This window comes from Pseudomonas sp. H26/SER47-MNA-CIBAN-0231, assembly GCF_040310465.1.
In the GTDB taxonomy this organism is placed as follows: Bacteria; Pseudomonadota; Gammaproteobacteria; order Pseudomonadales; family Pseudomonadaceae; genus Aquipseudomonas; species Aquipseudomonas atacamensis.
In genome coordinates this window covers 1-55,889 of sequence record NZ_JBEOPW010000005.1, presented here as the reverse complement: position 1 = coordinate 55,889, position 55,889 = coordinate 1, and the positions used below count along the sequence as shown (strand labels likewise).

Here is a 55,889-nt window from a genome sequence, read left to right as displayed (position 1 = left end):
CGCCGGAAGCCAGCTCGGTCTGCAGTTGATTGGTGTCCAGCTCCTTGACCCACTTGGCGACGACGATGGTCGCAACAGCGTTACCGACCAGGTTGGTCAGGGCGCGGGCTTCGGACATGAAACGGTCGATACCGAGGATCAGCGCCAGACCGGCAACCGGCAGGTGACCTACCGCCGACAGCGTTGCGGCCAGCACGATGAAGCCCGAACCGGTCACACCCGCCGCGCCTTTGGAGGACAGCAGCAGCACCAGCAGCAGGGTGATCTGGTGGGTGATGTCCATGTGGGTGTCGGTCGCCTGAGCGATGAACACGGCGGCCATGGTCAGGTAGATCGAAGTACCGTCGAGGTTGAACGAGTAACCGGTCGGGATCACCAGACCCACGACGGATTTCTTCGCGCCCAGACGCTCCATCTTGATCAGCATGCGTGGCAGTGCCGATTCCGACGAGGACGTACCCAGTACGATCAACAGCTCTTCACGGATGTAGCGCACCAGCTTGAATACGCTGAAACCGTGAGCCCGGCAGATCGCACCCAGCACCAGCACGACGAACAGGATGCAGGTGATGTAGAAGCAGATCATCAACTGGCCCAGTTGCACCAGCGAGCCGACACCGTAGGCACCGATGGTGAACGCCATGGCACCGAACGCACCCAGCGGCGCCAGTTTCATGATCATGTTGATGATGTTGAACATCACGTGGGCGAAGCGATCGATCATGTCCAGCAGCGGACGACCGTACGAACCCAGGCGATGCAGGGCGTAGCCGAAGATCACCGAGAACATCAGCACTTGCAGGATGTCACCGGTGGCGAACGCGCCGACGATGGTGTTCGGGATCACATTGAGGAGGAAACCGACAATGCTCTGGTCTTTACTGGCCGTCACGTAGGTGGCGATTTTCGAGGCGTCGAGGGTGGTGACGTCGATGTGCATGCCGGCGCCCGGTTGCACAACGTTGACCACGACCAGACCGATCAGCAGGGCAATGGTGGAAACGATTTCGAAGTACAGCAGCGCGTAGCCGCCGGTCTTGCCTACCGACTTCATGTTCTGCATGCCGGCGATGCCGCTGACGACAGTACAGAAGATGATCGGGGCGATGACCATTTTGATCAGCTTGATGAAGCCGTCACCCAGTGGCTTGAGGGCCACACCGGTCTGCGGATAGAAGTGACCAAGCAGGATGCCGATGGCGATGGCAACGATCACCTGGAAATACAGGGATTTGTACAGTGGCTGACGAGTCGTCATTGCAGGTTTCCTCAAGCGTCCAGCGGCAACATCCATCTGTCGAGCGCTGAACCTTAATTGCGAACCCTCCTGCACTGGAGGGATTTGTTGTTGGAACGGCATTTTTCCCGGTCGGAGAAATGCACGCTTCTGTCGCTTGTATCGCAAACGTCGTGCCAGATTGGTGCGAATGGCAGCAAGCCTTTTGATATCAGGGCCTGCGGGATTTTCCTGTCACCAATCAGTGACTTGAGGCATGGCGGATTTCCGCCAACTGAGCGTTCAGCGTCCTGCAATTTGGCGGAAATCCGCCTTGTTGCGTTGCCGGCCCGCCGTTACGATCGGTGCCTGAACAAGGATTGCCGCTTATGCGCGAACGCACCATCGCCAGCCATTTCGCCCGTGCCGCCCTTGGCGGTGCGCGCCGGCGCGGCCTGGATTATTCAGGCCTGTTACAGCAACTGGGAATCAGCCCGGAGTTGCTCGACGAGCCCCGCGCGCGGATTGCCCCGCAGCAGTTCACCCGGCTGATTCAGGGCTTGTGGCTGGCGCTGGACGACGAATACCTGGGTTTCGGCAACGCGCCGAGCAAGCCCGGCAGCTTCGCCATGATGTGCCACGCTTCGATTCACTGCCGTAACCTGGAGAAGGCTCTGCACCGTGGCTTGTTGTTTTACAGCCTGTTCCCCGACGCCCCACGCCTGACCCTGCGTCGCGAAGACGAATGGGTGCGTTTGAGCCTGGACGACGCGCAGTGGTGGGACCCGGATCATTTTCTCAGCGAGAGTCTGTTGGTGATCTGGCACCGCCTCGGCAGTTGGCTGATCGGCCAGCGCATTCGCCTCGAGCAAGCGACTTTCAGCTATCCGCGCCCCGAGCACGGCGGCGAATACGATCTGCTGTTCCCCTGCCCGCTGACCTTTGATGCCGAGCAAAGCAGCCTGCTGTTTCACAGTCGCTACCTGGCCATGCCGCTGTTGCAGGACGAACGCACGCTCAAGCATTTTCTCGAACGCTCCCCCGCCGACCTGCTCTCACGCCCCGACGACGGCGACAGCCTGAGCAGCCGCCTGCGCCGCTTGCTCAGCCGCGACGCTGCGAGTTGGCCGGATCTGGAAGCCGTCGCCGCGCATCTGCATATCAGCCCGCAGACCTTACGCCGGCACTTGCGCGAGGAAGGCACCAGTTTTCAGGAACTGAAAGATCAGCTGCGGCGGGATATCGCCATCTACCATCTGGGCCGGGCGGAGCTGTCGTTGCAGCAGATTGCCGAGCAGCTCGGGTTCTCTGAGCCTTCGGCGTTTCACCGGGCGTTCAAGAAATGGACGGGGCTGACACCGGGGGCTTATCGGGCGCAGGAACAGTGGGATTACCCCTGATTGAATCGCCATTCTATTTTGTCGATCACTATGCCGTGATCCGGCCCAGGATCTGAGACCCTCACCTCGAAGGAGGCACAAGGTCGTGTTCCTCTATAAACACAGAGTGCCAGGAAGCCCTCAGTGAGAAACTGGCGCTCTATTTCACCATGTTCCGTATCAAAGAAAACGACAGTATTGCTTGGGTTTTGCGATTGTCCATATGCAAAGCTGATGAAATTAGCGATATCACCCAGCTCAAACCGAACCGAGATATTCGAACCGGAAACCAAATACTTGCTGCCGTAACCGCTTTGATCCGCAACAGTGATATAAGCCGCTTGAGTGATATTTGCACCGGTCGGGATGACCGTGAGCCCGCTCTTCAATCGTGTAGGGCTATTGTTCGGCAATGCTCTTGGAGCCTCACTCTCCCAATCTTCAACTCCAACGCCACCAACGACCCGCGCAAGGGCAGGTACGGAGGCGCCGATGGTTTGCCCATCCCTTTTCAATTCAAATGAAACAGAAATCTGACTGCCCGAAATCACCTGCACATTGGGGACCTCAATGAGGGACTGCAGGCGGCCCAAACTGTCTCTCTCAACCTTGCCAAGTACGGAAAATTCAGCGCTAGGTTGACTCGAGATATACGTTACTACAACGTCATCGTTCAATTGATAAGGCGCTTTGTCCGCCAGAACAACCACATACAGTGGCCGACCACCCAACTTGTCACGATCAATGATATTTGGATCATCACTGGAATCATCGAGGTTTTCACGCAAAATCGGTTTTTCCAAGGTGACGCGCTGCGAATTGACATCCGCCTCGATCACTTTCGACCAGCGCCGTTTATCCGTCGGATTGTTCACCTGATCGACCACGGTGTATGAGATGGGAAACTGCGCATTATTGCCGGCCTGTTCAAACATGTCTCGGGTTACGGTCATTACAAAAGGGATGCCTTGCTGACCGGGTTGTACGGTAAAGGGAAAACGTTCGCGATTGAGCTCAAGGGTGATCCGATCGTATGCCCTCATAAACGGGTAAGACACCGTCACCGCAACACCTCGATCCGCTTCTTCCTTGCCGATATGCGGCGGGTCACCCAACTCAGCCGGCAGGCTGATCGCCAGGTCAGGATGGTCGCCCGTGCCGGGCACATCGTTGCCGCCGGGAAGGTCACGATGATACAGCGCCCACGACTCGATGGACGGCCCAGTGTTGCCGCTTACTCGCTCCACTTCATAGGTGAAAACATGCACACCGTCGCGGAGCAACGACTGATAGACGTCGAAATACACCGGATCATTCTGCTGGGTAGGTGGCACCGGCTTGTGCTCGATCAACTGCGGCTGCGTATCCCAGGAGCTTTTCATGTAAAGCGCAATATTCAGATAACTGCCACCCAAGGGAGGATCGACCACCCCCTGCACCGCGCCTTCACGGCTACCGTCGCGGCTGATCACCTCCCGGAAGCTCGCCTGTGGCAACCCCTCCACCGGCACTCCTGCGGGAGGCGCGGGGCTGACAATGACGTCCGGGGTGGCACCGGCGAATTTGATCGGATAATTGGCCAGCACACCGCCGTTTGACTGATCGCCTTTCATGACGCACCTTCCCTGTCGATTAGGCCAACGAACGTCGGCCTGGATGTAGCTCATCAAACACCCGGCGAAGCCAAGGGGATACTGTCAGGTCTGACAGGTCAAAAGGGTTTACGACGAACGGTACTGTTGTATCAGCCGTTGTGGCTAGGGCCGAAGCCCCGCGCCCTAGGTGTGTAAGGATTTCGAGAACCGTGCTCAACCAGGTGGATCCAGATTATCCAGTACCCGACTCACCGCCCAGTTCCCTCAGCATCGCAACCCGCGCAATCCCCATGTCGTGTTGCGATATGGCACGCCCAGAGGGCCGGCGAAATCATTGAATCACACTCACCCAGGCGAACGACTCGCAGGCGTTTACCAATGGTTTAGTTATCGATGTCGGGATCGACGAGGTAGATCGTGCTGGGTTTGCGGGCGTCATGTGGCGAGGGTGGTTTGAAGTACTGGTCGAGGGCGCGGTCGGCGGTTTCTATGTGTTGACCGCACCGACGGCGGCGCCAGCAAGCTGGCTTCTACAGGGGCTCTGTTAACACCACAGCTCCAAGGTGGGAGCGAGCCTGCTCGCGAAGAGGCTGGCACTGCCAACCTTCACACCGCCGGAAAATGAATCCTGAACGCCGCCCCTCCCATCGGTGAATCACCCAAAGCCAAACGGGCGTTGTAGCTTTCGATGATGTCCTTGACCACCGCCAGCCCGATGCCCTGCCCGGGATGCTGGGCGTCCAGGCGTTCGCCACGCTCAAGAATTCGCGCACGCTGATCGAGTGGCACGCCCGGGCCATCATCCTCGACGCACAATTCGATCCCGGCCAAGGACTCGCGCACGCTGACCCGCACTTCGCCGAGGCACAGGCGATAGGCGTTTTCCAGCAGGTTGCCGAGCATTTCCAGCAAGGCGCCCTGCTCGATCGGCACGTAGCAATGCTCCGGCAGATCAAAGGTCACGCGCACATGTTTGTCGCGGTAGACCTTGTCCAGCGTGTCGCAGAGGCTTTTGAGCACCGGTTGCAGGCGCACCTGATGGCGCACCAGACCGCTTTTGCGCAGGCTGGCCCGTTGCAGCTGGTAGCTGATCTGCTGGCTCATGCGTTCGATCTGGCTTTGCAGGACCCAGGCCTGGTCGCGGTCTGCGGGACGCTGGGCCATGTCTTCGCTGACACCTTGCAGCACCGCCAACGGGGTTTTCAGGCTGTGGGCGAGGTCGTCGAGGGAGTCGCGGTAGCGGCTGCGTTGCTGGCGTTCGCTGAGCAGCAAGCGGTTGAGCGAGCCGGTCAGGCGCAACAGTTCGCGTGGATGTTTTTCGGTCAGGCTTTCACGGGTGCCACCTTCGATTTCATCGAGTTCCTGGCTGAGCCTGCGCAAGGCCTTGAGCCCCCAGGTCAGGCCGATCCATAGCAGCGCCAGCAAGACCAGCAATGCCGCGCCGAAGCCCAGATAGAGATTTTCCCGCAGGCCTTCGAGGGTGGTTTCATATTCACGCACCGGTTGCAGAGCGACGATGCTGAACGCTGCGCTTTTGCCGCCGAGCAGTTTGACTTCGACGTCGTAGACGAAGAACTCCTGACCGCTGGCTTCACGAATCCGCGCGAACTCGTTGCCGAGGCCGTCGTAACGCGGTTTGTAGTTGATCTGTTCTTCCTGGGTGGCTTTCGAGCGCCACACCAGTTTGCCGTCGCGGTCGTAGATATAGCCGAGCAAACGGAAATCGGTGAGGTTGAAGCGCTCGTCCGGCAATTGCGACGGCATCACCAGCCGACCGTTTTCCACCCGCGCGGCGGAGATCAATGTGGTGACGTCGGAGGCCAGACGTTGCTCGATCGAGTCCTGCAAGGCAAGGCTGAAGGCGCCCTGCATCGCCGGCAGCAAGGCAAGCATGAACAACACCGCCAACGTGGTGGCGGCGAGCATCAAGCGAACGCGAAGGGAACGGATCAAGTGCAGCGCTCATTGAACAGGTAACCGAGGCCGCGCACGGTGTCGATCGGTTTGAACCCGGCCGGGCCTTCGAGCTTGCGGCGCAGTCGGCCGACCAGCACTTCGATGACATTCGGATCGCGCTCGTCGTCATCCGGATAGAGCTGCTCCATCAAGCGATCCTTGGGCACCACTTGCTGATGATGGCGCATGAGGTATTCGAGGATGCGGTATTCGTAAGCGGTCAGCGCCAGCGGTTGTTCATCGAGGCTGGCCTGTTTGCGATTGAGGTCGAGCAGCAACGGCCCGGCAACGATGGTTGACTGGGTGAAGCCGCTGGAGCGCCGCAGCAATGCGTTCAGGCGTGCGTCGAGTTCTTCGAACTGAAACGGCTTGACCACGTAATCGTCGGCACCGGCGGCGAGGCCTTCGACCTTGTCCTGCCAGTTGCCGCGCGCGGTGAGGATCAGGATCGGGAAGGTCTTGCCGCCCGAGCGCAACTGGCGGATCAGGTCGAGCCCGCCCATGCCCGGCAGGCCGAGATCGATCACCGCCAGATCGAAGTTGTACTGGCCGGTCTGGTACAGCGCCTCCTCGGCATTGGCCACGGACTCGACCACATGACCGCTTTCCGTCAGGCGGGTTTGCAGGTGATGACGCAACAGCGCCTCGTCTTCGACGACCAACAGTTTCATGCCTTTCTCCCTATCACTTGAACTCTCCAGGCAACTACCTGTGGGAGCGAGCCTGCTCGCGAATACGGTGGATCAGCCAAGCAAGTGGCGGCTGATACACCTTTCGCGAGCAGGCTCGCTCCCACACTTCAAACTGCGACAACCGCTTAGAAATAGTAGTTGGCCGACAGGTAGGTCTGCGCGCTGCTGGTCAAGTCCAGTGAGCCCTGTTTGCTGCCGCCGCTCTCTTTCATTTCGGTGCTGGCGTTGCTGCGCAGGTAACGGTAACCGAGTTCCACCGAAGTGTTCTGCGAAACTTGCTGCAACACACCGACCTGGCCACCGATGGCGTAACCGATGTCGCTGTCACGGCTGAAACCCGGCGAATCCTGCGTCAGCTTGGTCAGACCGGCCGTGGCGCCACCGAACAATTTGGTGCTGCCGCCCACCGGGTAGAACAGGTCATAGCTGCCGAGCAGATTTTCCTGGCGCAGTTTAACGCCATTGTGCGAGCCGGAAACGTTGTCGTACGTGGCGTAGTAGCGGCCCTGGCTGTTTTGCTGACCGAGGCGCATGCCGTAGGTGTTGTTGCCGTCGATGGCCCCAGTGACGTTGGGGTTGCCGAGGTTGTTGTTGAGCGCGTGGGACTTGTCGATCTTGTCGCTGGTCTGGCCGAATGTCAGGCCGGCGAAGTTGCTGGTGTCGTCGGCGTTCGCCGCGATGCTGGAGCCTAACAGGGTAAAAGCCAGCAGCAATTTGTTTAAACGAGTCATGGATACTTCCTCTTTCACAGTGCTGTTTGGGTATGGCGCAAGGTTACTGAGCCGCCCCTGTACGGCCCCTGAACCGTCTCTGAACCTGACCTGAACCGGATCGACTAGGCTGTTCTGACCACTTTCAATAAGGAGACCCGACCATGCGCCTGTTCCTCGCCCTCACTTTCCTGGCAGTCAGCTGCCTCACCCAGGCTGCGATCAAGACTGAAGAAATCCCCTACCAAAGCGCCGACGGCAGCCAACTGATCGGCTACTACGCCTATGACGACGCGATCAAAGGCCCACGCCCCGGCGTTGTCGTGGTTCACGAATGGTGGGGGCTGAACGATTACGCCAAGCGCCGCGCGCGGGATCTCGCGGAACTCGGCTACAGCGCGCTGGCCATCGATATGTACGGCGAAGGCAAAAATACCGAGCACCCGAAAGACGCCATGGCTTTCATGCAGGCAGCGACCAAGGACGCCGATGCCGCCAGTAAACGTTTCGCCGCCGGGCTCGATCTGTTGAAGAAGCAAAAGCAGACCGACCCGAACAAAATCGCCGCCATCGGCTATTGCTTCGGTGGCGCCGTGGTGCTGAATGCGGCGCGTCAGGGTGTGCCGCTGGCCGGCGTGGTGAGTTTCCATGGCGCGCTGGCAACCAAGACCCCGGCGACTCCGGGCAGTGTGAAGGCGAAAATCCTCGTCGAGCACGGTGCGCTGGACAGCATGGTCACTCAGGACCACGTCACCGCCTTCAAGTCAGAGATGGACAAGGCCGGGGCGGACTACCAGTTCGTCAGTCTGGATGGCGCCAAGCATGGTTTCAGCAATCCGGATGCCGATCGTTTGAGCCATGGCGAGCATGGCGGGCCGGACATTGGTTACAACAAGGCGGCGGATGAAAAATCCTGGGCGGATATGCAGGCGTTCTTCAAGAAGATTTTCGGCTGAGTCAGTAGCGACCGAGGCGCGGCCTTCGCGAGCAGACTCGCTCCCACATTGGATCCCTGTCGCACAGAAAATCCCCTGTGGGAGCGAGCCTGCTCGCTAAGGCTTCACCGCCGTTCTCGACCTTGCCTCGACTAACCGGCAAAATGCCCGCCATGCATACCACCCCCGCCCTGCCCGCCTGCTGCACTGCGCTCGACAGCCACTGGCCGTTGCCGACGGTCCTGGCCGATACCGTGCTGCTCAGTACCCACTTCGACCCGACACGCCTGCTCGGCGATGACTTCCAGCGCAGCGCTGTGCCGACGCCGCCGAGCATTCAGCGCTCGGTGGCCAAGCGCCAGGCCGAGTTTCTCGCCGGGCGCATTTGCGCCCGTGCCGCGCTGCAACAACTCGAAGGCCTGAATATCGTCCCGCCGATCGGCGAAGACCGCGCGCCGGTGTGGCCGGCGCACATTTGCGGTTCGATCACCCACAGCACTGGCCGTGCGGCGGCGATTGTCGCCAACAAACAGCACTGGCGCGGCTTGGGCATGGATCTGGAGAACCTGTTGAGCCACGAGCGCGCCGAACGCCTGGCCGGGGAAATTCTCACCCCGGCGGAATTGCAGCGCATGGCGGCGGGTTCTCAGGAGCAACTGGCGCTGCGGGTGACCCTGACGTTTTCGGTGAAAGAGAGTTTGTTCAAGGCGCTGTACCCGATCGTGCAGCAGCGCTTTTATTTCGAGCATGCCGAAGTGCTGGAATGGACTGCGGCGGGTCAGGTCAGGCTGCGGCTGTTGACGGATCTGTCGAGGGAATGGCGCAATGGATCGGAGCTGGAGGCGCAGTTTGCAGTGCATGATGGGCAGTTGTTGAGTCTGGTCAGTATTCCTGCCTGAAGTTTTGCATTGCCTGTTATGGCGCCTTCGCGAGCAGGCTCGCTCCCACAGGGGATTGCATTTCAAATGTGGGAGCGAGCCTGCTCGCGAAGGCAGCATCCCGAATCTCAGCGGCGCTCCTGATTCCTCGGCCAGCTCAGACTGAAACAGGCCCCACCCAGACTCTTGCTCTTGCCAATGATCGCGCGCCCGTCGTGCCAGTGAATGATCCGCCGCACAATCGACAAGCCCAGACCATGCCCGCCCGAGGCCCGCGTGCGGCTATCGTCGAGGCGCAGAAACGGCGTGAAGATCCGCTCCCACGCCACTTCCGGCACGCCCGGTCCGTCGTCCTCGACGTCGATCCGGCAACGCAACTGGCCGACCTGATAACTTACCGTCACTTGTGAATGCGCATGGCGCATCGCGTTGCCCACCAGATTCTGCAGCGCTCGATGCAGATAACGCGGTTCGGCCTCGACCCAGGCGCCGTCATTGTCGGCCGATGACAGACACAATCCGCGCTGCACCGTGACCTCGGCGCGCAGCGGCGCCAATTCTGCGATCACCTGATTGACCAGCGCATCCAGATCGATTCGCTGGAAAATCAGCGCCGGCGAGCCTTGCTCCAGTCGTGCGTAGGTGAGCATTTCGTCGACCAGCTTGTCGAGGTCCTCGATGTCGTGATCCATGCCTTCACGGTATTTCTCCAGTGCCTGCGGGGTGGTGGCCGTGCCGATCATTTCCAGCCCGAAACGCAACCGTGCCACAGGGGTACGCAGTTCATGAGACACCGCGCGCACCAGTTCACGCTGGATCGCCAGCAGTTGCTGCAAGTGCTCGGCCATGCCGTTGAACGCAGACGCCAGCCGCCCGACTGAGTCGGCACCGCGCGCCGGCACACGGGTTTCCAGGCTGCCCTTGGCGATGCGCGTGGCCGCCGCTTCGAGGCCGCGCAAACGTCGCTCAAGCTGACGCACCAACAGATAAACGATGAGACCGATCAGCGTGAGACCGAGCGCGGCAATCAATACCAGCCACTCCGGCGGGTACGGATTCATCTGATACAGCGGGCCGATTTCCAGCACCCACGGCGTGCCGACCATACCGGCGAAGACGCGGATCGAATCGCCGCCCTTGCCCAGTGCCATCACCGTATCGCCCTCGGCCACGCGGCGGCTCTGGTCTTCGTCCATGTCGGCGTCATTTACCGTGACCAGACGCAGATCGAAGCCAAAGCCCTTTTCCTGTTTTATCTGCGCCAGACGCTTGGGCTGTTCGCCGACCGGTACCCGCACCAGTTCATCGGCCAGCAGGTAAATGGTCGCCCGGGCCAGTTGCTCGCTGATCTGCTGTACCTCGCCCACCAGCATCATTTGCTCTTTTTCACTGATCAGCCGATAGACCTTGGCCGCATGTGGCCCCGTCTGCTCGACCAGCGCCTGACCGCGCAGGACACGGGTGCGCTGGGCCAGATCAAGGTCGGTTTCAGAGAATTTCTTCAGCGTCAGCGGGATGCCGAGCAGCCGCTCCCACACCAGCAGCGCGCGATGGCGTTCGGTCTGGTTCATCGGTTGCAGATTGTCGGCCATCAGCGAGAAGGTGCCGTGGGCCAGGCGCTCGCGGTATTGCTCGCTGCGCACCTGATTGAGCAGGTTCAGCGCCAGCACGCCGAGCACCGCTACCAGAATCAGCGCGGCGCACATGCCGCCGTAGATGCGCAGGAAGATCGAATTCACAGCGCCAGGTCTGCGCAGGCTTCCGGGACGAACAGATAGCCTTTGCTGCGGATGGTCTTGATCAGGCGCGGATGGTCGGGGTCGTCGCCGATTTTCGGGCGGATGCGCGAGATACGCACGTCGATCGAGCGGTCCTGGCCGTCGTAGCCGATGCCGCGTAATGCAGTGAAGATTTCTTCCCGGGAAAGTATCCGCCCGGCGTTGGACACCAGCAGCCAGAGCAGGTCGAACTCGGCGCTGGTCAGCTCGATGCCGTTGTCGCTCAGCCAGGCTTCACGTAACGCGTTGTCGACCACCAGTGGACCGAATTGCAAACGCCGGGATTTTTCCGCGGCCGGCTCCGGTGTGTCACTGCGGCGCAGCAACGCCTGGATCCGCGCCAGCAACAAGCGCGGACGCACCGGTTTGCACACATAGTCGTCGGCACCGAGGTCGAGGCCGTGGATCTGATCAGCGTCATCGGTGCGCGCGGTGAGCATCAGGATCGGCCCGTCGTACTGGCTGCGCACCTTGCGGCAGATGCTCAGGCCATCCTCGCCGGGCAGCATCAGGTCGAGGATCACCAGATCCGGCTGCTCCTTGATGATCCGCGCCGCCGCCAGCGCACCGTTGCCTTCGATCTCCACGCGCAGGCCATTGGCTTGCAGGTAATCGCGGGTGAGCTCGGCCAGCCGCTGGTCATCCTCGACGATCAATACCTGCCAGGTTTGTTGCTCCACCGGTGACCTCTGCTTGCTGTTTTTATTGATATATGAAGGTTTCGCTGAATGAACGCGGTTCCTGTAGGAGCTGACGAGTGAAACGAGGCTGCGATCTTTTGATCTTGCTCTTGAAAAATCACAATCAAAAGATCGCAGCCTTCGGCAGCTCCTACATGAGTCCTCCCGATCATCTGTCATGTTTCAGGAGGATAAAAATGCCCATGCACCCAGCGATTGTATAAACGCCGCTCACCCGGAAAACAAGTCGGTAAATGCGTTCGGACAAGGCGGAATTCTGTGATAGGGTTCGCGCCCTTAAAAAACCGCTGAAGCGTTTTTCCAGGCAAAAAAACAGTGACAAACGGTCTGGCTCAGCAGGTTCGCGGCCTACACGCGTTTTCCCTGTTTCTTACACAAATTACGCACAGGCTTATCCACAGGTAGTACGTTGCAATCCCCCCCTGAAACGCATTATCTTGTAGCACGGCGAAAACAGAGACCCTACATATAGGGTTTTCACCTAAAACGCCCAACCACATTTCAGACCTGAAACTCAAGTGCTTTATGGCCAGTTTCCGGTAGAACAAGCGAGTTTTTTCAAGCCCAAACCGCACTGGCGGATGGCACCGTTTTATTTGGTCCGAAACGGACAAAACGGTATGGGTGTTGCAGTCATGACTGCCACCCGCGAAGAAATCCGGTGGCGAGCTTCGGCTCGTAACCAAAACTTCGGCAAGGATGCGGCGTTGCAGCCTTTTTCCTACTGTTCCGAAGTTTGTAATGCCGACGCCCGTCGGTTGCAGTGCTTCGGTACAGAACGGTGAGCACCATGACGGTGCCAAACAAACATAGAGAATGTGGAGACCACCCCCCATGCAAACCGACACAACTCGCGAGAACCCGCAGGGCACCTTGCCGCAGGCCGCCGATTCGACTTCGGATCTGGCAGCCACCGCGCCTGGCCAGCTGCGCGTGATCAAGCGTAATGGCACTGTCGTTCCTTACACCGATGACAAGATCACCGTCGCTATCACCAAAGCGTTCCTCGCAGTTGAGGGCGGCACCGCTGCCGCCTCGTCGCGAATCCACGACACCGTTGCGCGCCTGACCGAGCAGGTCACCGCGACCTTCAAGCGTCGCATGCCATCGGGCGGCACCATCCACATCGAAGAAATCCAGGACCAGGTCGAACTGGCCCTGATGCGCGCCGGCGAGCAGAAAGTCGCCCGTGACTACGTGATCTACCGTGACGGCCGTTCGAAAGAACGCGCAGCGCACGCTCCTGCCGAAGCAGCAGTCAACGCGCACCCGTCGATCCGCATCACCCGCGCCGACGGCAGCCTCGCGCCGCTGGACATGGGCCGCCTGAACACCATCGTTACCGAAGCCTGCGAAGGCCTGGAAGAAGTCGACGGCGACCTGATCCAGCGCGAAACCCTGAAGAACCTGTACGACGGCGTGGCCCTGACCGACGTCAACACCGCCCTGGTGATGACCGCCCGTACCCTGGTCGAGCGCGAGCCGAACTACTCGTTCGTCACCGCCCGCCTGCTGATGGACACCCTGCGTGCCGAAGGCCTGAACTTCCTCGAAGTCGCCGAAAGCGCCACCCATCACGAAATGGCCGACCTGTACGCCAAGGCCCTGCCGGCCTACATCGCCAAAGGTATCGAGTTCGAACTGCTGAACCCTGTGCTGGCCACCTTCGACCTGGAAAAACTGGGCAAGGCGATCAACCACGAGCGCGATCAGCAATTCACCTACCTGGGCCTGCAGACCCTGTACGACCGCTACTTCATCCACAAGGATGGCGTGCGTTTCGAACTGCCGCAGATCTTCTTCATGCGCGTGGCCATGGGCCTTGCGATCGAAGAGAAGCAGAAAGAAGACCGTGCGATCGAGTTCTACAACTTGCTGTCCTCGTTCGACTACATGGCTTCGACCCCGACCCTGTTCAACGCCGGTACCCTGCGTCCACAGCTGTCGAGCTGCTACCTGACCACCGTGCCGGATGACCTGTCGGGCATCTATCACGCGATCCACGACAACGCCATGCTGTCGAAATTTGCCGGCGGCCTGGGCAACGACTGGACGCCGGTGCGTGCGCTGGGTTCGTACATCAAGGGCACCAACGGCAAGTCGCAAGGCGTTGTGCCGTTCCTCAAAGTGGTGAACGACACCGCTGTGGCCGTGAACCAGGGTGGCAAGCGCAAAGGCGCTGTGTGTGCCTACCTGGAAACCTGGCACATGGACATCGAAGAGTTCATCGAGCTGCGCAAGAACACCGGTGACGATCGTCGTCGTACCCACGACATGAACACTGCCAACTGGATCCCTGACCTGTTCATGAAGCGCGTCTTCGATGACGGCAAGTGGACCCTGTTCTCGCCATCCGAAGTACCGGACCTGCACGACCTGACCGGTAAGGCCTTCGAAGAGCGCTACGAGTACTACGAAGCGCTGACCGAGTACCCGGGCAAGGTCAAGCTGTTCAAGACCATCCAGGCCAAAGACCTGTGGCGCAAGATGCTCTCCATGCTCTTCGAAACCGGCCACCCATGGCTGACTTTCAAAGACCCGTGCAACCTGCGCAGCCCGCAGCAGCACGTCGGCGTGGTCCACAGCTCGAACCTGTGCACCGAGATCACCTTGAATACCAACAAGGACGAAATCGCCGTTTGCAACCTGGGCTCGATCAACCTGCCGAACCACATCGTCGACGGCAAGCTCGATACCGCCAAGCTGCAACGCACCGTGAACACCGCCGTGCGCATGCTCGATAACGTGATCGACATCAACTACTACTCGGTGCCGCAAGCGAAGAACTCCAACTTCCGCCACCGTCCGGTCGGTCTGGGCATCATGGGCTTCCAGGACGCTCTGTACCTGCAGCACATCGCCTACGGCTCCGACGCTGCCGTCGAGTTCGCCGACAAGTCGATGGAAGCGGTCAGCTACTACGCAATCCAGGCTTCCTGCGACCTGGCCGACGAGCGCGGCGCCTACGAGACGTTCAACGGTTCGCTGTGGTCCAAGGGCATCCTGCCGCTGGATTCGCAACAGATCCTGATCGAACAGCGTGGCGAGAAGTACATCGACGTCGACCTGAAGGAAACCCTCGACTGGGCACCGGTTCGCGCCCGTGTACAGAAAGGCATCCGTAACTCGAACATCATGGCCATCGCACCGACCGCGACCATCGCCAACATCACTGGCGTTTCGCAGTCGATCGAACCGACCTACCAGAACCTGTACGTGAAATCGAACCTGTCGGGCGAATTCACCGTGATCAACCCGTACCTGGTTCGCGACCTGAAGGCTCGCGGTCTGTGGGACTCGGTCATGATCAACGACCTGAAGTACTACGACGGTTCGGTGCAGCAGATCGAGCGCATCCCGCAAGAACTCAAAGAGCTCTACGCGACCGCGTTCGAAGTGGACACCAAGTGGATCGTTGACGCCGCCAGCCGTCGTCAGAAGTGGATCGACCAGGCCCAGTCGCTGAACCTGTACATCGCTGGCGCATCGGGCAAGAAGCTCGACGTGACCTACCGCATGGCCTGGTACCGTGGTCTGAAAACCACCTACTACCTCCGTGCCCTGGCCGCGACCAGCACCGAGAAGTCGACCATCAACACCGGTAAGCTGAACGCTGTTTCCAGCGGCGGCAACCACGGCGACGATTCGGTCCTGGCCGCTCCGGCAGGTCCTGCGCCAGTGCCGAAGGCTTGCGCGATTGACGAGCCGGATTGCGAAGCTTGCCAATAAGCTGAGCTGAGATCAGGCGTTGCGAGACGCCTGATATCTCGAGAAAAAAGAAAACCCCCGACAGACCTCTGGTTTGTCGGGGGTTTTCTCTTTTCCTGAAACACTGCGGCTCTAACGAACCGGCAAAAAGACTCGTCAACTGAAAGAGTCTTTAACAGTACTTAACGGCGGCAACCGCCGTTATTGAAAGGACCTGCCACGCGGACCCAGCCGCTGGCTTGCGGGACATTGCTGCACATAGTGCGGCCGGTCGAAGCCGACTCATACAACCACCAGGAAGCCGGTGCCGCCTGAGCGATTACAGCACCCAGCAACAAACTTGCGGCCAAAGTCAGACCAAAACCCATACGCAGCGACATAACGATCTCCATTTCACGTGAATGTCTCCAACACGAACAGCGCAAGACAAGCATCTTGCCGACTCAAGCAGAAACGATATTAGAAGTGCCGAAACCCAGCACTTATCAATCATCAAAAGACTCGACGAAAGAGCGCGAACCTTACGCCACCGCGCAATCAATAACAACACTCAAAAGATCGGAACAACGCAACTATCTAATTATTAAATACTTAAAAACCGCGCAACCAGGCACACAAAAACATACAACGATAGTTGCATAAATGGACCAACTAAAAAAGCAAAGTGGTTAATCCAAACGCGCCATCACGGCATCTTCCTTAACGATAAAACTTCCATTGATCAAGTTTAGGCAAACGCTCAAGGCGCAAAGCCTCCACCTAGCGCCAGGTGCAACGTCATTTGGGCCTGAAGACGCTCGAAGCGATTTTGTGCTAGAGAAATTTGCGCCGCCCGACGACTTTCTTGCAGATCCAGCCACTCTTTTATACCCGTCTGCCCACTGCGATACCGAATCTCGGCCAATCCTTCGGCTTGGGTTGCCGCCGCCAGTGCCTGCTCACGTCGCCTTCCCTGCTCAGCTAGCTGAACTTGTGCCGACAGCGCATCTTCGACTTCCGCCAAAGCGCTATAGAGTCCTTGCCGAAATTCGATAACCGCTACCTGATAGTCCACTTCAGACAGGCCAACTGTGTACTTTCGAACATTCCATTGAACGAACGGCAAGCTAATGCCAACGCCCAATAAGCCAACCGGATTACTGAGTACTTGGCGTAACTGCTGACTTGCGCCAGTTGTCAAATTGCCGGTGAGCGAGAAAGTTGGGTAGAAGCTGGCACGCGTTGCATCATAGTTTGACAGCGCTTGCCGCAACCTCCATTCCGCAGCTTGCAGATCGGGGCGCCGAGCAATCAATTCGGCAGGCAAGCCTGCCGGTACATCAGGCAAGGGCGACGATGGTAATTTTTCAAGTTCGGAAAAGCGATGCTCGGGCGCCTGATTGAAAATGATAGCCAGCGCATTGCGCGCCACTTCAAGTTGCTGCAGATAATCGCTAAGCACAGCACGCTGAGTGGCCAGCACCTGTTCGGCTTGCGCCTCTTCCAACCCAGTTGCCGCGCCAACTCGATGTTGGGCCTGCACCAAATGCAAAGTTTGCTCGGCGTAGTGGATACTTTCCCGCGCCGAACTGGCCAGTTCATTGAAGAGACCAATTCGCCAATACAAGCGCGCGGTGTTACCGACCAGGCTCAGAGAACTGGCGCGTCGATCAAAGTCAGTCGCCAGTAATGCCCATTGTGCAGCATCGCGCGCGCTCGCCAGTCGCCCCCACAAGTCGATCTCATAACGCACCGATGAAGAGGTTGAAAATCGACGCTGACTTGAATTGCCGCGATGAAGGCCACGACTCCAATCCGCCCCCGCACCCACATCAAGATCCGGCGCGATATCAGTGCCTGTAAGTCCTGCCTGAAGTGTGGCCTGGCGCACCCTCAGGCCAGCAACAGCCAAATCGTTATTACGCGCCAGTGCGTCGTCGATCAACGTGCTCAGGCACTGATCGGAAAAAATTTCCCACCATCGCGCCTTGGTAACCAATGAGCGTTCGTGCGCGATGTCACCGAACCAGAAAGCGGGTGTCTGGACTTCCGGCTGACGATAATCGCTGTGCAACAAAGTGCCACAGCCGCCCAGGCAAAGAGGCAACAGCAATGCCCAGGCACTGTTGAAGTTGATGAGCGTCATTCGCGGGACAACGCCTGAATCGGATCAAGTCTGGCGGCATTGCGCGCCGGGATATAGCCGAACAGAACGCCCACCAGAAGCGAGCACAGACAGGCTGAAATCATCGCCAGCGCAGTGAACTCCATCACGATCGTCTGCACGAAATAGCCAAATACCTGACTGACCAGCAAGGACAACAGGACGCCTAGCAGCCCCCCCAGCAGGCACACCAGCACCGCCTCGATCAGAAATTGCTGCAAGATGTCCGCACGCCGTGCGCCGACGGCCATGCGCAGGCCTATTTCCCGGGTTCGCTCAGTAACCGATACCAGCATGATATTCATCACGCCAATACCTCCCACCATGAGCGAAATCAACGCCACGGCGGAAATCAGCAGGGTCAGGGTATCTGTGGTTTTCTGTATGATTTTCAGGATGCTGTCGCTGGAACTGAGGAAAAAATCGGCGCGCCCATGCCGCGCCACCAATAGCGTCTGCAGCGCTTGTTCCGCCGCGGCGCTGACAACTTGATCCTTGAGCCGAACCTTGATGGAACTGAAATGGCTCTGCCCAAGCAAACGACTCATCACCGTCGTGTAGGGCAGATAAACCTGAAGGCTCGGTCCTGAAAAACCGTCATCGCGATTTTCCATGACTCCGACTATCGTGCAAGGCAGCCCGCCCACCAGAATCACTTGGCCCAGCGCTTCCTCCCAGTCCTTGAACAATCGTTTTCTGGTGTTGTGATCAATGATCAATGTCTGACCGCGACGCACTGCATCGCTGGCACTGAACACTACCCCTCGAACCATGCGGATGCCCATCACCTGGAAATAATCCTGACCAACACCATTGACGGTGCCGCTGACATGCACGTTGCGGTAGCGGATCGTCCGACTGGTATTGACCATCGGTGAAACGCTGTCGACCCAGCGCTGCGCCTGAATGATCTGCAAGTCTACTGGCTGCAATGTTCGTATCGAGTTCGCCTGCTCGTCACCCCAGTCCTTGCCTGGATACACATCGACTGTATTCGTGCCCATGGTACTGATGTCACGTAATACTCGAGTCTGAGCACCCTGCCCCAGCGCCACTACCGAAACCACCGAGGCAATGCCGATGATGATCCCCAACATGGTCAACAATGTGCGCATGCGATGACTGCACAAGGCAGCCCAAGCTATCTTGAAGGCTTCGCGCAAACGTCGCCATTGCACCGCCGCTACTGGCTCGCGCTGCTGATCCTGCGATTTGCTTGCGGGCTCGCCGGACGGCCTCTGAACAAGTTTGCGGCCAGCATTCACCTGATCTGCGACGATCTCGCCGTCACGAATTTCGATGATGCGATCGGTGCACTGCGCCACTTGCAAGTCATGGGTCACGATGATGATCGTATGACCGCTGCGATGCAGCTCGCGCAGGATCGCCATTACCTCTTCACCACTGCGCGAGTCCAGCGAACCGGTAGGTTCGTCGGCCAGAATCACAGGGCCGCCGTTGATCAATGCACGGGCAATGCTGACTCGTTGCTGCTGACCACCGGAAAGCTGCGCTGGCAGATACTGCATCCGTTGCCCTAATCCAAGCCGCTGCAACAGCTCTTCGGCTCGTTGCCGATGCAGGGTAGATGGCTGATCGGCGTAAATCGCCGGAACCTGCACATTGGCTGCCGCACTCAGATGCGAGAGCAAATGAAAACGTTGAAAAATGAAGCCGAAGTGCTCGCGTCGCAACGTCGCCAGCTCATCGCTGCTCATTGAGAAGACGTCGGCGCCATTGATGCAGTAGCGACCGGCAGAGGGGCGGTCCAGACATCCGAGAATGTTCATCAGACTGGACTTGCCGGAACCGGACGGCCCGATGATGGCCACCATTTCACCGGCACCAATGGTCAGATTCACATTACGAAGTACTTGCGTCCTCGCCTCGCCATCAGCGAACCAACGCTGCACGTCCTCCAGGCATAACAGCGGTATGACAGAGCGTGCTTCTTTCATCGGATCTGACGCAGAGCGCACAGGCTCGTTAAAGCTGTTCATTGCGGCTCCGGCTCTTCGCCGATGACAACCTCGTCATGCTCCTTGAGCCCTTCCAGCACCTGAACGTTAAGGTCATTGCGTAATCCGGTTGTGACCAGCACTGTCTGCGGCTGGCCCCCTGTCATTCGGCGCACTTCGTAGCGGCCGTCAGCGGCGCGCCGACCCAGCGCGGCCACCGAGACCGTGGTGGCTTTCTGTGCTGATTCAAGCAGAACACTGACCTGTGCCGTCATCGAGGGACGTAACGAACGGTCGTCATTCGGCACGTCAAACAGCGCATTGTAATAAACCGCTGCGTCTGCACCGCCGCCAGTCGAGCCGCTCGCTCCCTGCGACTGTTCCTGCCGGGCAATGGACTCGGGCGCCGGTTCAACTGCACGAATATGGCTTGTGAAGCGTCGGTCTGGATTGCCCAGAATATTGAACGACACCATTTGACCAGGCTTGACTCGAACTACATCGGCTTCCGATATCCGAGCCTCGACCGTCATACGGTCCAGCCGGGCAAGAATCAGCAATGTCGGAACACTCTGTGCTGACACGACCGTCTGGCCTTGTCTGGTAACTACGGCGATGACCTCCCCGTCCATCGGTGCGCTGATACGCGTGTAGCCCAAATTGACTTCGGCGATCCTGATTTCAATCTCTGCCTGGGAAATCTGTGCCGCCAAGGAAGCCAATTCCGCGCGCGAGCTTTGTAGTTGCGCCTCGGCTATTTCGAGATCGGCACGCGATCCAGCTTCACTGGCCACCAGGCTTTGCTTGCGACGAAAGTCCAATTGGTACTGGCGAATCATCGCCTGTCGGGCCTTGTACTGCGCCCGCACACTGAGCAATGCGGCTCGCGCTTTGAGCAGTTCATTCTGAGGTAGCAACGGGTCGATTTCAGCCAGCAACTGACCTCGGTGCACCGTATCGCCCAGCCCCGCCTTCAGGCTCTGGAGTTGTCCATTGACTTGCGCACCGACGCTCACTTGCTGGAAAGGTTTGACCGTACCGCTGGCCAACACGGTTTCTTCAATGTCTTCGATGACGACGGTCGCGGTGAGGTATTTCTTTGGCGCGGCGCCCCATTGATTACCCCACGAGACCCAGACCAGAAGAGCAGTCACGAACAGCGTTCCGAACGCAATTCGCAAGCGAGAGGAAAGAACCATGAATCGTTGCGTCCTTGTCAGCAGTTGGGCCAGCCGCTCATTGGGGCCCGGATTTGCGCGAGCAGGCAGATGAACCGGCTCGAGGAGACGGGTTCGTCAAGCATGACTGGCCCGGTGCTGCGCATTAAACAAGAAAGCCCCTCAAAGAGGGGCTTTGCGTTACAGCTTTTTACAAAACATCAATGTCAGGTCATCTGAATGATGGTCTGCATAATCGTGCTCTGCGTCGAAATGGTCTTCGCGTTCGCCTGATAGTTGCTCTGGCCCTTGATCAGATCGACCAGCTCATTGGTCAGGTTGACGTTCGACTCTTCCAGCGAGTTGGACTGGATGGAGCCCAGCGTGCCGGTTTCCGGAGCGTCATAACCCGGGATACCCGAAGCGAAGGTTTCCTTCCAGCTGGTGCCGCCGACAGCTTGCAGACCTTGCTCGTTAGTGAAGCTGGCCAATGCGACCTGGCCGATGGCCTTGTTCTGGTTGTTGCTGAAGTTAGCGAACAGGGTACCGGTGCCGTCGATGGTCAGGTTGGTGATCTGGCCGGTAGCGTAACCATCCTGAGTCGGGATCGTGCGTGAGGTGTCGGCGTTGTATTGGGTGGTGCTGGCCATGGAAATGGTCACGCCATTCGGGTTCGCCGCTGCGCCGTTAGGCGTAAATACGCCATTGGTCACGGTGCCTGGCTTCCAGTTTTTCAGGGTCAGGTCACTGCTGATGATCGGGGTAGTCGGGTCCGCCGGGTTAGGCGTGCTCACCTGAACCAGTTTGCCTGAACTGTCGAACGTCAGCGTCGAAGCCACCGGCGGCGTGGTGACAGGATTGGTACCGGTAGCATCCGGGTTGCGTCCATCAACCAGGGTGTAGACCTTCCAGACATTGTCGCCGGTCTTGACCATGTACTGATCCATGACGTGCGAGTTGCCCTGAGTGTCATAGATCGGCGTGCTGAAGGACTTGGTGTAAGTCTCAGGCTTGGAAGGATCGAACACGACGGCAGTGGCGCCAGTATCGATGATTTTCGGTGCCGACGAATTCAGGTTGATGCTCGAGGTCACCGCCGAAGTGGATTTCGGCGCGAGGTTCGAGGTATCGATCTTCAAGTCGGTCAACACACCGTTGAGGATCTTGCCGTTGGCATCCACACCGTAACCCTGCAGACGCGAGGTGTAGTCGGTATTGGTAATGAAACCTTGGTCGTCGACCTTGAACGTACCGGCACGGGTGTACGAGATCGAGCCGTTGTTGCTCATGGTGAAGAAGCCGGAACCGTTGATCCCCATGTCCAGCACGTTGCCAGTGTTGTTGATGTCACCCTGGGTGAACTGCTGGGACACATTGGCCAGGCGCACGCCGTTGCCGATCACTTTGGTACCGGTACCCAAACGAGTGGCCGAGTACACGTCTGCGAATTCTGCCCGCGAGGATTTGAACCCGGCGGTGGCGACGTTGGCGATGTTGTTGCCGGTCACGTCCAATTGCTTGTTGGCTGCATAGAGACCGCTAAGGCCGATATTGAAAGACATATTCCACTCCTTTATGCCGGGTTAGTCGGCTCTATATACCAATGGTTTGTACTTTGGACAGGGCAACGGTGCCCTTGCCGGCCAGGTTGAGCATCAGCTCGCCACCGGTCTGGCTGATCGTCACGCTGTTGACGGTCGCTGGCAGGTAGGTCGCCAGATCGGTCGCGGTGCCGTTGATCGGTGCGTTGGCCTTGAACGTGTAAGTGCCGACCGGAACCACGGTGCCGGCGGTGTCCTTGCCGTCCCAAGTGAAGCTGGCATCGCCGGCAGCGCGGCTGCCCAGGTCGATGGTGCGCACGGTTTTGCCGTCCTTGTCGGTGATGGTCACGGTGCCGCCGGCAATCGACGACGGCACGCTGACCGAACCGGTCAGACCTTTGCTCGGGTCATCGAGCTGGGCGGTGTTGGTCTGCACAATCACGTTGCGACCGACCAGCGACGACGCTTGCAGCGCCTGCGACGAGTTGTAGTTGCCGGCAAGGCCACTGACGGTGGAGTTCAGCGTGGTAATGCCTTCAAGGCTGCTGAACTGCGCCAGTTGCGCAACGAACGCGCTGTTGTCCTGCGGATCGAGCGGGTTCTGGTTTTTCAGCTGGGTGACCAGCAATTGCAGGAAAGCATCCTTGCCCAGCGCCTGGCCGCCGGTGGCACTGTTGGTCGCCGAAGCGATGCCGCCCGACGTAGTGCTGCTGGCCTTCTTCGACGAATTGGCCAGGATGTCGTTCATGCTCAGGCTGCTGGTGGTATCCGTAACGCTCATGGCAGTCGCCCCTTATTACTGACCGAGGGTCAGTACCTTCTGCATCATGGTTTTGGCGGTGTTCATCATTTCCGCGTTGGTCTGGAACGAGCGGCTCGCGGAAATCATGTCAGCCATTTCTTCCACCACGTTGACGTTCGGGTAGTAGACGTAGCCCTTGGCGTCGGCGGCCGGATGGTTCGGCTCGTAGCGCGCTTCGAGGTTGCTCTGGTCTTCGACGACGCCGAGCACCTGCACGCCCTGCCCGGCTGCGTCCTGGTTCTGGAACAGCGAATTGCTACCGCCGGCCTGACCGCCCTGGAACATGGTGGCGAATACCGGATGGCGCGCGCGGTAGGTCTGGTCGATGCTCGACGAAACGGTTTCGGCGTTGGCGATGTTCGAGGCCACGGTGTTCAGGCGTGTGGTCTGCGCGCTCATGCCGCTGCCGGCAATGTTGAAAACGCTGGACAGGGACATGGATTATTCTCCGCGCAGGGCTGACACCAGCCCTTTGAATTTGCTGTTGAGCAAGGTGAAGCTGGCCTGGAAGCCGACGGCGTTTTCTGCGTAGTTCGACTGTTCCAGTTGAGCGTCGACGGTGTTCTGGTCGATCGAAGGCTGCATCGGCGTGCGATACATCAGCGACTCGTCGCCATTGCCCAGTCCTTCAGCCTCGATGTGCCGACTGTTGGTCATGTTCAGGGCAAAGTGGCCGCCGGTCTTGGTCTTCTCGGTCTGTGCTTCGAGCACTTTGGAGAAATCCAGATCCCGCGCCTTGTAGTTCGGGGTGTCGGCGTTGGCGATGTTGTTGGCCAGCACTTCGGCACGCTGGGCGCGGAAGCCCAATGCCTTTTCGTGAATGCCCAGCGCTTTGTCGAAGCTGATGCTCATGTCGGGAACCTTCAGGTGACCGGTTTTTCGTATCTGAGCTTTAGCAAGCGCCGTGCCAAATGAACAAAGGCCCGTATTCCGGGGCTTTGCGCCGGGCAGGCTAAGCGGCAATGCCAGAAAAGCGGCAACCGGTTACCGCCGGATGCCGCTTTTCTGCCGCTTGCCGTCCCATCACAGCCGGACAATTGTGGGAGCGAGCTTGCTCGCGAAGGCGGCGTGTCAGCCAATGCAAATGCAGAATGTGACGGCCTCTTCGCGAGCAAGCTCGCTCCCACAGGGATTGTTGGTGTTAAGAGAATTTCTTCGGGCATAAAAAACGGGAGGCCTTTGCGGGCTTCCCGTTTTTTGTATCAGCGCAAACCGCTTATTTCGCCTTGTAGATAATCCCCGGGCTGCACTGAACCATCTGGTAATGATCCGGCAATCCGTTCAGCGCTTCCGAAGCGCCAAGGAACAGGTACCCGCCCGGCTTCAACGTGCTGTGAATGCGCAACAGAATGTCCTTCTTCACTTCGGCAGAGAAGTAGATCAACACGTTGCGGCAGAACACGATGTCGAACTTGCCCAGCGCTGCGTAACTGTCGAGCAGGTTGAAAGAGCGGAATTCCACCCGGCTCTTGATCGGCGCCTTGACCACCCAGCGCCCCGGCCCTTTCGGGTCGAAGTAGCGTTGCAGGCGTTCCGGCGACAGACCGCGACCGATCGCCAGGCTGTCGTACTCGCCGGTCTTGCAGTTGTTGAGCATCAGGCCCGACAGATCGGTGGCAACGATCTGCACACCCATCTTCAACTGACCCAGGTTGCTGCGCTCGAACTCGTCGATCGACATCGACAGCGAGTACGGTTCCTGTCCCGACGAGCAGGCCGCCGACCAGATCCGCAGACGCTGGTTGGGGCTGGCCTTGATCGCTTCCGGCAGTACCTTGTTCTTCAAGACTTCAAACGGATAGGTGTCGCGAAACCACAGGGTTTCGTTGGTCGTCATGGCATCGACCACCTGCTCGCGCAAACCGCTGCGCGGCTGGGTCTGGATGCGCTGTACCAGCTCACCCAGGGACTTGATGCCTTGCTGCTCCATCAGTTTGTTGAGACGGCTCGAGACCAGATACTGCTTGTTTTCACCGAGCAGAATGCCACAGGCTTTTTCCAGGAAGACCCGGAACTGTTCAAAATCCAAATTACCCGTAGACAATGATGCCGCCTCTTAAATCGTGTTGACCGCCAGGGGCAGAAGGCCCCTAGCTGATATCTGCTGCTTTGATCCGGTCGACTACCCGGGATGCGAGGTCATCAGGACGGAATTTGGCCAAGAAGTCATCAGCACCGACTTTCTTCACCATCGCCTGATTGAATACCCCCGACAACGAAGTATGCAGGATGATATGGAGCTTTTGCATGCGTGCGTCGCCGCGGATTTCCGCCGTCAGGGTGTACCCGTCCATCTCCGGCATCTCGATGTCGGAAATCATCATCAGGAACTCTTCTTCCGGCTTCTTGCCCTCGTCGACCAGCTTGCGCAGGTAATCCAGCGCCTGCTTGCCGTCGTTCAGCGCCACCACTTCGACACCGATGGTCTGCAGACAACGCGTGACCTGCTTGCGCGCCACCGACGAGTCATCGACCGTCAGCACCCGCAGCGACAACGCCTTGGTCTGCGTCTCGACATCGACCACGCCCACCGAAATCGCTTCCGGCGTCGGCGCCACTTCGGCCAGCACCTTCTCGACGTCGATGATTTCGACCAACTGATTGTCGACCCGGGTCACAGCGGTCAGGTAGTGATCGCGGCCGGTACCCTTGGGTGGCGGATGGATCTCTTCCCAGTTCATGTTGACGATGCGCTCCACCGAGCGGACCAGGAAACCCTGGGTCTTGGTGTTGTACTCCGTGATGATCACGAACGGACTGTTCTTGTCTTTCAACGCACCGGAGCCCGTTGCCATTGCCAGATCCAGGATCGGAATGGTCGCTCCCCGTATATTCGCTACCCCGCACACGACAGGACTGGATTTGGGCATCAACGTCAGGGACGGGCATTGCAACACTTCCCGTACCTTGAACACGTTGATCCCGTAGAGCTGCGGCCCGTCGAGACGGAACAACAGCAGCTCGAGGCGATTCTGCCCTACCAGTTGCGTGCGCTGGTTCACCGAATCCATTACACCAGCCATGCCCAGACTCCTACACCAACGCCAAGTGTTGTTGCGACGCACATTCATTGCTAAACGGCACGGCGCTTGCTTTTTAACTCGTATGAACGCTCAAACGACATTTTCCCGACGCCTGACATCCTCCCTTCGCAAAGGGCTTTGCGCGGTGTCCGCCGTTTGCTGCTTGCTTGCTGGCAGTCCTGCCCATGCAGATGCGGTTACCTTGCCTGATATGCTTATCGGCGTGACTCAGGGCTTTCTTGAATTCACCGTAGAAGACTATCTGGCTTCCAGTCAAACCGAAGGCCGCTACGAAATCGAAGTCAACCAGCTCGACCCGCGCATGCGCATGCCCATGTGCGACAAGGAATTGACAGCCACGCTGGAGAGCCCGGCACGCCCGCTGGGCCGCGTCACGGTGAAGGTTCGCTGCGAAGGCAGTTCGCCCTGGACGGTGTTCGTACCCGCTCAAGTCCGCCTGTTTCGCGAGATCGTGACGACCACTCGTCCGCTGAAACGCGCCGGCATTATCGAGCCGCAGGATGTGACCTTGCGCGAGCGCGACGTCAGCACGATCAACCAGGGTTTCCTGACTTCCGTCGACGAAGCGATCGGGCAGAAACTTACCCGACCAACGGTCGCCGATCAGGTCATCACACTGGTGCATCTGGAACAGGCCGAAGTGATCCGCAAGGGTGACCAGGTGGTGATCACTGCGCGCAGCGGCACCCTTGCCGTACGCATGCCGGGGGAAGCGCTCTCCAATGGCGGTATGAAAGAACAGATTCGAGTAAAAAACCTTAATTCTCAAAGAGTTATCAAGGCGCAGGTGATTGCGCCGGGACAGGTCGAAGTGGCCATGTAAAAGCCTCGTGGAGAAAACTGGCGCCGATCCCGTCGCTTCCCTAAACTGTGCCGCAGCAGGTCTCGCAACGGCGCATGCAAGCTTATGGTTGATTGGGCCTAAAGTTTTTCAGGGGATAGCCGAAAACATGGCAAGCGTCCAAATTCCCAGAGGTTTTTTATCATGGTTATCGATTTCAACCGATTGAACAGTTCCTCGTCACTAACCGGCAGCACACGTACCAGCAACGCCAAGGAAAGCGCTGAAAACAGCCCCTCCGCGCCGCTGAATACCCAGGCCGAACAGGCCAATGTCGCCAAAAGCGGGGAGTCGGTACACCTCAGCAATGAGGCTCAACAGTTGCAGAAGGTCACTGACAAGCTGCGCGATCAGCCTGCTGTCGACAAAGCCCGTGTGGCCGAGTTGAAAGCCGCGATTGCCGATGGCAGCTATAAAGTCGACAGCAACCGTGTAGCCAGCAAACTGCTCAACTTCGAAGCCCAGCGCTAGGCTTTTGCCGGCGCCAGGCTTTTGGACGCTTAAACCCCAAGGCCAGCCATGCACGACACTAACTTATTGCAACTGATCAACGACGACTTTGCTCCAGCGCAACAATTGCTGGAGTTATTGCAAACCGAATCCCTCGCTTTGCATGGTCGCGACATGCCGTTGCTGGAAGAAATTCTGGCGACCAAGCAAGCGTTGATCATTCTGCTCGAGCAGCATGGCCGCAAGCGCAGCGAAATCCTCGCCAGCCTCAACCTGCCGACCGATCGCACAGGTCTTGAGCAACTGGCCAGCCAGTCGAGCATTGGCGACCAGTTGCTGACCCAGGGCGATGCCCTGACCGCGCTGATCGCCCAGTGCCAGGCTGCCAACATCAAGAACGGCCAGTCGATCCAGATCCAGCAGGCGACCACGGCCAATCAGCTGAAGATCCTCACCGGCGGTGAGCCGCCAGCGCTGTACGACGCCAGCGGGACCTTTGCCAAACCGGTCAAGCCGCGAACGCTCAGCCAGGCATGAGCCATTCGCTGGCCCTGCACTATCCACTTGCGCAACATGCTGGCAAAATACTGGCCAGTCGTCTTATTTTGTCTGGAGATTGAAGAACCGTGTCCAACACCCTAAGCGCGGATGATGCTCCGCAGCCTCCGAAGGTGCTCACCACGCCACTGGAAATCTCCAGCAACCTGCGCCAGCTGCAAGACAGCCACGATCCGCTGATCATCACCTTCCACGAACGCAGCCAGCGTTTTCAGAGTTACCTGATCAAGGTCGACCGCGAAACCGCAACGATCGCGCTGGACGAAATGATCCCGCGCGATGGAGAGCGCTTCCTCCAGGCTGGCGAACCGTTCAAGGTCGAAGGCTTTCATGACGGCGTGCGCATCGCCTGGGAATGCAACGGCACGCTGAACATCGAAGAATCCGACGGCGACCGTTTCTACACCGGCGACCTGCCGAGCGAAGTGGTCTATCACCAGCGCCGTAACGCCTTCCGCGCTGCGTTGAAGCTCACCGATCTGGTCAGCGTTGAACTGGGCGGCGAAAAGCTCAAGGTTCCTCTGCAGGGCAAGCTGCTGGATATTTCTGCGACCGGTTGCAAGTTCCGCTTCGAAGGCGACATCACTGATCGCCTGCAACTGGGCCAGGTCTACGATCGCCTGATCGCCCCGCCGCTGTTCGGCAACCAGCCAACATCGGTCGAACTGCGCTATCTGCATTTCGAAGAAAAACTCAACATCACCTTCGCCGGTCTGCGCTTCCACAACATCAGTGGCCAGGCTGCGCGCAACGTCGAGCGTTTTGTTTACCAGTTGCAGCGTGAAGCACGGCGTTTCGACAAAGACGATCTCTGAGTCGCAGCGATCAATAAAAAGGGCAGTCCTGTGCGGGACTGCCCTTTTTTATGCGCCGATGTTTATCTTCGGCTCAAGGCCTGCCACCACTGATATCTGGCGCTGGCTTGTCGTCATTGCCGCTGTCCAGTTCGGTTTCAACGACTGCTTCCGGCTGCGCTTCGGGCTCAGGCTCAGGCTCAGGAGTGACCGGCGCCGGGTCCTGGACCATCTGCTCCTGCACCACCTGCTCATCGACACGCGGGTCAAGCGCCGCCACCAGCGGCGAGCTGGACATGCTGTCCGGCATTGCCACGTGATGCAGCGGTGCGTCGTCGACCTGGTGCAGGTTGGTGACCGCTTTCGGACGAATCCGCCAGACCAGCACCAACGCGAAGAAACTGAAGAACGCATACAGGCTCTGACTGCCGAGAAATTTCATCAGCACGCCCGCCAGCAGCGGCCCGATGCTCGCGCCGACGCCGTAAGTCACCAGCAACATGGCGGTCAGCGACACGCGGCGATCGCCTTCGACGTGGTCGTTGGAAAACGCCACCGCCAGCGGATACAGGCAGAACTGCACCAGCGAACAGAAGAACCCGACAACGAACAGCACCTCCAGCGGCACCTGCGGCATGATCGCCAACGGCAAAGCCGCCACTGCGAGAAACCCGGCAAAGCAGCGAATCAGCAGCGCGCGGTCATAACGGTCGGACAACCAGCCCAACGGCCACTGCACCAGCAGACCGGCAAAAATGCAGCTACCCATGAACAGACCGACCTGCTCGGTCGTCAGCCCCTGTTGCGATGCATACAGCGGCGCCAGACCGTAGAACGAACCAATGATCAGACCGGCGCCGAGCACCGTGCTCAGCGATTGCGGCACACGCTTGATAAAGAAGCGCGGCTCCATCGGCGCGGGGTGCAGAGGCGCCGGGTGAATCCGTCGGGTCAGCGTCACCGGCACCAGACACAGGGCAAAGCACAGCGCCACCAGCATCAGCAGTTCCAGGCCGAGGCCGGGGTGCATGACCAGAATCAGCTGGCCCAGCACCAGGCCCAGATAAGAGGCGATCATGTAACCGCTGAACACCAGCCCGCGCTGATTGGCATCGGCCTGCTCGTTGAGCCAGCTCTCGATGACCATGTACTGACACATCATGCCCAGACCGACGATCGTCCGCAGCACCAGCCACGCCGGCAGCCAGTCCACCAGTCCATGGCCGAGCACCGCCGCGCCAACGATCCCGGCACACGCCGAGTAGGCACGGATATGCCCGACCCGGGCAATCAGGCGATGGCCGATCTTGCCGCCCAGCACCAGACCGAAATAGTTGGCCGCCATCAGCGCACCGACCCACAGCCCGTCGACATTGTCGGCAGCCAGACGCAAAGCCAGATAAGTAGAAAGAAGGCCTGAGCCGATCAACATCATCAGCGAGGCGAAATACAGCGCTCGAAAGGATTTCCAGATTTGGCGCATCGGCGTTCCGAGCGGCTCCTTGCAGTAAATACCGGGCGGTCAGAACGACAGCCCGGCAGCAGCGATACGTCAGGCCTGGGCGGCCAGCACACGGCGCTCCCAGGGAGTGATTTCATCAAAGAAGCTGGTCAACTCCATGGTCTTCGAAGCGATGTAGCCTTCGATGAACTCCGACCCGAACAGTTCCCTCGCCAACTGGCTACGTTTCAGACGCTCCAGCGCGGCGTGCAAGGTACACGGCAAGGCCAGATTATCCGGCACGGCGAACTCACCCTGGATTGGCGCGCTCGGCTCCAGTTCCTGCTCGATGCCATGCAAACCCGCAGCCAGACTGGCGGCGATGGCCAGATACGGATTGGCGTCGGCGCCCGGCAGACGATTTTCGACCCGACGTGCGACCGGCGAGCTGGCAGGAATACGCAAGCCGGCGGCGCGATTGTCATGGGACCAGCAGGCATTGTTTGGCGACGCGTACGGATGACACAGGCGCTGATAGGAATTCACGTTGGGCGCAAACAGTGCGGTGAAATCGGCGAGGCCTGCCTGTTGCCCGCCGATGAAGTGGCGGAACATCGACGTCGGCTCGCCGTTCGAGTCAGTGAAGACATTCTTGCCGCTGCCGATCTCAACGATGCTCTGGTGAATATGCATCGAACTGCCCGGCGTGTGCGCCAGCGGTTTGGCCATGCACACCACGCTCAGGCCATGCTTGAGCGCGACCTCCTTGAGCAGGTGCTTGAACAGGAACGTCTGATCGGCCAGCAGCAGCGGGTCGCCGTGCAGCAGATTGATCTCGAACTGGCTGACGCCCATTTCATGCATGAAGGTGTCGCGCGGCAGGCCCAGGGCGGCCATGCATTTATACACTTCGCTGAAGAACGGCCGCAGACCGTTGTTGGAACTGACGCTGAACGCCGACTGGCCATCCTCGCGGCGGCCGTCGAGGCCCACCGGCGGACGGAACGGCTGAGTCGGATCGGTATTGGGTGCGAAGACAAAAAATTCCAGCTCGGTCGCCACCACCGGCGCCAGACCGTGCGCGGCGTAACGGGCGATGACCGCTTTGAGCTGGCCACGGGTCGAGAGACTGGAGCTCTCCCCGCTCAGTTCGTCGGCGTCGCAAATCGCCATGGCGCGCGGCTCGTCGCTCCAGGGCAAACGGTGAATCTGCGCAGGATCGGCGACCAGCGCCAGATCGCCGTCATCGCTGCCGTAGAACCGCGCCGGCGGATAGCCGCCCATGATGCATTGCAGCAGCACACCCCGCGCCAACTGCAAACGCCGCCCTTCGAGAAAACCCTCGGCGGTCATCACCTTGCCCCGTGGCACACCGTTCAGATCCGGGGTGACACATTCAATCTCATCAATGCCGGTCAATCGCTGCGCGAGTGAACCCTGGCCATCGGTTGTCATGACGCAATCCTTGTTGTTGTGCGAGCCGCGAACGGCGACCCGGACAAAATAGGCTGCGGCTGTTCGGAATATCAAGCAGCGCCCACAAAAATCCCGATCTTGTGCAGGAGCCGTAGGAGCTGACGAGTGCAACGAGGCTGCGATCTTTTGATCTTGCTTTTTAAAATCAAAAGATCTCAGCCTTCGGCAGCTCCTACACCAGACCTCAGGGCAAGTAGAGGCTGAACACCCCACCACCCAACGGCCCGCCATTGCTGATCTCGGTGCGCCCTTCCACGCCGTTGCGCTGATGCAGCGCGGCGATGCGATTGGCGAAATACAGACCGAGGCCGGTGCTGCCGCTGCTGTGATTGATGCCCTGCACATAATCGGCCTGACGCTCGAGCATCTCTGCTGGATAGCCGTCGCCATCGTCATTGATGCTCAGCACCAGTTGCCCGGCTTCGTCGCTGACGGTAATCAGCAACGACTCGCGGGCGTAGCGAATCGCATTGTTGATGCAGTTGCCGAGCACCGAGGCGATCAGCTCGCGATCGAAGAAACCCAGCGGGCTCAACGGGTCCACTTCATAAGTGGCGATGATGCCGCGACTGGCAAACACTTCCTGATGCGCGGCCAGTTGCGCCTCAATGAAATCGTCGAGTTCGTGATAGGCCGGCTGTAGCGGCAACTGGTTGACGCCGAGTTTGTACAGCCCGAGCAACTGCACCAGCATGCCGTTGAGGTGGGCGAACTCGAAGTCGATCACGCCCTGCTCCGAGCCGTCGCGCAGCTCTTTCGGCAGACGCGCCAGCCATTGGCTGTGCGCCTGCATCAGCATGGCCAGGGAGTTCTTCATGTCGTGGACGGTGGAGGCAATCACCGTGGAAAAATCCAGCGCCGGATCAATTGGGTTCATTCGCCAAACGCCTTGCTTTTCAGCTTCTGATAACGCGCAAAACGCGCGTCGGTGTCGGGCATCAGGCCCACCAGTTTCAGGCAGGCCCGACATTCTTCCAGTTCCGCCGACGGCACACTGGTGTCGGTGCCGTGCAGCAGCGACTGGGCCAGGTTCAGCGCAATACTGATGTTTTTCGGTTGCAGCTTGAGCGCCTTGCGGAACACCTCGCGGGCCTCGACCAGATTGCCGGTCTTGTACACGCGCACGCCCTGGCGATTGAGATCGGCCGCAGCGTTACTCGAACTGAGAATCGTCGGATCGTCGGTGAGCTTGGCAATGTCTTTCATCACCGCCGGGTCATCACCGTAAATCTCCGCGCAGCTCTTGAGCATCGAAGTGCCCGCCTCGGCCTGACCGAGCATCTGCAACTGCTTGGCCACCAGCAACGCCGCCTCGGGGCTCATGAATTGCTCCATGCCATCGAGGCGCATCAGTGCTTGTTCGGTGAGCTTGTCGGCGGTTTCGGCGTCGTTGAGCAACAGGCTGGTGGCCTTCATCAGCCGCGCGCGAATTTGCAGGCCGGGATCGCTCGGGTTCTCCTTGGCCACGGCACTGAGCGTAGTGTTGATCTCCAGCCGCGTGCGCGTGTCGAGGCCGCGATCGCTGCCCTTGCTGATCAGTGCATGAGCCAGGCCAAGATTGCTTTCCGGGTCCTTGAAACGCGACTGCGCGCCCTGCGCCACGGCCTGACGATAAGCCCGCGAGGCGGTTTCGAAATCTTCGTTGGCCATCGCCAGTTTGCCGAGCAAAGCCTGACGGCGCACCGCCAGCGGCGACAGACGAATCGCTTCTTCGAGCACCCGCTGCGCGCCTTTGCTGTCGCCTTCGGCCACCAGCACATCGGCCATGCCGTCATACAGCGCCGGCATCATCGGGAACACTTTCAAGGCCTTTTCATAGACCTCTTTGGCCTGCGTTACCTGCCCGCGTTTGAACAGCAACTTGCCCAATCCGGCGAAGGCCCACGGCAACGGCCGGTCGGCAATGATGCCGTCGTAGAGCCGCTCCAGCGCTTCGTTCTGGTTCATGTCGCGCAGCGCATCGGCGCGGTAACGCAGGCACAGCGGCGAATAGCGGATGTCCTGTTTGCACAGGGCAATACAGGCATTGAGCACCTCGACCGGCTTACCGCGATCGAGGGCCTGCAGAATCGGTTTGAGCAACGTCTTGCGTTGCTCCAGACGCTCAAGGCGCTGGGCCAGCCCGGAACGGTTGAACGGCTTGGTCAGGTACGCATCCGGCTCATGCTCCAGCGCACTGAGCACCATCGCCTGACTGGTCTCGGCGGTGACCATGACGAAAACGGCTTCGTGGCTGATGAGCTTTTCCGACATCAGGTCTTCGAGCACCTGCTGGCCGTTCTTCTTGCCGTCGCCGAGGTGGAAGTCCTGAAGAATGAAATCGTAGGACTTCTGCGAGCACATCTTCAGCGCCTGCTCGCCAGTGTCGGCAGTATCGACATCCTTGACGCCGAGCTCACGCAACATCGAACGCACGGAACTGCGGAAATCGGAAAAATCATCGACGATCAGAAAGCTTTTTTGGTGATACGACGACATCGAAGATTTCCAGGCAATTGAAGAAAACGAACCGAGGCGATTTCAGGCGCGCAGATGATAGCCGGAGGCCATGCGCCATCAAGCGATTTCGCTGGAGTCTGAACTCACCGTTCGGGTTATCGGCCAAAAATCCCGGGGCCTGAGGGTGCTGCTCAAGATTCTTCGTTGAGATTGTCGAAGCGTCTGAGGATCGAAATTAACAACCACTGACAACCGATCATCACACCGGCAAAATAATCGGCACGGTCGTCGTTCGCCGGATGTCAAAAACACAGGCAGCACATTTGTCCTTCAAAAGTGCAGGCAGATCCGCAAATGAGGTTTATTCTGCTCAATTACCTGCGCCCCCGGACGTCCGCGATACGCTTGTACCGCCACAAAAAAGGCCGAAGTGATGACCTCGAAAACCCCTGCCTCGCCCTCTGCGCCCGAACGCAAGGACCTGACCCCCAGCCACCTGAATTTCCCCGTGGTGGGCATCGGCGCCTCGGCGGGCGGCCTGCAAGCAATCAAGCTGTTTTTCGAGCATATGCCGAAGGACAGTGGCATGGCGTTCGTGATCATTTTGCACCTGTCGCCCGATCACCAGAGCATCGCCGACCAGATCATTCAGGAATCGACGCGCATGCCGGTGCTGCAAGTGACGCAGCCGGTGCCGATCGAAAAGAACTGCGTGTACGTGATTTCTCCGGCGCACTCGCTGACGATGAATGACGGCTACCTGCGCGTCAGCCTCGCTGGCTCACCGCAAGCGCGCCACACTGCCATCGACCTGTTCTTCCGCGATCTGGCCGATGTGCATCGCGAGCGGGCTTTTTGCCTGGTGCTTTCAGGCACCGGTTCCGATGGTGCGGTGGGCTTGTCGCGAATCAAGGAACAGGGTGGCGTGACGCTGGTACAAGTGCCGGAAGACGCCGAGTTCGACGGCATGCCGCGCGCCGCCATCGAGACGCGCATGGTCGATCTGATACTGCCAGTGGTCGAGATGCCGCAGAAACTGATGGAGCTGTGGCGCAACTCTCAGAACATCAAATTACCCAGCGCCAATGATCCCGACCTGAAAGCCTTGAAGCCTGCAAACGAACACGAAGCGTCGATCGCCGAACAACGCCTGCATGAGATCCTGTTGTACCTGCGCAGCAGCACCGGTCACGATTTCAAACACTACAAGCGCGCCACCGTGCTGCGCCGCATCGAGCGGCGCATGCAGGTCACCAGCCAGTCTGACCTCGGCGCCTATTACGACTACCTGCAAAACACCCCGGAAGAATCCAAGGCCCTGCTCGGCGACATGCTGATCGGCGTGACCAACTTCTTCCGTGACCGCGAAGCCTTCGAAGCCCTTGAGCGCGATGTGCTGCCGCAACTGGTGCAATCGGTTGCCGACTCGTCGGAAAAAGAAGAATTGCGCGTCTGGTCTGCCGGCTGCTCGACCGGCGAAGAAGCCTACAGCCTGGCAATCCTGCTCGATGATCAGATGCAGGTACAAAGCAGCAAGGCCAACCTGCAAGTGTTCGCCACCGATATCGACGAACGCGCGATCACCACTGGCCGCGCCGGCACCTATCCGCAAGCCATCGTCACCGACGTACCGCCAACACGCCTTCGGCATTATTTCGTCAAAGACGATGACCACTACCGGATCCGCAAGGAAATCCGCGAGAAAGTGCTGTTCGCCAAGCACAGCCTGTTGTCCGATCCGCCGTTCTCGCAGATCGACCTGATCGTTTGCCGCAATCTGCTGATTTACCTGGATCGCGAGGTGCAGCGGGAAATCCTGCAGATGTTCCACTTTGCCCTGCGACCGGGTGGTTTCCTGTTTCTCGGCACCTCGGAAAGCGCCGATGCCTGCCATGAACTGTTCGCGCCAGTGGACAAGCGCAACCGCATCTTCCGCGCCAAGACTGGTACGGCGAACAGCCGCCGCACCCCGACCATGCCGAGTGGCGGTTATATGCGCACCAGCGTTTCCCGACCGCCATCGAAAGCCATCGAGCCCGTCAAGCTGTCGTTTGCCGATATCCACCGCCGCGCCATAGAACGCTTCGCCCCGCCGAGCATTATCGTCGACACCAACGCCGATATCCTTCACATGAGCGAAGCCGCCGGGCGCTTCCTGCGGCATGTCGGCGGCGAGCTGTCACGCAACCTGCTGACTCTGATCCTGCCGGAACTGCGCCTGGAAATTCGCACGACGCTGTTCCAGGTGCAGCAAAGCAACCTCACCGTGCGCTCGCGTGAAGTGCTGCTCAAGCGCGAGGAGCGCCAATACCGCATCACGCTGATTGCGCAGCCGTACAAGGACGACGACTTCGACAGCGAGTGCGTGCTGGTGACCTTCGATGAAACGGAGATCGACGCGCACGAGCAGGCGTTGACCACGATGCTGCAGACTGAAAGCCAGGTGCTCTCCAACCTCGAACGTGAGCTGCAACGCACCAAATTGCATTTGCAGGACACCATCGAACAGTCGGAAATCTCCAGCGAAGAGCTCAAGGCTTCCAACGAGGAGATGCAGGCGATCAACGAAGAACTGCGCTCGGCCACCGAAGAGCTCGAGACCAGCAAGGAAGAGTTGCAGTCAATCAATGAAGAGCTGTTGACGGTCAACTACGAGCTGAAGACCAAAGTCGAAGAAACCGACAAGATCAACGATTATCTGACCAATCTGATCGCTTCTACCGACATTGCTACGGTGTTCGTCGATCGCAGCATGCGCATCAAATGGTTCACGCCGCGCGCCACCGACATCTTCAGCATGTTGCCGGTAGACACCGGCCGTTCACTGCTGGATATCACCCATCGCCTGAATTACCCGGCGATGACCGAGGACGCGGCGCAAGTGTTCGAATCGCTGAACATGATCGAACGCGAGGTCAACAGTACCGATAACCGCTGGTACATCGCCCGCTTGCTGCCTTATCGCTCCAGCGAAGACCACATCGACGGCACCGTGTTGACCTTCATCGACATCAGCAAACGCCGCGAAGCCGAGGAAGAGCTGCGCCTGGGCGAAGAACGCATGCGACTGGTCGCTGAGAGTACACGTGATTACGCGATTATCATCCTCGATGAAATGGGTGCGATCACCAGTTGGAACAAAGGCGCTGAACTGATCTTTGGCCACAGCAAAAACGAGGCCGAAGGTCAGTACTACGATTTCATCTTCACAGCCGAAGACCGTGCTGCCGGCATGGCTGAAAACGAACTGTCCACGGCTCGTCAGCACGGGCGCGCTCAGGACGAGCGCTGGCACGTACGCAAGGACGGCAGCCGGTTTTTCTGCAGCGGCGAAGTCACGCTGCTCAGCGGCGACTACTTGCAGGGTTATGTGAAGATTGCCCGCGACCTTACCGGGCATAAACGCGCGCAGGACGAGCAAAGCAAGGAACTGGCCCAGACACGCAACACGGTGTCGTTGCGCGACGAGTTCTTTGCGGTCATGTCCCACGAACTCAAGCATCCGTTGAATCTGATTCAGCTCAACGCCGAACTGCTGCGGCGCCTGCCGATGATCCGTACTGCCGGCCCGGCGACCAAAGCGGTCAATACCATCTGCGATGCCGTCAACAGCCAGGCGCGGATCATCGACGACTTGCTCGACGTGGCTCGCGTACGCACCGGCAAGCTCAAGCTGCAACTGGCCCGCGTCGACCTGAGCGCTGTGCTGCGTGACATCCACACGGTCGTGCTGAATGAACAGCATGCAACGCACATCGACCTGCAACTGCCCGAAGAGTCGCTTTTCATCCATGCCGATCCGACCCGCGTCGAACAGATCATCTGGAATCTGGTGAACAACGCGCTGAAATTCACCCCGCCGACCGGACGCATCGAATTGATTGCCAGCAGAAGCGGGCAAATGGCTCAACTCAACGTCAGGGACAATGGCGTCGGTATCGCGGCGGAAAATCTCGAACACGTGTTCGACCTGTTCGGCCAGGCGGAAAAGCAGCACACCAATCATCAACGCGAAGGACTGGGCATTGGCTTGTCGCTGGTACGGCAACTGACCGAGGCGCAACACGGCACAGTACGGGTCGCCTCACCGGGCCTGGGCGCCGGGTGCACGTTCACCGTATGCCTGCCGCTGGCAACCGAAACCGTAGAAACCGCGGAGCAGCCCTCGGCAGAACCGGAGTCGGGCAAGCTGGCGGGCTTGAGCATTCTGCTGGTCGACGACTCGCCGGAAGTGCTGGAGACCTTGAAAATGCTCCTGGAAATGGAAGATGCCGAAGTGACGGCCTTCGACCATCCCGTGGCAGCGCTGAAAGACGCTGAGAACACGCGCTACGACCTGATCATCTCCGACCTCGGCATGCCGGTCATGACCGGCTATGAACTGATGGCTGCACTGCGCAAGCTGCCGCTGGCGAAACACGTACCGGCGATCGCCCTCACCGGTTATGGCACTCAGAGCGACATGCAGAAGTCCCGTGAAGCCGGGTTCGATCAGCATCTGGGTAAACCAGTGGCGTACGACGACCTGATTGAAACCATCGAGGCGTTGCGCCGCTCGGAGTTGCTGTAAAGCTCGCCAGCGCTCCAACGCAAAAAGCCCCGCCGCACGAGTAAGTGCGACGGGGCTTTTTGTTTTTTGAAGAGGTGGTGTCCCAGGCGGGGTTCGAACCTGCAACCTTCCCCTTAGGAGGGATATTTTCGAGCCCGCCAGACTTGAGGAAGGCCAGCAAATACGGCGGTAATCGTCCGGTTGCGTCCGTGAAAACTGCTCCGTATAGTGATTTTCGCTGCCACCCTGCTGTCACGGTCAAACCATTGAAAACCAAAATCACACAAAAGTTGATCGGCAGCCTGGCCGCCGAAGCGAAAGCATACCGCGTGCATGACACCGTGCAACCGGGTTTCTTTATCCGCGTTCTGCCCAGCGGTCACAAGTCCTATATGGTCACATGGGGACGTAACAAGAACGCCACCCTGGGGCGCGTTGGTGTCCTCACGCTCGATCAAGCCAGAACCGAGGCTGCTCAATACCTCGCCGACGCGCACGCCCACGGCGAGCCACTGGCTGTCGCTCAGGCTCGAAAGGGGATCGCCCTGCCCTCCTTGCGCCAGTTCATCGATGACACCTATATGCCCTGGTTCAAGACGCACCACAAAGGGCATGAGAAAACCCTGCACACGCTCGACAACAATTTCGAGCCAATCATGCCTCAGCGTCTCGACGAGATCACGGGCCGCGACCTGGACCTGATCCGCACGGGATGGATGCAGTCAGGCAACAAGCCGTCGACGGTCAATCGAAAAATGGGTTCCATTAGCGGGGTATTCAGCAGAGCAGTTGAGTGGGAGTACATCGATACCCACCCGATGGACAGGCTCAAAGCCTTAAAAGTCGACTCGATGGGACTGGTCCGCTACTTAGATGCTGAAGAGACGAAACGGCTCCGGGTAGCGCTGGACGCCCGCCAAGACGAAGCAAGGGTGGAGCGCGAGAGTGCGAACAAGTGGCGAGCGGATCGCGGTAAGGAATTGATGCCTAGCTTGCTGCAGGTCCCATTCACAGACCACCTAAAGCCTATGGTCCTGGTATCGCTGAATACAGGCATGAGACGCGGAGAGTTGTTCGACCTGAAATGGTCCGCGGTGAACTTCCAGACGAAGACGATAACCGCCGCCGGCGCCACCACCAAAACAAGCGACACACGACACATCCCGATGAACAAGGAAACAGTGCGTGTGCTGGAAGACTGGAAGAAGCTGGCCGGCAAATCTCGATACGTGTTCCCGAGTCAGGAAGGCGGCCGTCTGGAGGACGTTAAAAGCGCTTGGCTCAAGCTGTTAGAGCGCGCCGAGATCGAAGGCTTCCGCTGGCATGATATGCGGCATGACTTCGCGTCACGCCTGGTGATGGCCGGCGTACCGCTCAACACGATCCGGGATCTGCTGGGGCACGCCGATATAAAGATGACCCTGCGCTATGCCCACCTCGCACCCGACAGCAAGGCAGCGGCAGTTGAGCTGATCTAGAACGGTATGTCATCAATGATGATGTCATCGGCGGTCATGGGTACCACTGTTGGGGACGATTTGTGCTTTTCAACATGGGACAAAATTGTCCCCCAGTTTGACCTGATGCGACTCAGCACCAATCTATTGAAATCGTCTCCGAATGAACCGTCTGGATAAGTTTGCCAAAAATAGTCACTTGACCTGATTGTCTCCCAAACCCTCAGCTCGTCGTAAGTCAGTGCCTCGGGCATGTGAATTGCCAAGTTCACGGTTCTTACCGCCTCATCGGTCGACCAAATCTTGTCTAGCGACCCTCCAAGAGATCCGCCATCAAAATCTGTTTGACTGGCCAATGCCTGGGAAATCGACCATTCGATAACGGCTGTAAGGGAGCGTTTCTGTAGGCGACCCATGATGTCCAGTGCGAACTTTATTTTTGGGTCAATCCTGATCCCCACGCTCACCGTGGTGCTCGTTTCGCCCGTGCGCTTGCTCGTCTTCGTGGCCATACCATTCCATCTGCTCTGATGAGGTCAGCCCAACTGACCTACCCCCATAGCTTGCTCGACTCGCATTCTCTCGTCAATCCGGTTGTGTGCGGATTCGTTTAGCAATTGCTTGCACGTTTAGAAATACACGGTATAGACTGGCAATCACTGGCACCAAAAAACCGCCGCCAGAGGAGAAGAAAATGCTGCAAGCCACCATGGCCACACCCATCTCGGTGAGCGTAGAAGAGGCAGCCCGCTTGGTGGGTCACTCGCGCTCGGGGATTTACGAAGTAATCGCACAAGGCGAGCTGAAGGCTTTCAAGCTCGGCAAGCGCCGTTTGATCTTGATGACCGAACTGAAAGCCTGGATCGAACGCGCCGCCAAAGCTGGTTCGCGGTGAGGTTCTGGAGAATAGGGGAGGCAAAAATGCGCAGGAGTGCGCGAGAGGTTGCCAAGGCGGTGTTCGAGCACCGCCTTAGCGAAAACACACTGGATAGCACCAACGTGAAGGGCAAACTATGACACGCCATTCTTCAACCGAGCAAGACCGCAAGATGATCGAGGCACTGAGAAACGGGCCGGTCTCCTCCGTCGAGGCCGCTCAAACGCTCGACATCGTTCAGCCACCGAGCACTATTCGTCGCCTCAGGAAAAAAGGTCACGAAATCCGCACCTACTGGACACACCAGTCCACCGAGCCAGGCCGGCCACCTCATCGCGTCGCCAAATACATCCTCCTGCGCGAAGCGTCGTAACCCAGAGAAGCGGAGGTGTCCTCAATTTTGAGGACACCTCGGCGCCTGCCTGTGAGCCGCTGAATGGCCAGAAAGACAAAATACAAGGTCGACTTTGGCGGCGGTCGAGTGCTGGCCCTGCCCTACCGACTGCTGATCAGTGATGCCTTCGACAATCTGTCGACCAAGGCAGTCACCGTGCTGATCAAGCTGGCCAGGAACTACAACGGCCGCAACAACGGCGACCTTTCTTGCACGGCTTCGATGATCGCGAAGGGGAAACCCATGGACGCTAAAACGCTCGCCTCCGCCCTGTCTGAGCTGATGGATGCCGGCCTGATTGTTCGCACCAGGGAAAGTCGCAAAGGGGGCAGAGAGCAGGGAATGGCACGGTGCGCACTGTACGCGATCACCTGGGCCGCAATTGATGACTGCCCCGGGAAAGACCTCGAAATATCCCCTGGCCCGCCACGCTTCAAGTTCATCTGATTTCGAGTTTTTCGGTGGGAATTTTTCCGCGTAGTACTGGGATTTTTTCCCAGTCATCGCCGGCTGTTCGTCCGGTGGAGTCCGGTTGTTTTGCTGCATTGCGTGAGTACTGGGATTTTTTCCCACTACTCGCCAATAAAACCGGGGCCTCCAGAGGAGTACCTAAAAGGAAAAAATCCCACCCTTATTAAATTACCACCACCGGAGGTTAATAGAATGGGACCGAAGACCTACAAACAAGCGCCCTGTAGTCATCAGCACGCAGGTAAATGTAAGCGTTCCGGAGGCTTCACTTTCCTGGTTGTTGAGTTCTTGCCCTGGACGCAGATCGGGATGTGTCGACCTTGCGCGGAAGAGGTTCGGAAGGATTTGATCTATCAGGCTGAGAAAGGCAAGGGTCGGTAGCTCGCGATCGGCGCCGTGAGTCGCTCCCACAACAAAAAGGCACCACCCCGTTGCAGGGTAGTGCCGTCGATACAACGAAAGTTTCGTAGTTGCTCAGTCGGTCTCCGCAGGCATGAATGGCTGAGCACCTTCACGCAGTGCACGAAGGCCGACCATCGCGGCCAGAGCTACGTGCTCGATAAAGCCAATTTCAAGGCAGGTATAGCGCCCGCCCATCCCGACAAGCGCGAACCGGATCGCGTCGAACGCTTCAGTTTCGTCATGGGTCGCCAGGTCGCACACTTCGCACTCAAAGAAGTCGATACCCTTCTGCCAATCGGCCGCCACGCCGGGATTGTTCCGTGGCCAGTTGATCAAACGCCCCTCAACGTCGCGCTGGGTGAAGCTCAAATCGTCGCGCGTTCGAACAGAACCATTCATTGCATGTCCCCCTTGCCGACCACGCCGTGAGACGCGCCCAAGTGACGATGCTTCCAGCAGAAGTTGCCGCTGAACAGGCGGATCTGCTCGATGTGACGGGCAATGTCGGAAGCGGTTGTGTTTGTCTCGTCCAGAAGCATGACATCCAGCAGCGGGCACAGGACGCGAGCCAGATTGTCGAACTCCTCTCTGGCGAAGTTCATCGAGCACATTTGCTCGGGAGTGAGTATTGCCTCGCTCAGCAGCTCTGCATGGATGGAGCGGGGTTGCAGATTCATTTCACACCCCCTTGCAGCCAAAACTTGCGGAACACGTCATAACGCGCGTCATTCAGCCCAGGGTTGTAGTGCGTGGCGAGCATTGAGGCAATCTGCACCTCGATCACCTTCGTCAGGGCCGCCACGTCCTCCTCAGAGCCATAACGCAAACCTGTCTTGAGCAGGTGGGTGGCGTAGGCCTTGCGGCGCTCTATCAAGTGGCTCATAGCACACCCCCTACGCTCAGTCCTTTGAAAGCCGGAGCGCCCGGCAAGACCTTCACGCTGATATCGCCGAGGATCTTCAATGGTGCCAACTGGGTAAGCTTGATGTTGGCCGGCAGCACCATGGTGGTGATGATCTGACCGTGCGCATCCAAAATTTGGATGGTATTCTGTTTAAATTGCATGACGTGTACCTTCAAGTGTCGTCGTGTGATCGCCTTCCCGGTGTTAGCGCACCGGGTTGGCACCTCTTTTTAATCGGCTAAATTCTCAGCCGGTTACTGCTTACCCTTCTCTTTGACTTCCAGCCCCGCCACCAGAAGCGCGCGGATTGCTGCCGTCCTGTTTACCTCGACCCCTGTATCACCGGTGACGCGCTTTGCGTATGCGTCGACGCGCTCGATCAATTCCTGGGGCAGTCTCATCGTTACGGTTGGTGTGTTTGCCATGGGAGCCTCATCTCGTCTTGACAGGCTCAGTGTAAGACACTGTCTTACATAGATCAACAGAGGGATGGAAAATAATTGCAGCCCCCAAAAGTGGGGAAAGATGCGCTCAAAACTGAGCACATCACAGATGCGCGGACTTTTGCTCACATCTGCCGGGCTTGCCGACACTTTCGCGAGAAGGTCGTAAAAGGCTGGGAGGTTTACTCCAATGGCGGAAACCTCGATGCGCCACCAATGGTGGAACACCAAGACTTCCACCAGCGGTGGGAGTTACAGACGCATCTGTCTGATTATCTGGCGCGGATCGGCGCCGGCGGCTATCGCTGAGGCGGCGTCCCTGGTGAGCTGATCAAGCGCCTGCTGCTCGAAGTCGTCGGCAAGCGATGCGGCCTTACGAACGATGAGCAGGGCCAGCTCTGCAGGGAATACGGTCTTAGATGGGTCGGGCAGGTAATCGCAATCGATGATCGAAATATGGGCTCCGCAAATTTCCTCAAAACTGAGGAGATCTCCGAATGCAGTGATAACAACTGCCAAATATCGGTCCTATAGGGAAACATCTCGGATGTGTGACGTTTTGGTCTCACTGAGACGTGTTGGTCTCTCCAATCGACCAAGTCCCGGTTATTCGGCAGTCAAGCTCGCCGTACGATGCCGAGACCCTGTCAAAGCCTCACCCAAGGTTTTCGTGCACCTCAACCACACTTTTAAGGTACCCGTCGACTACGTCCCACGTTGACGTAAAGAGCTGCACTCGATTCTCATCTCCACAGCTTGTCACTTCTCCATGCCGCAATGGGTCAGCTGCCTCCTTGATCAAATAAAGCGTGGCCTCATCGCAGGATGAAACCTCTCGAAACTTCGCCCACCTCACAGGCTTACTGGACTGACTTAAGCCGTGTACGGCGGCGCAATGATGAAACAACGACTCGATTGCTCGATAGCAATAAAATCCAGTGTCGTCAGCGTGCTTCATCGCGAAACATAAGTCCGTGAAACATCGGTGGAGGAACATTCCATTAGGGCCATACGACTTTCTCTCCAGCGTTGCCAGTGCCGGCTGTAAATCCAAGCCGATGTTCCGGCTTGCTAAACATGGAATGTCGATCCCAAAAACATGGTCGATGCCCTTAACTGGACACAGAACACGCGTGATCTCGACGTCATATGCATAGCCAACCAGGTAACCAACCATTGCAATTTGGTTTTGCACACTGGTTTTCACTATATTTCGTAGATCAAATATATCCCAATCATGGCCCTCACTCGTTACCCACACAGCGAGCTGATTGCAAAGCACGCTAATGTGGATGGAGCCTGTGACTCCGGAGCTCAGATGAGTAAATCTGTGGGCGTTTTGCAGCTGCAGCTGCGCCCGTTCCGGGAGAATCGCCCCAGAGAAAAGATAAGTATCCATTGCTCACAATCCGCGTTAGTGACTGAATCTTTCAATCTACCACCACTCGATTGAGGCAATGCCCCCAACGTTACTTTACGATTATCTAACGGTAACCAGCGCCTGACAGCAGGTCGGAGCAGGCTCGGCCGTTTCTCCCAAGAGTGGAGGGATGCACCTATAAAACACTGGATATGCGCTCAGATAAGTCCTAATTTGGTTGCGTCACCCGGTTTCGCAGCCAATGAGGATTGATCATGCAGACCCAACAAACGAAACAGCGAGGACCACAGGCCAAGCCTACTCGGGCGGAGCTCAATTCGGCCTGGGCGCGCCTTCGCGCTGCCGCAGACACGGGCAGCATCGAAGCCTGCGCGCTGCTCATCGCCCTCAGTGAGAACAAACCAGTTATCGGCCTGGAGTCTCGCCTTGCCCGCGCCTAGAAATTTCAGCAGCAAGCGCAACCGCGCCCGGCGCTGGATTGCGGAGCGCGGGTTGACGCTGACTGAGCTCGCCGGCGGCCGCTTCCATATCACCGGCCCCGGCGTCGATCTGCACATTGCAGAACTGGCACTGCTGCATCCGGCCGAACTGGTCGGCGCGCGCAAGAAGGCCGCTCAGTGACGGGCCGCGCCAACGCCGGGCAATGGGCGCCGGGGCAATCAGGTAACCCCGGCGGGCGCTCAGGGCAGACCCAAGCGATCCGCGCGAAGCTGGCGGAGGGCGCCGAGGCGGTGACCAAGAAGGTGCTGGCCGCCGCCAAGAAGGGAGATATGCAGGCCTGCCGGCTCATCCTTGAACGGCTTGTGCCGCCGATCAAACCTTCAGTGGAGTCGGTGACGTTCGACCTGAACGACACGGACCTGCCGAGTGCCGCCCGGTCGCTGCTCAGGGCTATCGCTGACGGGAAGCTTCCCCCCGACCAGGGCAAGAACCTCATTCTCGGACTGGGGGCCGTTGCTCGCGTCATTGAGGTGGCAGAGCTGCAACAGGCGATGGAAGAGCTTCGCCTACAAATCGAGGAAATGAAGCGATGAGCATCAAGTCACTGAAATCCGAACTGCAGCGGCTGGCTCAAAAGATCGGTGCGGCCGACGAGTCGGTTCTGCTGATTGTACTGGCAGTGATCCGCGCCAGCTCCACCGAACTGCAACAAGAATCCGACTTCCCCAAGACTGCGGGACACCAGGTGGACTATCGAATCCAAGGGAAAAACGAGTGCCTGTTTTTCCCCTTTTCCTCAATGGATAGCAACCAGTGCGAGGAGATGGCGAAGGCTCTGATCCTGCACGTGCGCCACGTTGAACGACCAGGCAGGTATGGCGCTCAGGTCGGGATCATGGATATCCGCCACGCCCCACCGCCCGGCGCCTGGATCGTCACCAGGCCTCCAGAGGGTGTGACTATCGATCAGCACGCCGCCGAGCAATATCGACAAATTATCGAGGCGCGCAATGAAGCCTCTTAAGCAGTTGGCCAAGCTCAAAAACGAGTTGGGCCTAGCGGCCACCGATAACGATGTGCAAGCCATCAGTCAGATCATGGACGAGCTCAGCGCCGCGGCCGCCGGCGGGATGAATCCCGATCAAATGACGCTCGCTGACTACTTCGAGCCTGAACCACAAACGCAAACCAACCATAGGTGCACAAAATGAACCTGCAACGATCTGTCGGCGCTATGCAAAAAGTCGGATCTGCCACTGTTTTCCTTCACGACTTCAAGAAATACCACTCCGAAAATCTGCCCGGCACCGCCTGGGCCCTTTGGCCAAATGTTGGCCCACTCCAGCGCCTTCAAGACGCAATGCTCGATCAATACTCGAAGGCATCGGCGAAAATGGAAGCCATCCGCGAAAACGCCGACCTGACGCGAGAGGCAAAGACGCGGCGATCAGCAGCTGCGTTTGACGATTACGTCATGGGTGTGAAGGACGGTATGCCGACGATCCGGGAGACAGCCCAAAACCTCTACACCTACGCATCCCAGAAAATCCTCCCATTCCTGGCTCTCTCGCCAAATGACGCCGTGGGCGCATCTCTGGATGCCGAGTGCCGGGCATACACCAGCGACCTGCCAAACAACGAGCGTATGAATCTTCTCATGCAGATGCGACAGGGCAAGGAAGTGCGCATCGCAGCGGCTGTCCTTCGCGGCCCGGCCAGGATCAGCGGCTACACGGATGAGCAAGCGGTAAAGCTCGGCGGCGCGGGCATCGCCATTGCTTATCCGGATGCGGTGATAACGCTGGGCCTGCTTGCGATCGGCGTGCGGGAAACGCTGATGAACGCTCGCGCCCTCGCTGTCGGCTTAATCACCGACGGCGTGGGAATCGACAATAAGGCCACCGAGGTGCAGAAGTGGGGTGATTTCGGCGAGGGCTACGCGAACCTTGCGGAGTGGCTCACTCCTATCCCGCTTGAGCTACCAGGCAAGGGGCCGACCGCCGAGATGCTCAAGAACACTCCCAACGCGGACGATGAGGAAGCTGCTGAAAACGCAGCCTGACCCAACGGTGGGCGGCCGCAATCAGGCGGCCGCGAATCAGGAGATAGCCCTTGGCCAACTATCAAGATCGTTTCGCAGAAGCGTGCAAAACCAACCATTTTTCATCGTACCCGCTGAAACAAGGTCCCGACTCCGGTTACGTGGTGTGGGATGTCCAGCACGTCCGCGACGGCCAGAAGGTGACCATTGACGGGCCGTTCTTCACTGAGGACGAAGCAAGAGTGTCGGCCGACCTGCTGCGCGGCACCTTCCGGGGTGCCAGGGCCTACCAGGGGATTTACGACCGGATCTGGAACTACGACCCGCGTCGCGAACAGGTGACGGTCGACCAAGCGCGTATGTCGCGCTCGCTGCTCGCCATCCGGCTGGGCGTTGCGGTGCCCAACAACAGCGCCCAGGGCGCCAAGGAGTAAACCATGGCTATGGCCACCAACTACGGCACCAAAACCCGCATCCTGCTGGGCGGATCAGCCGGCAAGCTGTTCGGGCGTGAACACATTTACGAGCTTTCCACCGGCGACACGCGGGAAGCCGTGAAGGCGATCGACGTCAACCGCCCAGGGTTCGCGAAGTACCTCGCAGACGCAAAACGGAAGGGTCTCGAATTCGCGGTGTTCAGGAATCGAAAGAACATCGGCGAACAGGAGCTGAAGCTGGGCGGAGCAAAGGAGATCCGCATCGTACCGGTGATCGCCGGCAGCAAACGCGCCGGTCTGCTGCAAACAATCCTCGGTGTAGCCCTGATCGTCATGAGCCCATTCACGAATGGTGCAACGTTGGCGCCAGGCATCGCGCTCGCAGCGGGTGGTGTGATCCAGATGCTCAGCCCGCAGGCAACCGGCCTTAAGCAGAGTACCTCACCCGAAAACGCCCCGTCCTACGCTTTCGGAAGCGCCAAGAACACTACGGCCAGCGGTAACCCGGTACCGATCTGCATCGGCGAACGCCGGTGGGGCGGAATGATCATCTCGGCGTCGATCTACGCCGAAGACAAGATCTAGTCGACCTGGTGTAAAGTCAGCCCTCCGAACATTGAGGACGAATCATGCGCAGGATTTTGCCAGCGGCCGCCGCCATCGCTTTGATTGCTGGGTGCTCAAGCACCCCCGTGGATTCTGGGTCAGCAAAGCGAGTGCCAGCCGATCGCGTCTACGCCTATCAGGCTGAGACCCCGGGAGGTGCGACGCTCGTTGTCAGCCGTGATAATGGATTTTGGGCCTCGGGCGGATGCTTCACTACCTTGCTCATTGATGGGAAAAGAGCGGCCCGCCTGGATACTGGAGAGGTGGCAAAATTCCACGTCAAGCCGGGTCGACATATCGTCGGCATCGGCGGTGACGAAGATGGCAGTGGCTTGTGCGCAATGCAGGTCGGCCAGCCAGTGAAAGAGACAGCAACGGAGGTCGCCGCCGGCGAGGTTCAGAAGTACCGGATATCAGGCACGCAAAACGGCACAGACATCCGTCCCAGCTCGCTCTGAAACGAAGGTCCGATGGTCCAGAATTGGGCCATTGAGATCTGCTCAGTTTTGAGCACATCCAATGTGAGCAAAACTGCTCACATCTACACCTTCGGCTTATCCCGCTTTTCAATTGCCAAACGAGCTTTCTCAGGAAGATTCGCGAATCGGCTTTGAGTTTTAAGAGGCCTGCTGATGCGTTCCTCGACGATGAAGTTGATCATCTCGAAGAGTACAAGCACGCTATCTGGATCGTCCTCGAGATTCATTTCCAGCGGATGGACTGCATTGTTTCCTGTCACGCGGATCACATCCAGTGCCTGTTGAACGTGCTTATCTAGCCCCGTGGCAACCAAGGCTTTGATATCCGTATCGATATGCTCCCCTTTTCCACCCAAATGCTTCAACAGCTTTTGGAGACACAAGCGCAGCAGAGCGGCCGCGCCGCGGGGCGATCGTTCGCATATTTCCCGAGCCTCATCGAAATCATCCATGCAATCTGGAGGAAGGTTTTCATGCGCCTCCGGTACAGATATCGACGCTGGAAAAATGATGTATCCCTGATTCAGGGTCTTAGGGTCTTCGTGCCAAAGGCTCCTTCCGTTGCAATGACCGCAAATACAAAGGTGATAGGGTAAGTCCATATATCGCCCGTTGATTGAGGTTCCTACCTCCCCCCAATACATCGAGGTAAGCGTATGACAGTGAAGGCAAGTAAAGGAATTAGCCTTGAAGGCTGGTGGCGCGTACACAGGCGGCATATCACATCCTTGGTTGAGGGGCTGCGGACATTCTACTGATATTTCAAGGTATGCCCGTGCTGATACGCGCAAATTCGTGTTTATTTGCGCAATCCGCTTGATAAGTGACACTCATAGTGCAACATTATTAGTAGAACACCTAAACTGATACGGAGCACATATGTTCATCCGCGCATACCTCCGAGCATCGACCGAAGAGCAGGACGCCGGCCGCGCCCGGGCTTCGCTCGAGCAATTCGCCACTGACCACAACAAAGTGATCGCGAGCGTGTACCTGGAGAACGCTAGCGGCGCCTCTGCAGACCGCCCTGAGCTGCTGCGCCTGCTCAAAGATGCGCGCAAGGGTGACGTCCTGCTGGTGGAGTCGATAGACCGCCTCTCACGCCTTCCTGTGGAGGATTGGCAGAAGCTCAAGGCTGCGATCGACTCCAAAGGCTTGCGCATCGTCGCGCTCGATCTGCCGACCAGTCACCAAGGAATGCAGGACACCAAAGGCGACGAGTTCACCGGCCGAATGCTGGGCGCCATCAACTCGATGCTGGTGGAAATGATGGCGGCAATCGCGCGCAAGGATTACGAACAGCGCCGTGAGCGCCAGGCCCAGGGGATCAAGAAGGCAAAAGCTGCCGGCAAGTATCAGGGGCGGCCGGTCGACACCGATCTGCACAGACGCGTCACCGAACTGCTCGGCGCCGGCCTGGGCATCCGTGCGACGGCGCGGCACGCCAACTGCTCCACTACGACGGTCTTAAGAATCAGGGATGCCGCTGTCAGGCTGTAGCGTAAAACTCGCCGAAGCATATGCCGGCATTGAGCTACGCTTCTTCGACAATGGCTCACTTTCCTGTGCGCCAGTTTCTTCAGTTGAGGGAGCGACATGGGACTGAACCAAAAAGATCTCAATCCAGAGATCCGTGGGTTAATGATTCAAGAGATGGATAACGATCTGGCAGGACAAATTCTGTATCTCAGCCCCCGCCTGAATGCCCAGGGAAAAAACGTCTGGCACCAATTGTTGAGGGAGGCCTCCGTAAACCATTCCGACGATTGGCTGGCCAACGAGATTGCGCGACAACGCCTGCTCAATCCGCACGACCTACGCCAAGGTAAGCCAATTGCGATGCGGCATGACGCTCACCAATTGCTAGCAGAGGGCGAGTTCAACCGGTTTTTTATGCGGGGAATGTGCTTAAAGGCCATTGAAATCGGAGCCCCGGCAGTAGTGGGCTACCGGGCGAGAGGCTCGCAGAATCCCCGACCAGAATCACTAGCCATCGTAGGTAAAAAATTCGAACCAAGAGAGTTTCTCGACCGGCTTCGCTCGGCCATTGGTGCAGATACACCTTTCGGATATCCGGGTAGCGCCAACTCCGGCCTTTCAGTCCAATTCGCATAAACTCTTAAAACTAAAAAGCCCCGCCAAGGCACTGCCTGAGCGGGGCTCTTTCATAGCGCTTGCTGCCACCCTGCTGTCACGAAAACTTTGTGCCACCAAGAATTTCAGAAAACGCCTTAATTTATTGGTGTCCCAGGCGGGGTTCGAACCTGCAACCTTCCCCTTAGGAGGGGGATGCTCTATCCAATTGAGCTACTGAGACACTGATCGACGCGGCCTGTACACGGTGCGACAGACGGCGTGCATGTTAACGGCCAGCCCCTGTTTTGTCATGTCGTCCGTAGGGCTTTTTAAGTGTAGGCAAGCGCCCTGGAAGATTGCGGGAACTTTTACCGGGCAAATTGCACTGCGCGGAAATGCGGTCATTGCAGATTGCAATCAGCGTCGCCGGAAAAAACATACCAAACCCTTGTTTTTAAAGGACTTATCAGCCGTTACACTGTTGGCACGGCGGCTGCTATGCCTGTTCTATCAAAAAGAACAACTTGGAGCGTCGTGCCATGAACAGCACCCTCTTGCTTGCAAACGCAGCGGCTCTGGCTTTCTTGCTCGGATCACATTTTTTTCCCAAGGCTGACGTTGAGCAGCCAGTGGCGCAGCGCATGCCGCATTACCTGCAAGTGCAGAAAGCGCCGCAGTGGGCAGTGTTGAGTGAGCGCAGCGACGCTTCTACACAAATGGTCAGCGAGCCTGAGCAAGCCTCGGCGCCAATCACCGAACGTCTGGTTTTTTGAAATATCTTCAGGAGTACAACATGTCCAAATCGGCGACAGGATTTCTCATCCTCGCTTTACTGAGTGGCGTTACCCACCTGGCGCTGTTCGAGGAGACGGAAGTCACCTTGCCTCTGGTTGGCTGTGGCGTGTTTGCGGTGCTGTTTGTGCTAGCGCTGATTGCAGGGCGCAAGATCAAGTTCGATCCGGTTCTGCGTTGAGCCGAATCAATTCCAATAACGAAGAGACCGCGACAGCAAGGTCAACAGAGTTGTCGATCTGATGAACGGGGCTGTCGCTGGATCTTCGGTCTTTGAACAACGCATTGCGAGCCAGCCTCGCATCGATTTGCTCAGGGGTCTCCCGACCACGGCTAAGCAAGCGCTTGCGCAGGACCTCATCGTTGACTGTCAGCAGAACCGGCACCAGGGTTGGATACCTCTCCATTGCTTGACGCAGGTTCGCTCTCGACCCGTTAACCAGTACGTGCCGGCCCACTTGCAACCATTCATCCATTTCCCTTGGAATGCCGTAGGAGAGGCCGTTGGCTTGCCAGGCCAAGGAGAAAGCGCCGGCGTGCTGTCGCCGTTCGAATTCTTCAGGCGTCACGCCAATTGCATCTTCGCCGACGGACTCCGCCGAGCGGGTAATCACCCGACGCATTACTTCACAGTTCAACGCCCGCAGTGGCTCACGCGATGCATCGATCAGGCTGTCCTTGCCCGAACCGGACGGCCCCATCAGGTAAAAAAGCTTGCCATCCATCCCGAAAACGCCCTCCGACGGGTCCTGCCTCTAGTAAATCGGCAAATTGCCACTATCCTGTACACATAGGGATCAAGAACAGCGAGCCGCATAGCATGCACGTTCTGAAGTCTTCGGGCATCAACGGATATGCATTCGAAAGCGGGCAGCGATACGCAAGGATGGAAAGTTTTCCAACCAGTCCGCATTTCTGACAACTGGTGCTGGCATTACGCCTTTACCCGGCTCAATATTTGTCACAGAATTGACGCCAATGATCTGGCAATTTTGAGGCATGATGCCGGCCTCTTAACAATTCAGGTTGAACCAATTGGTCCGGATGCTTGTCCTACCACACATCCTGCGGCCAATCCCGAGAACCGCTCCCCTGAACTAACCGGTTAAATATATGCGCCCATTGAAACAGGCAATTTATTCCAGCCGTACGGCTGACAAGTTTGTCGTACGTCTGCCAGACGGAATGCGTGAACGCATTGCCGAGGTGGCTCGCAATCATCATCGCAGCATGAACTCCGAGATCATTGCGCGCCTTGAGCAGAGTCTTATTCAGGAAGGCGCACTGGGCGAAGAGCTGAGCATGCGCCTGGACAGCCCGGAGCTGTCGCTGCACGAGCGCGAGCTGTTGCAACGCTTCCGTCAGCTGTCGCACCGTCAGCAGAACGCCCTGGTGTCGCTGATCGCACACGACGCAGAAATGGCCGCAGACGCGTCCTGAGTTATACCGAACATATTGAAGCCAGCATGATTGCTGGCTTTTTTTTGCCCGCAATATGACAGATGGCCGCTTGGCAATTGAGTGTGGCAGGCACAAAAAAGCCCGTCGATTTGACGGGCTTTTCATTGCACAAGATCAGAGCAGGAAGATTGTCGCCAACCCGAGGAAGATAAAGAAGCCACCGCTGTCGGTCATTGCCGTGATCATGACGCTGGCGCCCATCGCCGGATCGCGACCCATTTTCGCCAGCGTCATCGGGATCAACACGCCCATCAACGCCGCCAGCAACAGATTGAGCGTCATCGCTGCCGTCATGACCACGCCGAGTGACCAACTGCCGTAGAGCATGTACGCGACCACACCGATCACCCCGCCCCAGACCAGACCGTTGATCAAACCGACCGCCAGCTCTTTGCGCATCAAGCGCGAGGTGTTGCCGGTGCTGACCTGATCCAGCGCCATGGCGCGCACGATCATGGTGATGGTCTGGTTACCGGAGTTGCCACCGATACCCGCCACGATCGGCATGAGCGCCGCCAGTGCCACGAGCTTCTCGATCGAACCTTCGAACAGACCGATCACCCGTGATGCGACAAATGCAGTGATCAGGTTCACCGCCAGCCACGCCCAACGGTTACGCAGGGATTTCCATACCGAGGCGAAGATATCTTCCTCTTCGCGCAGACCGGCCATGTTGAGGACTTCGCTTTCGCTTTCCTCACGGATCAGGTCGACCATTTCATCGATGGTCAGACGGCCGATCAGTTTGCCGTTCTTGTCGACCACCGGCGCCGAGATCAAGTCGTAACGCTCGAATGCCTGAGCGGCGTCGTAGGCGTCTTCGTCCGGGTGGAAACTCACCGGATCGCTGGCCATCACTTCGGCGACCTGCTTCTCCGGATCGTTGACCAGCAGACGCTTGATCGGCAGCACGCCCTTGAGCACGCCGTCGTAATCGACCACGAACAGTTTGTCGGTGTGACCAGGAAGCTCTTTCAGGCGACGCAGGTAACGCAGAACCACTTCAAGGCTGACGTCCTCACGGATCGTCACCATCTCGAAGTCCATCAACGCACCGACCTGATCCTCGTCATAGGACAGGGCCGAGCGCACGCGTTCGCGCTGCTGGTTATCCAGACTCTCCATCAGCTCATGGACAACGTCGCGCGGCAGCTCGGAGGCCAGGTCAGCGAGTTCGTCGGCGTCCATGTCCTTGGCCGCAGCCAGGAGCTCGTGATCGTCCATGTCGGCGATCAGCGTTTCACGGACGGAATCGGAAACTTCGAGAAGAATGTCGCCGTCGCGATCGGCCTTGACCAGTTGCCAGAGCGTCAGACGATCGTCCAGCGGCAAGGCTTCAAGGATGTAGGCGACGTCGGCGGAGTGCAGATCATCGAGCTTGCGTTGCAGCTCGACGAGGTTTTGCCGGTGAACCAGGTTTTCCACACGGTCGTGGTGCGGACCTTCCTGGCGATGAGTCAGGTCTTCAACGACACGTTGGCGCTGCAGCAACTCGACGACCTGAGCCAGGCGGTCCTGCAGGCTTTCCTGTGTTTTCTTTACTTCGATTTCGGACATAGGCGAACTCCACTCCCAGCAGCGGGGCACGCCGGAAGGATCAATCAGTCAATTCATGATTGGTGAAACGGTTTACTGAACAACTACTGGGTAAGTCCATGGAGGTTTTCCATAAGCCCCGGCGGGGCTGACGGGCGCAATGATACACGCCTGACGGTTTAAAACGTTGAAAAAATCACGGCTGAAACAAGCGCTTGCGAAACAAACCTGAGCACCTGCCTGACCCGTGCAAATGCGACGACTCATCTTGAAAAGAAAACACACCGGCAACGCAAAAAGCAGCGACTACCCTTGAGCTTAGATCGTCATGGAGGACATCGAATGCCAGCAAAACCCGCGCTATATCTACTGACCGTCCTGCTCCACACCACGCCTGCCAACGCCACCACACTTCATCGTTGCCAGGCCGCTGACGGCAGCGTCACCTTCACATCGATGAGCTGCGCAACAGGCGAGCAACTCTCAATTCAGGAGGTTCACCCCTACTCACCTGGCTGGGTCGCAATCATGCCGGAGTTCAATCACGAAGCAGTGACCGGCATGAAAGACAGCGGACGCGAACCGGGCATCGTCGGCGGCACCGAACACAAATGTGGAAACCTGATCGATAGCAGACAGCGGCGCGAAGCAATCATCAACCGGCGGGTGATTGCCGGCATGAGCCAGCGTGACGTCGAAAGCGCACTGGGCAAGCCCGACAAGATCAACACGCGCACGTCGACCACGAGCTATCGTTACGACCTCAAGCGAGGCCGCAGTGCTCAAATTGATTTTGATGAAAGAGGCTGTGTGAAGGGAAAAGCCAAATCCCGGACAGCAAAAAGCCCGCGTTAAACGCGGGCTTCTTGGTATATGGTGCACTCGACAGGATTCGAACCTGTGACCGCTCGGTTCGTAGCCGAGTACTCTATCCAGCTGAGCTACGAGTG

58 protein-coding genes and 1 tRNA gene (1 of these 59 running past the window's edge) are annotated in these 55,889 nt (G+C 58.3%); 27 read left to right on the top strand and 32 right to left on the bottom strand.

Annotated features, from left to right (window positions below):
* A protein-coding gene (locus AAEZ10_RS09685; RefSeq protein ID WP_350568977.1) for a dicarboxylate/amino acid:cation symporter crosses the window boundary here: on the bottom strand, window positions 1-1,258 show its 5' portion. Its footprint begins 77 nt before the window's first position; only the first 1,258 of its 1,335 coding nucleotides appear in the window; it begins with the start codon at window positions 1,256-1,258; its stop codon lies off the left edge, out of view.
* Window positions 1,259-1,605: 347 nt separating this feature from the next.
* Here AAEZ10_RS09685 and AAEZ10_RS09680 point away from each other — a divergent pair, with 347 nt between their 5' ends.
* A complete protein-coding gene (locus AAEZ10_RS09680) occupies window positions 1,606-2,616 on the top strand; it encodes an AraC family transcriptional regulator (RefSeq protein ID WP_350568975.1) in 1,011 nt (336 codons plus the stop codon).
* On the opposite strand, the gene AAEZ10_RS09675 is transcribed toward AAEZ10_RS09680, so the two are convergent.
* The 4 genes from AAEZ10_RS09675 to AAEZ10_RS09660 all read right to left on the bottom strand — a co-directional run bounded on the left by AAEZ10_RS09675 (window position 2,607) and on the right by AAEZ10_RS09660 (window position 7,569).
* Window positions 2,607-4,208, bottom strand: coding sequence for a hypothetical protein (locus AAEZ10_RS09675; protein WP_350568973.1), 1,602 nt, complete (start codon window positions 4,206-4,208; stop codon window positions 2,607-2,609). The two genes, AAEZ10_RS09680 and AAEZ10_RS09675, sit on opposite strands and share 10 nt — an antisense overlap.
* Before the next feature lie 588 nt (window positions 4,209-4,796).
* A complete protein-coding gene (locus AAEZ10_RS09670) occupies window positions 4,797-6,143 on the bottom strand; it encodes an ATP-binding protein (RefSeq protein WP_073472181.1) in 1,347 nt (448 codons plus the stop codon).
* Window positions 6,140-6,817 carry a response regulator transcription factor gene (locus AAEZ10_RS09665; RefSeq protein ID WP_016773623.1) on the bottom strand — a complete coding sequence of 226 codons (678 nt, stop codon included), beginning with the start codon at window positions 6,815-6,817 and terminating at the stop codon, window positions 6,140-6,142. The genes AAEZ10_RS09670 and AAEZ10_RS09665 overlap by 4 nt, the downstream gene beginning before the upstream one ends.
* A gap of 146 nt (window positions 6,818-6,963) precedes the next feature.
* Entirely contained in the window at window positions 6,964-7,569 is a 606-nt protein-coding gene (locus tag AAEZ10_RS09660; RefSeq protein WP_041479569.1) for a membrane protein, read from the bottom strand.
* A 143-nt stretch (window positions 7,570-7,712) separates the two neighbouring features.
* Between AAEZ10_RS09660 and AAEZ10_RS09655 the strand changes: the two genes are divergently transcribed.
* Window positions 7,713-8,504 (top strand): dienelactone hydrolase family protein, encoded by a 792-nt coding sequence (locus tag AAEZ10_RS09655; RefSeq protein ID WP_350568970.1) that lies wholly within the window; start codon window positions 7,713-7,715, stop codon window positions 8,502-8,504.
* A 152-nt stretch (window positions 8,505-8,656) separates the two neighbouring features.
* On the top strand, window positions 8,657-9,382 hold the full coding sequence (locus tag AAEZ10_RS09650) for a 4'-phosphopantetheinyl transferase family protein (protein ID WP_350568968.1): 726 nt from the start codon (window positions 8,657-8,659) through the stop codon (window positions 9,380-9,382).
* Window positions 9,383-9,489: 107 nt separating this feature from the next.
* Here AAEZ10_RS09650 and AAEZ10_RS09645 read toward each other — a convergent pair whose 3' ends face one another.
* Together AAEZ10_RS09645 and AAEZ10_RS09640 are read right to left on the bottom strand one after the other, a co-directional pair.
* Window positions 9,490-11,100 (bottom strand): ATP-binding protein, encoded by a 1,611-nt coding sequence (locus tag AAEZ10_RS09645; protein ID WP_110646693.1) that lies wholly within the window; start codon window positions 11,098-11,100, stop codon window positions 9,490-9,492.
* Window positions 11,097-11,819: a response regulator gene (locus AAEZ10_RS09640; protein ID WP_024013985.1), complete on the bottom strand. Its 723-nt coding sequence runs from the start codon at window positions 11,817-11,819 to the stop codon at window positions 11,097-11,099. The genes AAEZ10_RS09645 and AAEZ10_RS09640 overlap by 4 nt, the downstream gene beginning before the upstream one ends.
* 855 nt (window positions 11,820-12,674) lie before the next feature.
* Here AAEZ10_RS09640 and AAEZ10_RS09635 point away from each other — a divergent pair.
* Window positions 12,675-15,569, top strand: coding sequence for a ribonucleoside-diphosphate reductase subunit alpha (locus AAEZ10_RS09635; protein WP_024013986.1), 2,895 nt, complete (start codon window positions 12,675-12,677; stop codon window positions 15,567-15,569).
* 718 nt (window positions 15,570-16,287) lie between these two features.
* Here AAEZ10_RS09635 and AAEZ10_RS09630 read toward each other — a convergent pair.
* The 9 genes from AAEZ10_RS09630 to AAEZ10_RS09590 form a co-directional block, all read right to left on the bottom strand.
* Entirely contained in the window at window positions 16,288-17,673 is a 1,386-nt protein-coding gene (locus tag AAEZ10_RS09630) for an efflux transporter outer membrane subunit (RefSeq protein ID WP_073472172.1), read from the bottom strand.
* A complete protein-coding gene (locus AAEZ10_RS09625; protein WP_073472544.1) occupies window positions 17,670-19,649 on the bottom strand; it encodes a MacB family efflux pump subunit in 1,980 nt (659 codons plus the stop codon). Before AAEZ10_RS09625 ends, AAEZ10_RS09630 begins: the two co-directional genes overlap by 4 nt.
* A gap of 38 nt (window positions 19,650-19,687) precedes the next feature.
* Window positions 19,688-20,848 (bottom strand): efflux RND transporter periplasmic adaptor subunit, encoded by a 1,161-nt coding sequence (locus AAEZ10_RS09620; RefSeq protein WP_073472170.1) that lies wholly within the window; start codon window positions 20,846-20,848, stop codon window positions 19,688-19,690.
* A gap of 185 nt (window positions 20,849-21,033) precedes the next feature.
* Entirely contained in the window at window positions 21,034-22,368 is a 1,335-nt protein-coding gene (gene flgE, locus AAEZ10_RS09615) for a flagellar hook protein FlgE (protein WP_071173270.1), read from the bottom strand.
* Between the two features lie 31 nt (window positions 22,369-22,399).
* Window positions 22,400-23,128: a flagellar hook assembly protein FlgD gene (gene flgD / locus AAEZ10_RS09610; RefSeq protein ID WP_071173271.1), complete on the bottom strand. Its 729-nt coding sequence runs from the start codon at window positions 23,126-23,128 to the stop codon at window positions 22,400-22,402.
* Window positions 23,129-23,143: 15 nt separating this feature from the next.
* Window positions 23,144-23,587: a flagellar basal body rod protein FlgC gene (flgC, locus tag AAEZ10_RS09605; RefSeq protein WP_016773614.1), complete on the bottom strand. Its 444-nt coding sequence runs from the start codon at window positions 23,585-23,587 to the stop codon at window positions 23,144-23,146.
* A gap of 3 nt (window positions 23,588-23,590) precedes the next feature.
* A complete protein-coding gene (gene flgB / locus AAEZ10_RS09600) occupies window positions 23,591-24,001 on the bottom strand; it encodes a flagellar basal body rod protein FlgB (RefSeq protein WP_016773613.1) in 411 nt (136 codons plus the stop codon).
* Between the two features lie 364 nt (window positions 24,002-24,365).
* Window positions 24,366-25,193, bottom strand: a complete 828-nt coding sequence (cheR, locus tag AAEZ10_RS09595) for a protein-glutamate O-methyltransferase CheR (protein ID WP_016773612.1) — start codon at window positions 25,191-25,193, stop codon at window positions 24,366-24,368.
* A gap of 46 nt (window positions 25,194-25,239) precedes the next feature.
* Entirely contained in the window at window positions 25,240-26,172 is a 933-nt protein-coding gene (locus tag AAEZ10_RS09590; RefSeq protein WP_016773611.1) for a chemotaxis protein CheV, read from the bottom strand.
* 82 nt (window positions 26,173-26,254) lie between these two features.
* Here AAEZ10_RS09590 and flgA point away from each other — a divergent pair, with 82 nt between their 5' ends.
* The 4 genes from flgA (at window position 26,255) to AAEZ10_RS09570 (ending at window position 28,857) form a co-directional block, all read left to right on the top strand.
* Window positions 26,255-27,016 (top strand): flagellar basal body P-ring formation chaperone FlgA, encoded by a 762-nt coding sequence (gene flgA, locus AAEZ10_RS09585; RefSeq protein ID WP_350568962.1) that lies wholly within the window; start codon window positions 26,255-26,257, stop codon window positions 27,014-27,016.
* A 162-nt stretch (window positions 27,017-27,178) separates the two neighbouring features.
* Window positions 27,179-27,505 carry a flagellar biosynthesis anti-sigma factor FlgM gene (gene flgM, locus AAEZ10_RS09580; RefSeq protein WP_016773609.1) on the top strand — a complete coding sequence of 109 codons (327 nt, stop codon included), beginning with the start codon at window positions 27,179-27,181 and terminating at the stop codon, window positions 27,503-27,505.
* Window positions 27,506-27,553: 48 nt separating this feature from the next.
* The gene (locus AAEZ10_RS09575) at window positions 27,554-28,021 is read left to right on the top strand and encodes a flagella synthesis protein FlgN (protein WP_016773608.1); all 468 of its coding nucleotides are present in this window, start codon (window positions 27,554-27,556) and stop codon (window positions 28,019-28,021) included.
* An 89-nt stretch (window positions 28,022-28,110) separates the two neighbouring features.
* Window positions 28,111-28,857, top strand: coding sequence for a flagellar brake protein (locus AAEZ10_RS09570; RefSeq protein ID WP_016773607.1), 747 nt, complete (start codon window positions 28,111-28,113; stop codon window positions 28,855-28,857).
* A 73-nt stretch (window positions 28,858-28,930) separates the two neighbouring features.
* Here AAEZ10_RS09570 and AAEZ10_RS09565 read toward each other — a convergent pair whose 3' ends face one another.
* The 4 genes from AAEZ10_RS09565 to AAEZ10_RS09550 form a co-directional block, all read right to left on the bottom strand.
* The gene (locus AAEZ10_RS09565; protein ID WP_095181571.1) at window positions 28,931-30,319 is read right to left on the bottom strand and encodes an MFS transporter; all 1,389 of its coding nucleotides are present in this window, start codon (window positions 30,317-30,319) and stop codon (window positions 28,931-28,933) included.
* Between the two features lie 69 nt (window positions 30,320-30,388).
* Window positions 30,389-31,630 carry a glutamine synthetase family protein gene (locus AAEZ10_RS09560; protein WP_350569212.1) on the bottom strand — a complete coding sequence of 414 codons (1,242 nt, stop codon included), beginning with the start codon at window positions 31,628-31,630 and terminating at the stop codon, window positions 30,389-30,391.
* 307 nt (window positions 31,631-31,937) lie between these two features.
* Window positions 31,938-32,630, bottom strand: a complete 693-nt coding sequence (locus AAEZ10_RS09555; protein ID WP_016773604.1) for a sensor histidine kinase — start codon at window positions 32,628-32,630, stop codon at window positions 31,938-31,940.
* Entirely contained in the window at window positions 32,627-34,231 is a 1,605-nt protein-coding gene (locus AAEZ10_RS09550) for a tetratricopeptide repeat-containing response regulator (RefSeq protein ID WP_042607193.1), read from the bottom strand. Before AAEZ10_RS09550 ends, AAEZ10_RS09555 begins: the two co-directional genes overlap by 4 nt.
* Window positions 34,232-34,625: 394 nt before the next feature.
* Between AAEZ10_RS09550 and AAEZ10_RS09545 the strand changes: the two genes are divergently transcribed.
* On the top strand, window positions 34,626-38,762 hold the full coding sequence (locus AAEZ10_RS09545; protein ID WP_350568958.1) for a CheR family methyltransferase: 4,137 nt from the start codon (window positions 34,626-34,628) through the stop codon (window positions 38,760-38,762).
* Between the two features lie 245 nt (window positions 38,763-39,007).
* Complete coding sequence (locus AAEZ10_RS09540) at window positions 39,008-40,219, top strand: site-specific integrase (RefSeq protein WP_350569210.1); 1,212 nt, start codon at window positions 39,008-39,010, stop codon at window positions 40,217-40,219.
* On the opposite strand, the gene AAEZ10_RS09535 is transcribed toward AAEZ10_RS09540, so the two are convergent.
* The gene (locus AAEZ10_RS09535; protein ID WP_115989111.1) at window positions 40,216-40,710 is read right to left on the bottom strand and encodes a hypothetical protein; all 495 of its coding nucleotides are present in this window, start codon (window positions 40,708-40,710) and stop codon (window positions 40,216-40,218) included. The two genes, AAEZ10_RS09540 and AAEZ10_RS09535, sit on opposite strands and share 4 nt — an antisense overlap.
* Before the next feature lie 182 nt (window positions 40,711-40,892).
* Between AAEZ10_RS09535 and AAEZ10_RS09530 the strand changes: the two genes are divergently transcribed.
* The 3 genes from AAEZ10_RS09530 to AAEZ10_RS09520 all read left to right on the top strand — a co-directional run bounded on the left by AAEZ10_RS09530 (window position 40,893) and on the right by AAEZ10_RS09520 (window position 41,916).
* On the top strand, window positions 40,893-41,093 hold the full coding sequence (locus tag AAEZ10_RS09530; protein WP_115989110.1) for a helix-turn-helix domain-containing protein: 201 nt from the start codon (window positions 40,893-40,895) through the stop codon (window positions 41,091-41,093).
* Between the two features lie 118 nt (window positions 41,094-41,211).
* Window positions 41,212-41,448 carry a helix-turn-helix domain-containing protein gene (locus AAEZ10_RS09525; RefSeq protein ID WP_274329894.1) on the top strand — a complete coding sequence of 79 codons (237 nt, stop codon included), beginning with the start codon at window positions 41,212-41,214 and terminating at the stop codon, window positions 41,446-41,448.
* Window positions 41,449-41,511: 63 nt separating this feature from the next.
* Complete coding sequence (locus AAEZ10_RS09520) at window positions 41,512-41,916, top strand: helix-turn-helix domain-containing protein (RefSeq protein ID WP_115989108.1); 405 nt, start codon at window positions 41,512-41,514, stop codon at window positions 41,914-41,916.
* Between the two features lie 498 nt (window positions 41,917-42,414).
* Here the strand turns inward: AAEZ10_RS09520 and AAEZ10_RS09515 are convergent, their stop codons facing one another.
* From AAEZ10_RS09515 to AAEZ10_RS09485, 7 genes are all read right to left on the bottom strand, one after another.
* Window positions 42,415-42,741, bottom strand: a complete 327-nt coding sequence (locus tag AAEZ10_RS09515) for a hypothetical protein (RefSeq protein ID WP_350568955.1) — start codon at window positions 42,739-42,741, stop codon at window positions 42,415-42,417.
* Entirely contained in the window at window positions 42,738-43,019 is a 282-nt protein-coding gene (locus tag AAEZ10_RS09510) for a hypothetical protein (protein ID WP_350568953.1), read from the bottom strand. Before AAEZ10_RS09510 ends, AAEZ10_RS09515 begins: the two co-directional genes overlap by 4 nt.
* Window positions 43,016-43,225 carry a hypothetical protein gene (locus AAEZ10_RS09505; protein WP_350568951.1) on the bottom strand — a complete coding sequence of 70 codons (210 nt, stop codon included), beginning with the start codon at window positions 43,223-43,225 and terminating at the stop codon, window positions 43,016-43,018. The genes AAEZ10_RS09510 and AAEZ10_RS09505 overlap by 4 nt, the downstream gene beginning before the upstream one ends.
* The gene (locus AAEZ10_RS09500; RefSeq protein ID WP_115990499.1) at window positions 43,222-43,407 is read right to left on the bottom strand and encodes a hypothetical protein; all 186 of its coding nucleotides are present in this window, start codon (window positions 43,405-43,407) and stop codon (window positions 43,222-43,224) included. Before AAEZ10_RS09500 ends, AAEZ10_RS09505 begins: the two co-directional genes overlap by 4 nt.
* A gap of 93 nt (window positions 43,408-43,500) precedes the next feature.
* Complete coding sequence (locus AAEZ10_RS09495; RefSeq protein WP_225926615.1) at window positions 43,501-43,917, bottom strand: ribbon-helix-helix domain-containing protein; 417 nt, start codon at window positions 43,915-43,917, stop codon at window positions 43,501-43,503.
* 24 nt (window positions 43,918-43,941) lie between these two features.
* Complete coding sequence (locus AAEZ10_RS09490) at window positions 43,942-44,208, bottom strand: hypothetical protein (RefSeq protein ID WP_350568948.1); 267 nt, start codon at window positions 44,206-44,208, stop codon at window positions 43,942-43,944.
* Window positions 44,209-44,344: 136 nt separating this feature from the next.
* Complete coding sequence (locus AAEZ10_RS09485) at window positions 44,345-45,088, bottom strand: DUF8168 domain-containing protein (RefSeq protein ID WP_350568946.1); 744 nt, start codon at window positions 45,086-45,088, stop codon at window positions 44,345-44,347.
* 408 nt (window positions 45,089-45,496) lie between these two features.
* Here AAEZ10_RS09485 and AAEZ10_RS09480 point away from each other — a divergent pair, with 408 nt between their 5' ends.
* From AAEZ10_RS09480 to AAEZ10_RS09445, 8 genes are read left to right on the top strand one after another with little or no spacing between them, the layout of a single operon-like run.
* The gene (locus AAEZ10_RS09480) at window positions 45,497-45,691 is read left to right on the top strand and encodes a hypothetical protein (protein ID WP_350568944.1); all 195 of its coding nucleotides are present in this window, start codon (window positions 45,497-45,499) and stop codon (window positions 45,689-45,691) included.
* A complete protein-coding gene (locus tag AAEZ10_RS09475; RefSeq protein ID WP_350568942.1) occupies window positions 45,688-46,104 on the top strand; it encodes a DUF5681 domain-containing protein in 417 nt (138 codons plus the stop codon). The genes AAEZ10_RS09480 and AAEZ10_RS09475 overlap by 4 nt, the downstream gene beginning before the upstream one ends.
* Entirely contained in the window at window positions 46,101-46,535 is a 435-nt protein-coding gene (locus AAEZ10_RS09470) for a hypothetical protein (RefSeq protein WP_350568940.1), read from the top strand. The genes AAEZ10_RS09475 and AAEZ10_RS09470 overlap by 4 nt, the downstream gene beginning before the upstream one ends.
* Window positions 46,522-46,722, top strand: a complete 201-nt coding sequence (locus tag AAEZ10_RS09465) for a hypothetical protein (RefSeq protein ID WP_350568938.1) — start codon at window positions 46,522-46,524, stop codon at window positions 46,720-46,722. Before AAEZ10_RS09470 ends, AAEZ10_RS09465 begins: the two co-directional genes overlap by 14 nt.
* Entirely contained in the window at window positions 46,719-47,573 is an 855-nt protein-coding gene (locus AAEZ10_RS09460; RefSeq protein WP_350568936.1) for a hypothetical protein, read from the top strand. Before AAEZ10_RS09465 ends, AAEZ10_RS09460 begins: the two co-directional genes overlap by 4 nt.
* A 50-nt stretch (window positions 47,574-47,623) precedes the next feature.
* Window positions 47,624-47,986 (top strand): hypothetical protein, encoded by a 363-nt coding sequence (locus AAEZ10_RS09455; protein WP_350568934.1) that lies wholly within the window; start codon window positions 47,624-47,626, stop codon window positions 47,984-47,986.
* Window positions 47,987-47,989: 3 nt separating this feature from the next.
* Window positions 47,990-48,574 (top strand): tail assembly protein, encoded by a 585-nt coding sequence (locus AAEZ10_RS09450; protein WP_350568932.1) that lies wholly within the window; start codon window positions 47,990-47,992, stop codon window positions 48,572-48,574.
* Between the two features lie 44 nt (window positions 48,575-48,618).
* A complete protein-coding gene (locus tag AAEZ10_RS09445) occupies window positions 48,619-49,053 on the top strand; it encodes a hypothetical protein (protein WP_350568930.1) in 435 nt (144 codons plus the stop codon).
* 83 nt (window positions 49,054-49,136) lie between these two features.
* Here the strand turns inward: AAEZ10_RS09445 and AAEZ10_RS09440 are convergent, their stop codons facing one another.
* Window positions 49,137-49,526, bottom strand: a complete 390-nt coding sequence (locus AAEZ10_RS09440; protein ID WP_350568928.1) for a DUF4145 domain-containing protein — start codon at window positions 49,524-49,526, stop codon at window positions 49,137-49,139.
* A gap of 427 nt (window positions 49,527-49,953) precedes the next feature.
* On the opposite strand from AAEZ10_RS09440, the gene AAEZ10_RS09435 reads away from it, so the two are divergent.
* Both AAEZ10_RS09435 and AAEZ10_RS09430 read left to right on the top strand, forming a co-directional pair.
* A complete protein-coding gene (locus AAEZ10_RS09435; protein ID WP_350568926.1) occupies window positions 49,954-50,574 on the top strand; it encodes a recombinase family protein in 621 nt (206 codons plus the stop codon).
* 96 nt (window positions 50,575-50,670) lie between these two features.
* Window positions 50,671-51,189 (top strand): hypothetical protein, encoded by a 519-nt coding sequence (locus tag AAEZ10_RS09430; RefSeq protein WP_350568924.1) that lies wholly within the window; start codon window positions 50,671-50,673, stop codon window positions 51,187-51,189.
* Window positions 51,190-51,314: 125 nt separating this feature from the next.
* Here the strand turns inward: AAEZ10_RS09430 and AAEZ10_RS09425 are convergent.
* Window positions 51,315-51,391 (bottom strand) — tRNA-Arg (locus tag AAEZ10_RS09425).
* A gap of 298 nt (window positions 51,392-51,689) precedes the next feature.
* Between AAEZ10_RS09425 and AAEZ10_RS09420 the strand changes: the two genes are divergently transcribed.
* A complete protein-coding gene (locus tag AAEZ10_RS09420) occupies window positions 51,690-51,923 on the top strand; it encodes a hypothetical protein (RefSeq protein ID WP_041479268.1) in 234 nt (77 codons plus the stop codon).
* Between the two features lie 20 nt (window positions 51,924-51,943).
* Entirely contained in the window at window positions 51,944-52,123 is a 180-nt protein-coding gene (locus AAEZ10_RS09415; RefSeq protein WP_016773599.1) for a PA3371 family protein, read from the top strand.
* Here the strand turns inward: AAEZ10_RS09415 and phnN are convergent.
* Window positions 52,098-52,667, bottom strand: coding sequence for a phosphonate metabolism protein/1,5-bisphosphokinase (PRPP-forming) PhnN (gene phnN / locus AAEZ10_RS09410; protein WP_350568921.1), 570 nt, complete (start codon window positions 52,665-52,667; stop codon window positions 52,098-52,100). The genes AAEZ10_RS09415 and phnN overlap by 26 nt on opposite strands.
* Before the next feature lie 388 nt (window positions 52,668-53,055).
* On the opposite strand from phnN, the gene AAEZ10_RS09405 reads away from it, so the two are divergent.
* Window positions 53,056-53,382 (top strand): Arc family DNA-binding protein, encoded by a 327-nt coding sequence (locus AAEZ10_RS09405; protein ID WP_003178899.1) that lies wholly within the window; start codon window positions 53,056-53,058, stop codon window positions 53,380-53,382.
* Between the two features lie 135 nt (window positions 53,383-53,517).
* Here AAEZ10_RS09405 and mgtE read toward each other — a convergent pair whose 3' ends face one another.
* The gene (gene mgtE / locus AAEZ10_RS09400; RefSeq protein WP_016773597.1) at window positions 53,518-54,960 is read right to left on the bottom strand and encodes a magnesium transporter; all 1,443 of its coding nucleotides are present in this window, start codon (window positions 54,958-54,960) and stop codon (window positions 53,518-53,520) included.
* Between the two features lie 321 nt (window positions 54,961-55,281).
* On the opposite strand from mgtE, the gene AAEZ10_RS09395 reads away from it, so the two are divergent.
* Window positions 55,282-55,794: a cell envelope protein SmpA gene (locus AAEZ10_RS09395; protein WP_350568918.1), complete on the top strand. Its 513-nt coding sequence runs from the start codon at window positions 55,282-55,284 to the stop codon at window positions 55,792-55,794.
* The last annotated feature ends 95 nt before the right edge of the window (window positions 55,795-55,889 follow it).

Coding starts and splice junctions, on each gene's coding strand:
- AAEZ10_RS09550 (WP_042607193.1), bottom strand. CDS start 34,231: ATGTCGTCGTATCACCAAAAAAGCTTTCTGATCGTCGATGATTTTTCC.
- AAEZ10_RS09420 (WP_041479268.1), top strand. CDS start 51,690: ATGAACAGCACCCTCTTGCTTGCAAACGCAGCGGCTCTGGCTTTCTTG.
- AAEZ10_RS09630 (WP_073472172.1), bottom strand. CDS start 17,673: ATGACGCTCATCAACTTCAACAGTGCCTGGGCATTGCTGTTGCCTCTT.
- AAEZ10_RS09675 (WP_350568973.1), bottom strand. CDS start 4,208: ATGAAAGGCGATCAGTCAAACGGCGGTGTGCTGGCCAATTATCCGATC.
- AAEZ10_RS09680 (WP_350568975.1), top strand. CDS start 1,606: ATGCGCGAACGCACCATCGCCAGCCATTTCGCCCGTGCCGCCCTTGGC.
- AAEZ10_RS09665 (WP_016773623.1), bottom strand. CDS start 6,817: ATGAAACTGTTGGTCGTCGAAGACGAGGCGCTGTTGCGTCATCACCTG.
- AAEZ10_RS09625 (WP_073472544.1), bottom strand. CDS start 19,649: ATGAAAGAAGCACGCTCTGTCATACCGCTGTTATGCCTGGAGGACGTG.
- phnN (WP_350568921.1), bottom strand. CDS start 52,667: ATGGATGGCAAGCTTTTTTACCTGATGGGGCCGTCCGGTTCGGGCAAG.
- AAEZ10_RS09515 (WP_350568955.1), bottom strand. CDS start 42,741: ATGAATGGTTCTGTTCGAACGCGCGACGATTTGAGCTTCACCCAGCGC.
- AAEZ10_RS09415 (WP_016773599.1), top strand. CDS start 51,944: ATGTCCAAATCGGCGACAGGATTTCTCATCCTCGCTTTACTGAGTGGC.
- AAEZ10_RS09450 (WP_350568932.1), top strand. CDS start 47,990: ATGGCTATGGCCACCAACTACGGCACCAAAACCCGCATCCTGCTGGGC.
- flgD (WP_071173271.1), bottom strand. CDS start 23,128: ATGAGCGTTACGGATACCACCAGCAGCCTGAGCATGAACGACATCCTG.
- AAEZ10_RS09635 (WP_024013986.1), top strand. CDS start 12,675: ATGCAAACCGACACAACTCGCGAGAACCCGCAGGGCACCTTGCCGCAG.
- AAEZ10_RS09565 (WP_095181571.1), bottom strand. CDS start 30,319: ATGCGCCAAATCTGGAAATCCTTTCGAGCGCTGTATTTCGCCTCGCTG.
- AAEZ10_RS09560 (WP_350569212.1), bottom strand. CDS start 31,630: ATGACCGCCGAGGGTTTTCTCGAAGGGCGGCGTTTGCAGTTGGCGCGG.
- AAEZ10_RS09465 (WP_350568938.1), top strand. CDS start 46,522: ATGAAGCCTCTTAAGCAGTTGGCCAAGCTCAAAAACGAGTTGGGCCTA.
- AAEZ10_RS09655 (WP_350568970.1), top strand. CDS start 7,713: ATGCGCCTGTTCCTCGCCCTCACTTTCCTGGCAGTCAGCTGCCTCACC.
- AAEZ10_RS09525 (WP_274329894.1), top strand. CDS start 41,212: ATGACACGCCATTCTTCAACCGAGCAAGACCGCAAGATGATCGAGGCA.
- AAEZ10_RS09460 (WP_350568936.1), top strand. CDS start 46,719: ATGAACCTGCAACGATCTGTCGGCGCTATGCAAAAAGTCGGATCTGCC.
- flgA (WP_350568962.1), top strand. CDS start 26,255: ATGAACGCTCAAACGACATTTTCCCGACGCCTGACATCCTCCCTTCGC.
- flgC (WP_016773614.1), bottom strand. CDS start 23,587: ATGTCCCTGTCCAGCGTTTTCAACATTGCCGGCAGCGGCATGAGCGCG.
- AAEZ10_RS09555 (WP_016773604.1), bottom strand. CDS start 32,630: ATGAACCCAATTGATCCGGCGCTGGATTTTTCCACGGTGATTGCCTCC.
- AAEZ10_RS09435 (WP_350568926.1), top strand. CDS start 49,954: ATGTTCATCCGCGCATACCTCCGAGCATCGACCGAAGAGCAGGACGCC.
- flgM (WP_016773609.1), top strand. CDS start 27,179: ATGGTTATCGATTTCAACCGATTGAACAGTTCCTCGTCACTAACCGGC.
- AAEZ10_RS09510 (WP_350568953.1), bottom strand. CDS start 43,019: ATGAATCTGCAACCCCGCTCCATCCATGCAGAGCTGCTGAGCGAGGCA.
- AAEZ10_RS09520 (WP_115989108.1), top strand. CDS start 41,512: ATGGCCAGAAAGACAAAATACAAGGTCGACTTTGGCGGCGGTCGAGTG.
- AAEZ10_RS09500 (WP_115990499.1), bottom strand. CDS start 43,407: ATGCAATTTAAACAGAATACCATCCAAATTTTGGATGCGCACGGTCAG.
- AAEZ10_RS09430 (WP_350568924.1), top strand. CDS start 50,671: ATGGGACTGAACCAAAAAGATCTCAATCCAGAGATCCGTGGGTTAATG.
- mgtE (WP_016773597.1), bottom strand. CDS start 54,960: ATGTCCGAAATCGAAGTAAAGAAAACACAGGAAAGCCTGCAGGACCGC.
- flgB (WP_016773613.1), bottom strand. CDS start 24,001: ATGAGCATCAGCTTCGACAAAGCGCTGGGCATTCACGAAAAGGCATTG.
- AAEZ10_RS09440 (WP_350568928.1), bottom strand. CDS start 49,526: ATGGATGATTTCGATGAGGCTCGGGAAATATGCGAACGATCGCCCCGC.
- flgE (WP_071173270.1), bottom strand. CDS start 22,368: ATGTCTTTCAATATCGGCCTTAGCGGTCTCTATGCAGCCAACAAGCAA.
- AAEZ10_RS09395 (WP_350568918.1), top strand. CDS start 55,282: ATGCCAGCAAAACCCGCGCTATATCTACTGACCGTCCTGCTCCACACC.
- AAEZ10_RS09445 (WP_350568930.1), top strand. CDS start 48,619: ATGCGCAGGATTTTGCCAGCGGCCGCCGCCATCGCTTTGATTGCTGGG.
- AAEZ10_RS09405 (WP_003178899.1), top strand. CDS start 53,056: ATGCGCCCATTGAAACAGGCAATTTATTCCAGCCGTACGGCTGACAAG.
- AAEZ10_RS09530 (WP_115989110.1), top strand. CDS start 40,893: ATGCTGCAAGCCACCATGGCCACACCCATCTCGGTGAGCGTAGAAGAG.
- AAEZ10_RS09650 (WP_350568968.1), top strand. CDS start 8,657: ATGCATACCACCCCCGCCCTGCCCGCCTGCTGCACTGCGCTCGACAGC.
- AAEZ10_RS09470 (WP_350568940.1), top strand. CDS start 46,101: ATGAGCATCAAGTCACTGAAATCCGAACTGCAGCGGCTGGCTCAAAAG.
- AAEZ10_RS09485 (WP_350568946.1), bottom strand. CDS start 45,088: ATGGATACTTATCTTTTCTCTGGGGCGATTCTCCCGGAACGGGCGCAG.
- AAEZ10_RS09660 (WP_041479569.1), bottom strand. CDS start 7,569: ATGACTCGTTTAAACAAATTGCTGCTGGCTTTTACCCTGTTAGGCTCC.
- AAEZ10_RS09545 (WP_350568958.1), top strand. CDS start 34,626: ATGACCTCGAAAACCCCTGCCTCGCCCTCTGCGCCCGAACGCAAGGAC.
- AAEZ10_RS09575 (WP_016773608.1), top strand. CDS start 27,554: ATGCACGACACTAACTTATTGCAACTGATCAACGACGACTTTGCTCCA.
- AAEZ10_RS09505 (WP_350568951.1), bottom strand. CDS start 43,225: ATGAGCCACTTGATAGAGCGCCGCAAGGCCTACGCCACCCACCTGCTC.
- AAEZ10_RS09620 (WP_073472170.1), bottom strand. CDS start 20,848: ATGGTTCTTTCCTCTCGCTTGCGAATTGCGTTCGGAACGCTGTTCGTG.
- AAEZ10_RS09590 (WP_016773611.1), bottom strand. CDS start 26,172: ATGGCTGGTGTAATGGATTCGGTGAACCAGCGCACGCAACTGGTAGGG.
- AAEZ10_RS09535 (WP_115989111.1), bottom strand. CDS start 40,710: ATGGCCACGAAGACGAGCAAGCGCACGGGCGAAACGAGCACCACGGTG.